At 48.6% G+C, this 57671-nt stretch carries 43 protein-coding genes (1 of these 43 running past the window's edge); 17 read left to right on the forward strand and 26 right to left on the reverse strand.

Annotation, left to right across the window (positions count from 1 at the left end; genetic code table 11):
* Together AC0MA3_RS22120 and AC0MA3_RS22125 are read right to left on the reverse strand one after the other, a co-directional pair.
* Window positions 1–5888 (reverse strand): HYR domain-containing protein (locus AC0MA3_RS22120; protein ID WP_474657810.1); only part of this gene is annotated, 5888 nt, incomplete at its 3' end.
* A gap of 93 nt (window positions 5889–5981) precedes the next feature.
* Window positions 5982–6386: a hypothetical protein gene (locus tag AC0MA3_RS22125; RefSeq protein WP_474657811.1), complete on the reverse strand. Its 405-nt coding sequence runs from the start codon at window positions 6384–6386 to the stop codon at window positions 5982–5984.
* A gap of 617 nt (window positions 6387–7003) precedes the next feature.
* Here AC0MA3_RS22125 and AC0MA3_RS22130 point away from each other — a divergent pair.
* From AC0MA3_RS22130 to AC0MA3_RS22140, 3 genes are all read left to right on the forward strand, one after another.
* Entirely contained in the window at window positions 7004–7222 is a 219-nt protein-coding gene (locus tag AC0MA3_RS22130; protein WP_474657812.1) for a helix-turn-helix domain-containing protein, read from the forward strand.
* A 121-nt stretch (window positions 7223–7343) separates the two neighbouring features.
* Complete coding sequence (locus AC0MA3_RS22135; RefSeq protein WP_474657813.1) at window positions 7344–8300, forward strand: serine hydrolase domain-containing protein; 957 nt, start codon at window positions 7344–7346, stop codon at window positions 8298–8300.
* Between the two features lie 851 nt (window positions 8301–9151).
* The gene (locus tag AC0MA3_RS22140) at window positions 9152–10843 is read left to right on the forward strand and encodes a methyl-accepting chemotaxis protein (RefSeq protein ID WP_474657814.1); all 1692 of its coding nucleotides are present in this window, start codon (window positions 9152–9154) and stop codon (window positions 10841–10843) included.
* A 79-nt stretch (window positions 10844–10922) separates the two neighbouring features.
* Here AC0MA3_RS22140 and AC0MA3_RS22145 read toward each other — a convergent pair whose 3' ends face one another.
* Complete coding sequence (locus tag AC0MA3_RS22145) at window positions 10923–11684, reverse strand: lysostaphin resistance A-like protein (protein WP_474657815.1); 762 nt, start codon at window positions 11682–11684, stop codon at window positions 10923–10925.
* Window positions 11685–11890: 206 nt separating this feature from the next.
* On the opposite strand from AC0MA3_RS22145, the gene AC0MA3_RS22150 reads away from it, so the two are divergent.
* Both AC0MA3_RS22150 and AC0MA3_RS22155 read left to right on the forward strand, forming a co-directional pair.
* The gene (locus AC0MA3_RS22150) at window positions 11891–12868 is read left to right on the forward strand and encodes an SHOCT domain-containing protein (RefSeq protein ID WP_474657816.1); all 978 of its coding nucleotides are present in this window, start codon (window positions 11891–11893) and stop codon (window positions 12866–12868) included.
* Window positions 12869–13035: 167 nt separating this feature from the next.
* On the forward strand, window positions 13036–13389 hold the full coding sequence (locus AC0MA3_RS22155; RefSeq protein ID WP_474657817.1) for a hypothetical protein: 354 nt from the start codon (window positions 13036–13038) through the stop codon (window positions 13387–13389).
* 81 nt (window positions 13390–13470) lie between these two features.
* Here AC0MA3_RS22155 and AC0MA3_RS22160 read toward each other — a convergent pair whose 3' ends face one another.
* A complete protein-coding gene (locus tag AC0MA3_RS22160) occupies window positions 13471–13677 on the reverse strand; it encodes a hypothetical protein (protein ID WP_474657818.1) in 207 nt (68 codons plus the stop codon).
* A 154-nt stretch (window positions 13678–13831) separates the two neighbouring features.
* On the opposite strand from AC0MA3_RS22160, the gene AC0MA3_RS22165 reads away from it, so the two are divergent.
* The 3 genes from AC0MA3_RS22165 (at window position 13832) to AC0MA3_RS22175 (ending at window position 17158) form a co-directional block, all read left to right on the forward strand.
* Window positions 13832–15169 (forward strand): MFS transporter, encoded by a 1338-nt coding sequence (locus tag AC0MA3_RS22165; protein WP_474657819.1) that lies wholly within the window; start codon window positions 13832–13834, stop codon window positions 15167–15169.
* A gap of 56 nt (window positions 15170–15225) precedes the next feature.
* A complete protein-coding gene (locus AC0MA3_RS22170) occupies window positions 15226–15981 on the forward strand; it encodes a PIG-L deacetylase family protein (RefSeq protein ID WP_474657820.1) in 756 nt (251 codons plus the stop codon).
* Window positions 15982–16120: 139 nt separating this feature from the next.
* On the forward strand, window positions 16121–17158 hold the full coding sequence (locus AC0MA3_RS22175; protein WP_379150828.1) for an asparaginase: 1038 nt from the start codon (window positions 16121–16123) through the stop codon (window positions 17156–17158).
* 58 nt (window positions 17159–17216) lie between these two features.
* Here AC0MA3_RS22175 and AC0MA3_RS22180 read toward each other — a convergent pair whose 3' ends face one another.
* The 6 genes from AC0MA3_RS22180 to AC0MA3_RS22205 form a co-directional block, all read right to left on the reverse strand.
* The gene (locus tag AC0MA3_RS22180; protein ID WP_474657821.1) at window positions 17217–18314 is read right to left on the reverse strand and encodes a GerAB/ArcD/ProY family transporter; all 1098 of its coding nucleotides are present in this window, start codon (window positions 18312–18314) and stop codon (window positions 17217–17219) included.
* 27 nt (window positions 18315–18341) lie between these two features.
* Window positions 18342–19520: a Ger(x)C family spore germination protein gene (locus AC0MA3_RS22185; protein ID WP_474657822.1), complete on the reverse strand. Its 1179-nt coding sequence runs from the start codon at window positions 19518–19520 to the stop codon at window positions 18342–18344.
* A 9-nt stretch (window positions 19521–19529) separates the two neighbouring features.
* Window positions 19530–21047, reverse strand: a complete 1518-nt coding sequence (locus tag AC0MA3_RS22190; protein ID WP_474657823.1) for a spore germination protein — start codon at window positions 21045–21047, stop codon at window positions 19530–19532.
* 372 nt (window positions 21048–21419) lie between these two features.
* The gene (locus tag AC0MA3_RS22195) at window positions 21420–23126 is read right to left on the reverse strand and encodes a GMC family oxidoreductase N-terminal domain-containing protein (protein WP_474657868.1); all 1707 of its coding nucleotides are present in this window, start codon (window positions 23124–23126) and stop codon (window positions 21420–21422) included.
* A 10-nt stretch (window positions 23127–23136) separates the two neighbouring features.
* Entirely contained in the window at window positions 23137–23796 is a 660-nt protein-coding gene (locus AC0MA3_RS22200; RefSeq protein WP_474657824.1) for a hypothetical protein, read from the reverse strand.
* 173 nt (window positions 23797–23969) lie between these two features.
* Window positions 23970–25079: an NADH:flavin oxidoreductase gene (locus tag AC0MA3_RS22205; protein ID WP_474657825.1), complete on the reverse strand. Its 1110-nt coding sequence runs from the start codon at window positions 25077–25079 to the stop codon at window positions 23970–23972.
* A gap of 222 nt (window positions 25080–25301) precedes the next feature.
* Between AC0MA3_RS22205 and AC0MA3_RS22210 the strand changes: the two genes are divergently transcribed.
* On the forward strand, window positions 25302–25904 hold the full coding sequence (locus tag AC0MA3_RS22210) for a TetR/AcrR family transcriptional regulator (RefSeq protein WP_474657826.1): 603 nt from the start codon (window positions 25302–25304) through the stop codon (window positions 25902–25904).
* A gap of 172 nt (window positions 25905–26076) precedes the next feature.
* Here AC0MA3_RS22210 and AC0MA3_RS22215 read toward each other — a convergent pair whose 3' ends face one another.
* The 5 genes from AC0MA3_RS22215 to AC0MA3_RS22235 all read right to left on the reverse strand — a co-directional run bounded on the left by AC0MA3_RS22215 (window position 26077) and on the right by AC0MA3_RS22235 (window position 36091).
* Window positions 26077–27507, reverse strand: a complete 1431-nt coding sequence (locus AC0MA3_RS22215) for an amino acid permease (protein ID WP_474657827.1) — start codon at window positions 27505–27507, stop codon at window positions 26077–26079.
* Window positions 27508–27632: 125 nt separating this feature from the next.
* Window positions 27633–33071: a diguanylate cyclase gene (locus AC0MA3_RS22220; protein ID WP_474657828.1), complete on the reverse strand. Its 5439-nt coding sequence runs from the start codon at window positions 33069–33071 to the stop codon at window positions 27633–27635.
* 13 nt (window positions 33072–33084) lie between these two features.
* Window positions 33085–34251 (reverse strand): small-conductance mechanosensitive channel, encoded by a 1167-nt coding sequence (locus tag AC0MA3_RS22225; protein WP_474657829.1) that lies wholly within the window; start codon window positions 34249–34251, stop codon window positions 33085–33087.
* A gap of 200 nt (window positions 34252–34451) precedes the next feature.
* On the reverse strand, window positions 34452–34925 hold the full coding sequence (locus AC0MA3_RS22230) for a heme-degrading domain-containing protein (protein ID WP_474657830.1): 474 nt from the start codon (window positions 34923–34925) through the stop codon (window positions 34452–34454).
* 80 nt (window positions 34926–35005) lie between these two features.
* Window positions 35006–36091, reverse strand: a complete 1086-nt coding sequence (locus tag AC0MA3_RS22235; protein WP_474657831.1) for a winged helix DNA-binding domain-containing protein — start codon at window positions 36089–36091, stop codon at window positions 35006–35008.
* Window positions 36092–36317: 226 nt separating this feature from the next.
* On the opposite strand from AC0MA3_RS22235, the gene AC0MA3_RS22240 reads away from it, so the two are divergent.
* Window positions 36318–36752, forward strand: coding sequence for a VOC family protein (locus AC0MA3_RS22240; protein ID WP_474657832.1), 435 nt, complete (start codon window positions 36318–36320; stop codon window positions 36750–36752).
* A 184-nt stretch (window positions 36753–36936) separates the two neighbouring features.
* Entirely contained in the window at window positions 36937–37341 is a 405-nt protein-coding gene (locus AC0MA3_RS22245) for a CBS domain-containing protein (RefSeq protein ID WP_379150799.1), read from the forward strand.
* 101 nt (window positions 37342–37442) lie between these two features.
* Here AC0MA3_RS22245 and map read toward each other — a convergent pair whose 3' ends face one another.
* The 4 genes from map to lspA form a co-directional block, all read right to left on the reverse strand.
* Window positions 37443–38189, reverse strand: coding sequence for a type I methionyl aminopeptidase (gene map, locus AC0MA3_RS22250; protein WP_379150796.1), 747 nt, complete (start codon window positions 38187–38189; stop codon window positions 37443–37445).
* Between the two features lie 191 nt (window positions 38190–38380).
* Window positions 38381–40105, reverse strand: a complete 1725-nt coding sequence (gene cysI / locus AC0MA3_RS22255; protein WP_474657833.1) for an assimilatory sulfite reductase (NADPH) hemoprotein subunit — start codon at window positions 40103–40105, stop codon at window positions 38381–38383.
* A 41-nt stretch (window positions 40106–40146) separates the two neighbouring features.
* Entirely contained in the window at window positions 40147–42009 is a 1863-nt protein-coding gene (locus AC0MA3_RS22260) for an assimilatory sulfite reductase (NADPH) flavoprotein subunit (RefSeq protein ID WP_474657869.1), read from the reverse strand.
* Window positions 42010–42309: 300 nt separating this feature from the next.
* The gene (gene lspA, locus AC0MA3_RS22265) at window positions 42310–42777 is read right to left on the reverse strand and encodes a signal peptidase II (protein ID WP_474657834.1); all 468 of its coding nucleotides are present in this window, start codon (window positions 42775–42777) and stop codon (window positions 42310–42312) included.
* 206 nt (window positions 42778–42983) lie between these two features.
* Here lspA and AC0MA3_RS22270 point away from each other — a divergent pair, with 206 nt between their 5' ends.
* Window positions 42984–43688: a DUF421 domain-containing protein gene (locus AC0MA3_RS22270; RefSeq protein ID WP_474657835.1), complete on the forward strand. Its 705-nt coding sequence runs from the start codon at window positions 42984–42986 to the stop codon at window positions 43686–43688.
* A gap of 108 nt (window positions 43689–43796) precedes the next feature.
* Here AC0MA3_RS22270 and AC0MA3_RS22275 read toward each other — a convergent pair whose 3' ends face one another.
* The 4 genes from AC0MA3_RS22275 to AC0MA3_RS22290 form a co-directional block, all read right to left on the reverse strand.
* The gene (locus tag AC0MA3_RS22275) at window positions 43797–44771 is read right to left on the reverse strand and encodes an aldo/keto reductase (protein ID WP_474657836.1); all 975 of its coding nucleotides are present in this window, start codon (window positions 44769–44771) and stop codon (window positions 43797–43799) included.
* Window positions 44772–44855: 84 nt separating this feature from the next.
* Entirely contained in the window at window positions 44856–48113 is a 3258-nt protein-coding gene (locus tag AC0MA3_RS22280) for an ATP-binding protein (protein ID WP_474657837.1), read from the reverse strand.
* The gene (locus AC0MA3_RS22285) at window positions 48091–48471 is read right to left on the reverse strand and encodes a response regulator (RefSeq protein ID WP_379150777.1); all 381 of its coding nucleotides are present in this window, start codon (window positions 48469–48471) and stop codon (window positions 48091–48093) included. Before AC0MA3_RS22285 ends, AC0MA3_RS22280 begins: the two co-directional genes overlap by 23 nt.
* 47 nt (window positions 48472–48518) lie before the next feature.
* Window positions 48519–50156, reverse strand: a complete 1638-nt coding sequence (locus AC0MA3_RS22290; RefSeq protein WP_474657838.1) for a GGDEF domain-containing response regulator — start codon at window positions 50154–50156, stop codon at window positions 48519–48521.
* Between the two features lie 235 nt (window positions 50157–50391).
* On the opposite strand from AC0MA3_RS22290, the gene AC0MA3_RS22295 reads away from it, so the two are divergent.
* Both AC0MA3_RS22295 and AC0MA3_RS22300 read left to right on the forward strand, forming a co-directional pair.
* On the forward strand, window positions 50392–50661 hold the full coding sequence (locus tag AC0MA3_RS22295) for an ACT domain-containing protein (protein WP_074087745.1): 270 nt from the start codon (window positions 50392–50394) through the stop codon (window positions 50659–50661).
* A 50-nt stretch (window positions 50662–50711) separates the two neighbouring features.
* Entirely contained in the window at window positions 50712–52067 is a 1356-nt protein-coding gene (locus AC0MA3_RS22300; RefSeq protein WP_440833899.1) for a PFL family protein, read from the forward strand.
* A 49-nt stretch (window positions 52068–52116) separates the two neighbouring features.
* Here AC0MA3_RS22300 and AC0MA3_RS22305 read toward each other — a convergent pair whose 3' ends face one another.
* The 3 genes from AC0MA3_RS22305 to AC0MA3_RS22315 all read right to left on the reverse strand — a co-directional run bounded on the left by AC0MA3_RS22305 (window position 52117) and on the right by AC0MA3_RS22315 (window position 55186).
* Window positions 52117–53055 (reverse strand): sigma-70 family RNA polymerase sigma factor, encoded by a 939-nt coding sequence (locus AC0MA3_RS22305; RefSeq protein ID WP_474657839.1) that lies wholly within the window; start codon window positions 53053–53055, stop codon window positions 52117–52119.
* A 43-nt stretch (window positions 53056–53098) separates the two neighbouring features.
* On the reverse strand, window positions 53099–53545 hold the full coding sequence (locus AC0MA3_RS22310; RefSeq protein WP_474657840.1) for a carboxymuconolactone decarboxylase family protein: 447 nt from the start codon (window positions 53543–53545) through the stop codon (window positions 53099–53101).
* A gap of 177 nt (window positions 53546–53722) precedes the next feature.
* Window positions 53723–55186, reverse strand: a complete 1464-nt coding sequence (locus AC0MA3_RS22315) for an MFS transporter (protein ID WP_474657841.1) — start codon at window positions 55184–55186, stop codon at window positions 53723–53725.
* Window positions 55187–55341: 155 nt separating this feature from the next.
* On the opposite strand from AC0MA3_RS22315, the gene AC0MA3_RS22320 reads away from it, so the two are divergent.
* The 3 genes from AC0MA3_RS22320 to AC0MA3_RS22330 all read left to right on the forward strand — a co-directional run.
* Window positions 55342–55776: a MarR family winged helix-turn-helix transcriptional regulator gene (locus tag AC0MA3_RS22320; RefSeq protein ID WP_474657842.1), complete on the forward strand. Its 435-nt coding sequence runs from the start codon at window positions 55342–55344 to the stop codon at window positions 55774–55776.
* A gap of 130 nt (window positions 55777–55906) precedes the next feature.
* Window positions 55907–56209 carry a YbaK/EbsC family protein gene (locus tag AC0MA3_RS22325; protein WP_474657843.1) on the forward strand — a complete coding sequence of 101 codons (303 nt, stop codon included), beginning with the start codon at window positions 55907–55909 and terminating at the stop codon, window positions 56207–56209.
* Between the two features lie 312 nt (window positions 56210–56521).
* Window positions 56522–57671: the 5' portion of an SIR2 family NAD-dependent protein deacylase gene (locus AC0MA3_RS22330; RefSeq protein ID WP_474657844.1), read on the forward strand. 38 nt of this gene lie beyond the right edge of the window; only the first 1150 of its 1188 coding nucleotides appear in the window; its start codon is at window positions 56522–56524; the stop codon falls past the right edge of the window.

The raw sequence follows: 57671 nt of genomic DNA on the forward strand, positions 1-57671 counted from the left end.
ACTGTAATCTTTTGTACACCAGTCGTTACGTTGCCGTTCTCATCTGTAGCTGTCCATTTCACTTCAGTTACACCCAGCGCATAATCCGTTGGGGCATCCGAACTCACAGTTATTTTGTAAATATCTGTACCTGTTGCTAGTCCGATCTCCACTGGCGTCTTCAGCGCAGTAGCTTCGACCGTCTTATCGGCTGGCAGCTTCAGAGCAGGCTTAGTCGTATCCACCACTGTAATCTTTTGTACACCAGTCGTTACGTTGCCGTTCTCATCTGTAGCGGTCCATTTCACTTCAGTTACACCCAGTACATAATCCGTTGGGGCATCCGAACTCACAGTTACTTTGTAAATATCTGTACCCTTTGCCTGACCAATGTCTACGGGCGTCTTCAGCGCGGTCGCCTCGACTGTCTTGTCGACAGGCAAGATCAGATCCGGTTTGGTTGTATCGACTACCGTAATCTTCTGTATGCCTGTGGTGACATTACCGTTCGCATCTTTTGCGGTCCAGGTGACTTCTGTTGTTCCCAGCGGATAATCCGCCGGAGCGTTACTGGTTACGGTCACATCATAGATATCCGTTGCCGTAGCCTGTCCGATTTCAACCGGAGTCCGAACTGCAGTTGCTTCCAGAGTGATGTCTGCCGGTAGCTTGAGTACGGGTTTGACTGTATCTGTGATCGTCACCGTTACGATTCCAATCATTGCATTACCGTTCGCATCTTTTGCGGTCCATGTTACTTTTGTGGTTCCCAGAGGGAATTTCGCAGTAATGCTCTCCCCTGTAGTGATCGGGTCTTGACTTCCAAATCCTGGAGCATCCGTAGTTAATACGACCGGAAACAGCTCCAGCACCTCAGGCACTTCCAGTTCTACCGGTGTTGCCAGCGCAGTTGCTTCCTTGGTCAGATGCAAAGATCCTTTGAATTTCAGCACAGGTTGCGTGGTATCCACAACAGTTATTTTCTGCACACCTGTGATTTCATTGCCGTTCTTGTCCTTGGCCGTCCATGTGACTGTAGTTGTGCCCAGCGGGTAGTCCGCCGGAGCATCCGATGTCACTGTAACGGGGAAAATATCCTTGGCCGCAGCTTGCCCTATTCCGACGGGGGTACGAATGGCTGTCGCCTCTACCGTCTGATCCTCAGGTACGGTAAGCGACGGCTTAGTCGTATCCACTACGGTAATCTTTTGGACACCAGTGGACACATTACCGTTCTCATCCGTAGCCGTCCATGTGACTTCAGTAGTACCCAGCGAGTAGTCTGCAGGGGCATTACTTACAATCGTATATTTGAAAATATCTGCCGCTGTTGCCTGTCCGGTCTCCACAACTGTCTTCACCGCCGTGGCTTCAACCGTTTGATCCTTAGGTACAGTGAGTACCGGTCTGCTCGTATCCACCACCGTAATCTTCTGCACCTTCGTTGCTACATTGCCGTTCTCATCCGTAGCCGTCCAGGTGACTTCAGTGGTACCCAGCGCATAATCTGCAGGAGCATTGCTCACAATCGTATATTTGAAAATATCTGCTGCCGTTGCCTGTCCGGTCTCCACAACTGTCTTCACCGCCGTGGCTTCAACCGTTTTATTCGCAGGTACGCTGAGTACCGGACTGGTTGTATCTACTACTGTAATCTTCTGCACCTTCGTAGTTACGTTGCCGTTTGCATCTGTTGCGGTCCAAATAACCTCAGTTACGCCTAATGGATAGGTTTCTGGTGCGTTGCTGGTTACCGTAACTTTATAGATGTCCGTCCCTGTCGCCTGTCCAATCTCTACAGGAGTTTTCACTGCGGTGGCTTCCACCGACAAGTCCTCCGGCACACTTAGTACAGGCTTTGTGGTATCTACCACTGTAATCTTCTGCACACCTGTGGACACATTGCCATGCTCATCGGTAGCCGTCCAGGTGACTTCTGTTGCACCAATCGGAAAAGACTCCGGAGCATTACTTGTCACAGTAACGTTGAATACATCTGTAGCTGTTGCCTGCCCGATCCCGACAGGAGTCTGTAATGCCGAAGCTTCTGCCTGAACATCCTTAGGCACACTCAGCACCGGCTTCGTCGTGTCAACTACCGTAACCTTTTGTATGCGGGTGGACAGATTGCCGTTCTTGTCTTTAGCCGTCCACGTCACCTCAGTAATTCCAATAGGAAAAGCAATCGGAGCATCACTGGTAACCGATGCAACTCCAAAAATATCCGTCACTGCCGGCACCGCCAGTTGAACCTGAGTTTCCCTACTGGTTGCTTCCACTGTCAAATCCGGTATAGCGGCAATGGAGGGTTTCGTTGTATCAACGATGGTAATGGTCTGAGTTGCACTGCTGATATTGCCATTCGCGTCTGTCGCTTTCCAGGTCACAATGGTCTTGCCCAGCGGATAGCTTGCCGGAGCATTGCTGACGATCTCAACCGGGAACAAGTCAGTAGCCGTCGCTTGTCCAATGTTGACTGGTGTATTTACCGCTGTAGCTTCTTTGCTAATATCTGCTGGTACTTTCAAAACTGGAAGTGTTGTATCTTCTACAGTTACTTTTTGTTTACCTGTAGTTATTTTTCCGTTGGCATCCTTGGCAGTCCAAGTGACTTCGGTAATACCTACTGGATAATCTGCCGGAGCATTGCTGGTTACCGTAACCGGAAAAATATCGGTCGCTGTAGCAGTACCAATCTGAACTATTGATCTCAATGCAGTGGCTTCAACCCGGACATCCGCAGGGACATGGAGTTCAGGATTGGTATTATCGGTAACGGTTACATTCTGTGTGCCTATGGCCACATTACCGCTCGCATCCGTAGCCATCCAGGTGACCTTGGTGGTGCCAACAGCAAAATCTACTGGCGCATCGTTAATCACAGTAACCTTGAATAAATCTGTGACTGTAGGCTGCCCGAGCGGAACTACAGATCGGATTGCCGTCGCCTCCGTTGTAATATTGGCCGGTACAGTGAGAATTGGTTTGGTCGTATCCACGACCTTGATCTTCTGGGTACCTGTAGTCGCATTTCCGTGCTCATCGGTAACGGTCCAGATCACTTCTGTCGTTCCCAGAGGGAAATCTGCAGGCGCATTATTGGTAACCGTCACCGGGAAGATCTCAGTCACGATCGGCTGGCCGATGTCTACCTTCGTTCTTTCTCCGGTTGCTTCTGCTGTCTTATCTCCTGGGAGTGTGACCAGTGGCTTGGTGGTATCCGTCACAATAACCGTCTGCGTCCCCTTGGTGATGTTGCCATTCTCATCGGTGGCTGTCCAGGTGACCAGAGTTTTACCGACAGTATAGCTATCCGGAGCATTGCTGGTAATGATGACCTTGAAAATATCCGTTGCAGACGCCGCTCCGATGGTTACCGGAGTCTTGATTCCTGTGGCTTCTGCTGAGATATCCTTGGGTACCGTAAGCACTGGAACCGTTGTATCCGTAACCGTAACGTTCTGAACGGCTTTGGTTACATTCCCGTTTTCATCTGTCGCTGTCCAGGTTACCTTGGTGACCCCTACTGTAAAATATTCCGGAGCATCATTAACTAACAGGACATCGAACAAATCGGTGGCCTTCGCTGCTCCAACCTCCAGCTTCATCCGGGTGTCGGTTGCTTCAATACTGACATCCTTCGGAAGCGTCAATACAGGCTTAGTTGTGTCAGTTATCGTAATCAGTTGTTCTGCTGTCGTGACATTTCCATTCTCATCCTCTGCTTTCCAGGTCACCTTGGTGGTGCCTACCGGAAAGTCCACAGGCGCATTATTAGTAATATTCACTTTAAAAATATCTTCTGCTGTTGCCGTGCCTACGGATAGCGGAGTTCTTCTGCCCGTAGCTTCTTTCGTGATGTTTGCAGGGACGGTGAGTACCGGCTTGATCGTGTCAACCACGATAACATTCTGTGTAGCGGTAATCACGTTGCTGTTCGCATCTGTAGCCGTCCATGTGACTTTGGTCGTACCGATTGGAAATTCCTTTGGAGCATCGTTGACCACGATGACCGGGAAAATATCCTTTGCCGACGCGCCGCTGACAATAACCGGTGTCTGCACAGCGGTTGCTTCAACTACGATATCTCCTTGTACAGTGAGTACAGGTTTGGTTGTATCTTTTACCGTTACTTTCTGCACCTGCGAGGAGGTATTCCCTACCGGGTCTACCGCAGTCCATTTCACGGTTGTCGTTCCGATGGGATAATCGGCTGGAGCATCGTTCGTCACAATCACATCCGGGATGGAAATATCCTGCACGGAGGCTTTGCCAATCTCGACAGGAGTACGTACGGCCTTAGCCTCAATACTGATATCTGAAGGTACAGTAATCACCGGAATGGTTTTGTCTATTTTCACTTCAGTCTTCTGAACGGGAGTACTGTTCCCCGCCTGGTCTACAGCCCAGAATGTGAGCGGTGTAATGCCCTCAGTCTGAACAGCAAATGTTGTCGTAGTGCCGGCTACAACCTTCTCTTCGCCTGCTGCACCCAAGACATAATGAATTTCCTTGACACCGGAATTTGCATCGGAGGCGGTAAGAGCGACGGTGACATTAGCACTGTTCCAGCCTTTTGCGTTCGCCTCAGGGCTTACAATGCTTGAGATCACCGGACCGCTTTTGTCGATTTTTACGTTTACGGTTTTGGCCGCCTCGACATTCCCTGTTTTGTCCACAGCCCAATAGGTGACGGTAGTTGTTCCTTCCTCGCTGATCTCCATATCCGCACTTCCACCCACTGTTTTCACAGCATCATTGACACCACTCTTATAGTAGATGGAATCGATACCTGAATATGGATCGGCTGCACTAAAATGAAGTGTAACCTTATCGTGACTCCAGCTGCCTGATTCTGAAGCCGCTGGAGTTACGGTCGTAACCGGAGCAGTTTTATCAATCTTGATTGGACCAAAGGTAACGATGGAATAATGGCTCTGGTCCTCATCACTGGAAGCTGCGCCGTCTACCGCTTTACCGGTAGCCATCTGACCCGCGCCTTCTGCAGTAAAGTTCTGGTCCGGGGTCAGTGATTTGATCGGAGACAGCGTATCATTTGCTGTGTAGTGAACAGTCACTGAATGATTCGTCCATGTTCCGGCAATGTAAGGAGCTCCCGCATCGGTTAATGCGGATGCCGTAATGGTCGGCGGCGTAGTATCGATCAGGTTCGACCCCACTGACCCGACCTCCACACGAAAGGTAACCGGCTGGAGGCCAGGCACCGTGGCTTTAACTTCCACTGTCCGGATGACCCCTGTGCTCTTGGAATAGACCTGGTACCCTTCACCCACATAACTTGTGTAGGTATTGGCAGCAGAAGCATAACCATTCGCATCCGTGACAACAGTGACTCCCGTACTGTTCAGTCCGCGCATAACTGCGGTGATCGTGCTATCCTCAGAAGCAGTGAAGGTAACCGGAACTCCGGCAAGCGGATTGCCGGCCAGATCCTTGACCGCGACTACCTGAGGAAGCATAAATCCGCGTCCGCCGGGAATGACCCCGGAAGCCTGCGACAGCTTCATTTGCTGCAGCAGCGGTGATACTGCGCTCATCGTCCCCTCCACATTGCTTACAGCGAGCAGGCTCATCTGGTAAGCTCCGTGATGCAGGATGACTCCGAGTGATGGGTCCAGCCCATACACTGAATTCGCTACCGATGAGTAGACGGAATCTTTGACTGTCAATCCATCTTCTGTCTGCTCAGCAGGTGGTTCTGCATCATACGTTGACGCATATGCCTTGCCTGCTCCCGTATCCTCCGAATGGCTGGATAACCATTTTTCTGACCCGAATACGGCCCCGGGAGTCAACATCAGGATCAGGAGCGTGAGGCATAACCATTTGGTGATGATGCCTAACTTTCTGTACTGAACATGCTTTACTCTTCTTTTCGATTGTTTCATCATGCATCCCCTAACTTTTTTTGTGATAAATGTACCGGCAATGGCGAAAACCTGTTCCTCCTTTACTTAACAAAGGGAAATCAGGGCTGTTTTTTACAACTGTTTATTGCGGTTCACATAAACTTCTATTTTCGTTTCGATCCAGGCTTCGAGATCACCAACCGCAAGACTCAGCTCCTTTTTGGCAGCCTCCCCCAATAGGACTATGGCTCTCTCTTTAGCCAGCTTGAATGACTTCTCCATCGCCGCTGCGTCAAAAGCACCCTGCTGTTTCAACCCCTCTACAAACGTCTGATTCACCGCAATAACTGCAGATTCAATGGCATCTGAAGCCCGGTCCAGATGCGTGTTCACAGCCTCGACCCCTATCCTTTCTTCCAGATGGGCAATTTCCCGTTTGATATACGCAATCATAGATTTCGCCAATAGACCCAACAGCGGAACAACCATTACGGTAAGAATGGTATTGATGATCTCGGGTGTAAAATAATCCTTCATCGTATCGCCTCCAAAAAGTGTAGTTTCGACATACCAACCCAATTTTTCCTCATAATAGATGGTAAATCAGCAGACATTATTACAACTTCGCTAACAATAATAGTAAACATGTAAATTTATGTTTTTGATAGTTGTGGAATCTATGGAATATTCTACTTGTTATATAAGGAGAATATTCAGCTGATCTATCCTATGCTTAACATATGGAGACACCTGTCGGTTCCAATGGAAGGGGCGATATACGGTGGGATCGGGCCTGGGGGAACAGGCTGCGCTGACTAATTCTTTTCCGCAAAACTAAACCATGGGGGAGTAATCATGATTACCTGTGAAGACGAGTTAGTAGAAACCTGCAGAAAACTGTTAAAACGCTCAGCATGGAGAATCCAGTATAAGACCCGCAATCAACTGATAAGAGAAAGCAAACCTATTTATGACAATCAGCTTTACGACAACAGCTTTGAGAGCCTGGTGATTTCGGATCTGTTTGTTGACGAGCTTCTGGAAACGATTCCTTGGGAAAAATGCAGGTATATCATTAAAAAAACTGTCATTGAGGGCATGCCGGAACATGAGGTTGCAATCGAGTTACATATGACTCAACAGGGGGTAAGCAAATGGAAGCGGAAGGGCCTAGAAATACTGAGGGAATATCTCATCACTTCGTCGATACAGTAAAAAAAGCGCAGAACGGTGATAAAGCGTCCATGGAGGACATTCTTAGTCTCTTCTCGGTAGATATCGAATATTTGTCCAAGTTCATTATGCTGCCCCGGGAAGAAGCTATCCAGACCTTGAAGATCGAACTTATCAATATTGTATATCAGGATTTATAAATATAAAAAGCTGTCTGGAGCTCATCCGGGCAGCTTTTTCGTGTACTGCGGATTTTCCGCAGCCCTATTGGGGTATTATATCAACGGATGATATGATATCCCTTAAGAAAGGGTGAGTGGTATGAATCTGATGACATTAACTACAGCGATTGCCCCTTTACATTTGAGAAGCTGCCTGATCAGCCTCCAGGGCAAACTGAAGTATGAATATTATAGAGATGACCGCATAGCATCTGAGATTGCCAAGATCAATTCCTGCACCAAAAGCGTGCTTTCTTCGCTGATCTGCATTGCAATGGATCAAGGCCTGCTGCAGCCTGCTTCGGTAGCGTCAGAATTCTTCCCACAGCTGGGCCGCGACACGGATGCACGCAAACAGAAGATCACGATTGAACATTTGTTAACCTTGTCTGCCGGTTTTCGCTGGACCGAATTCGGCGGACAGAATTCATTCCCCAAGATGACCCGCTCCCCAAATTGGGTGAAGTATGTATTGGAGCAGCCGCTGGCACATGATCCTGGCACAAGTATGGAATACAATTCCGGGATCTCGCAAATGTTATCAGCCATTCTGGTCCAAGCCTCGGGAAAGTCAACGGCACAGTTTGCCGAGGAATTTCTCTTCGGCCCCCTTGGTATTGTGGACTATCAATGGGAGACGGATCCACAAGGTATTCACACGGGTGGGTTTGGGCTTCAGTTACGGCCGGGCGACTTGCTGAAATTTGGACAGCTTTATTTACAAGGAGGAATGTGGGAGCAGCAGCAGGTGATTTCTCGTGAATGGGTAGCTCGCTCGGTGAAACCGGTCATGGTTGCCGAACCTCCCCGCCACGGCGGGTATGGCTGGCACTGGTGGACTGATTCCTACCCGCTAGCTGCAAAAAGCGGAGGACCTCCCTCTGCCATGGACTATTTTTACGCTCGGGGATACGCAGGACAATTCGTATATGTCCTTCCGGAGATTAAGGCAGTCGTAGTGCTCACCCAAGACAATAAGCGTGGCAAAAACAACCCGCCTCCAGATGTTTTCCGTGAATGTGTAGCCCCCCTGCTTGTCCAAAACACATTCATATAAACGCATAAATCCCCGTTCACCTTATGTACAAGGTAACGGGGATTTATGTTTTAACTACTGTATGCACTTCTATCATTTCCTCCAAGTAACAAGCCATATCCCTGACATGGTGATTGTTCTCATATTCAAATTACCGTATTACCCGTTCTCTCCTGTCCGGAGTGTTATCCATGTCCTGCATATGGGGTGAATTCCCGCGTACACGATTTCACGAAAAACGTTTTCACCGGCGTTTTTCCCGTTGTGAAGATCGTATTAGTACGCTTCGCTAACCTTTTTCAATGGAATCACGCCCTTTCTTCCGCAAGATCACTCCTGCTTGAATGAATAGCCTTTTCCTTTAATAAAGATTTGCTGTGGTTTCCCGCATCCCCACGGTCTGCCGAAAGATGTTGTCACTTCCATCCTTCTACCCGCAGCCGATTCCGGCATGCTTCGCTAACTCAGTACATTGGATTCTCTCCTTTCCTACATTCATTTCTAAATTTAGGAATGAGACAGTCACCCGGGTAACCACTGACCTTTGCTTTTGTGGTTCCTGTGGTGATGCCTCTATTCTAGCGTATTATAGATAAAATTTAAAACTCCATAAGATACTATATTCCAGCCTATTTCCTGATATTCGCTGATCTCTACATCTGGCCTTCAGAAGTCTAAGAAATCCTGCGGATTATGCGGTTTTGGTTGCGTTTTCATTTCCAGAATCAAAGGCTAGTAGCAAATCTTATACTATTTCTTTGGCACTATATGGTATATACTTTTATAGTGATTTGTACCTATGCCCAGACAGGAGGTAGCTATGACAACAAGGGGTGCCTATCAGTAAATACATAAATTTGAGGTGGATTTCTTTGAAAGTTGCTAACAAGATCATCATTATGGCTAGTATTTCCCTCATCGTTGTGTCACTCGTAATTTGTTCCGTATTCTATACGCAGAGCAGAAAAGCCGCCATTCTCTCTGGAGAAGAAAAGGCTATGGTCATTCTCAAAACCTTTGATTCCACTCTATCCGGAAGAGAATCCGCTGCAGAGCTTCAAGCAGCACTTAATACCTTAAAATCGGCTGACCTGGAGATCGTAGACTTTAATATTTACAGCCTAGGCAGCCAGCCCAAAGCGATAGCCTCCTTGGATGCGGCTGAAATTGGCAAAGCTGCCGATAAGGAAGATATTACAGCAGCCAATGAAAACCGCACAGTAACCCTTTTAGATAATAATCTTGTGGATCTGACTGCACCATTACATATCAATGGACAAATTACATATGTAGCCGGTGTTCAATTTGATATTGCTGATGAACTGGAGTCTTCCGTTCAATTGGTATATGACATGATTATCGTATCTTCTATTTTGCTGGTTGTGGTAATGGTGATTATCTGGCTGCTGGTCCGCCGGTTTTTTACCAAACCTCTGAATAGCTTTGTAAAGTTCTCTGAGCAAATAGCTGCCGGCGATCTCCGCGCGGACATTGAAGTGCTTAACAACAGCCGCAAGGATGAGATTGGTATATTGTCCCGTTCCTTTTACCAGATGGTCTCTAACCTGAAGCAGACACTGCAACAAATTTCCCGTTCATCCAGCCAGTTAGCGGATAATGCCAACCAGATTTCACTTATATCCATCATGGCAAGCCGGTCAGAGAAGAGCATCGCCGCTTCCGTTGATGAAATCGCGAAGAACTCCAAGGAACAATCCGCTTCTATTGTGGAGAGCTCCCTGGGAATTGATGAAGTGGCCAAAGGCATCGAACAGATCTCCATGAGCACGGAGGATGTTGCCCATGCGTCTGCTTCCTCACTCACTCAGGCTGAGCAAGGCCGGGTAATCATTCATGAAACGCAGCAGATGATCGAAAATCTTGTTCTGGATTCCAGTGAATCTGTAGCGGTTATTGAACGTCTAGGGGAAAAAACAAAAGAAATTGACGGAATCATTGAGCTTATCTCACAAATATCCTCCCAGACCAATCTGTTAGCCTTAAATGCATCCATAGAAGCCGCCCGCGCAGGCGAACAAGGCAGAGGTTTCGCTGTCGTGGCGAATGAGGTGAAGAAGCTGGCGGAGAGATCCAAAACCGCGTCAGACCAAGTATCTGCAATGATCCGCTCCATTCAGAGTGAAACAGAGGCTGTTGTGCTCCAGATCAACCTTAGCTCTGAGAAAACGGTACAGGGCCTCCAATCGGTCCGGACAGCCGGTGAGGCATTTGAGCATATCACAGAAAAAGTGGATTCGGTGAATAGCCAGATTATTAATGTTTCAGCGATTGTCGAAGAGATCTCCTCCAGTTCGCAAGAGATATCAGCCACAATCCAGCTCATCTCCAATCATGCGGAGCAATCGAGCGGAAAGGCTGCACATGCGGCAGAAGCTACTGTCAGATCCCTGTCAGCCATGCAGGAATTAATGGATTCCACAAGCAGTCTGACCCGATTAGCAGAGGAGCTGGATCATCTGGTCAACCAATTCCAACTGGAGGTTCAGCCGGTAACTGAAACGGAAATAGAGCCTGAATCAAATGAAGAACCGAATGTAGCCTAACCGGATAAGACTCCTACGCTTCTGCACAAACACACCAGCCCGCAATCAGGAATAGCTCCTGCTTGCGGGCTGGTGTGTTTTACATAGATAAGCTATTCGATTTATTTCTCCGAGTCAAGATGACACATAAATAGATTCCGTACAGCAAATACAGAATATTCAGCAGGGAGACTATCATAATTTCCTGATCCAAATTTTCATTACTGACCATGGCAAGAGCATCATAAATAAAATGAAATGCAATCAAGGGAATAATATTATCTGTAGTTTCAATTAAGAGTGCCAGAACACAGCCCAGCAGCAAAGCGTTGATGACCTGAAGAATAATATGTATGAACACGGTTCCGTTTAACGCATTGGCCATATGCATAATGCCAAAAAATACGGAAGAAAACACAATATAAAACACTGGCCCCTTGTGGCGAAGCTTGTCCCTGATGATTCCCCGGAATATCGTTTCCTCTGTAAAACCGACAAATACGGTCAGCAGCAGAATACTCGCGATCTCGATTCCTGTAAGCTTGAGATTGAATCCGCTCATAGCCGGCTGAATCAGTGCGATGATCAGTAGGGGTATGTAATATAACGCCTGCTTATCCTTAGAACCTATGAGTTTTCCGAATCCAAAACTGGCAATTGGCCGTTTACTCCTGCTCATGTACACCGTGATGATCACAGCCATAAGTAAAAAGGCAGAGGCCTGAGCAAACCGGATTCCCGTATCGTCAAGCTCCATGATGCTTGCTGCAGCTGAGGCAACGGACACCAACAGGGTCAGTACAATGCCCAGCATGAGTGAAAATAAAACCGGATGTCCTTTTTTTGCGTTCGGTTCTTTCATAGCTCGTCTCCTTTATTATCATTTATAGTATCTTTGGATCAAGAGTCCAATAATGGGTTAATTGTAATACTTTCCTTGGTAAATATCTATTAAAAAGTAAATAAACCGTTAGTATTTTTTATACGAAAATAGTAGGATTTTGGAAGTGAAAAGCCGAATATGTAGTAGACTGATTTATTAACCTAATTATTTGAAGGAGTTTTGAGATGATAAATGATCAGCAATCCGGACAGGGTACAGTTGAATCCATCCTCACCAATGCGATGAAGATTCCAGGTGTAAATGTGGACCGCCGGGAATTTTTGGCTCAACAATTTGCCAATTATGATACATCCAACAGCATGAATGTTATTTTGGATAAAGGGCCCCTTGAAGCCGGAATCCATATTTCCATTATTGATCGGATGGCGAAGACGCTGATAGAAAAAAGAACTGTCCTAAGCACGGCGGCGTCCACTGTTGCAGGACTTCCTGGCGGACTGGCCATGGCTGCCACCATTCCCGCGGACACTTTGCAGTTTTTTGGGGTAGCCCTGCGGATGTCTCAAGAATTAGCTTATCTATATGGGCGTGGGGATCTATGGCAAGAGGACCCTATGGACCCGGAGCATGTCACCCGTGAGCTTACTCTATATTTGGGTGTAATGTTCGGTGTAGCCGGCACAGCCTCTCTGCTGAAGCTTCTCACCGCGCGAATTTCCCAGCAGTTGTTGAAGAAGCTGCCCCAGAATGTCTTAACCCATACGATCTACTATCCGATTCTCAAAAAAACCTCTACCTATATCGGAATCAAAATTACAAAAAAGACATTCGCTCAAGGTGCCTCCAAATTCGTACCGCTCCTCGGCGGACTCCTGTCTGGCGGGATGACCTATTTCTCTATGAAACCAATGGGTGGCCGTCTGCGAGAAGCTCTTTCCGAAGCAAGCCATAATTACTCAGAGGCACAATTCAATCAGGATTACGAGTGCGTGCAGCGTTCGGCTGCCGATCCGGAGATCAATATTATAGAAGGCGAATTCTTCGATCTCGGTTTTGCTCCAGACAAAGAGAACGTAAGTAAAGGTAACTCCGACAAATTCAGTGTCGCTGACGAGCTGCTTAAATTCAAACAGCTGCTGGACATGGGCGCTATTAGCCAAGAGGAGTTTGACCGGAAAAAGTCAGAACTTTTAAACAGCTAGACCGGGAATTTTATGATACAGGCATTTGCCATCACTTTACTGTAACGCAGTATTGAGAATTGAACGTCCTGCATGATATAATCTCTTAAGTCATTCAGGGAGATTTATCCCTTACAACACATAAGGGTTCGGGGGGTCATATCATCAAGAACAGTCACATTCGTATTGTGAAAGTATCGGCAGAAATAGAGAAAGATGAATACGAGATCAAGGTCAGCCACTGGCGGCTGCTCCTGGAGACGAACCGTTATTATGAGATCAAGCCAGAGAGCGGACCCGTGAAGAGAATCTATAAAGAGAAGATGAACACTGTTGTAGATGAGACCAAATCCTATACGGACGGAATTCTGACGTGTTCGGCATTTTGCATCGAAGATCAGGTAAGTGAAATGCATATCAAGATTCTGCAAAATCTTCAATCCAAGGTCAACTGCTATATGAATGAGCTACAGCTGAACCAAAAGGCGATCGAACAACTTAGTCTAGGCTCCCCCGCACAGGTACATCTGCCGGAGGAGTGAACCTGCAACATCATGTAATCTAACAACAGCCGGAAGGTCACAGTCCAATACTGTGGTCCTTCCGGCTATTTGTTCTGCAGCTTATAGCAGGCCTGCATTCTTGACGGCATGCTCCCAGCTTGGAAAGTAATGCAGCGCACTACGCATCAGTTCCGGATCATGCTGCTTAACTTGTTTTTTGTTCATGGTTCCACCGTTTGAATGCAGCTCTCTTATTCGGCTAATGACCTCGTCTGAACCTAGTGTAATCTCCAACATCCCCACCCCTTTCCGGTAGTTACTTACCATATTTTTCACATTCTGCAGGATTTCTATACCCTTTCCGAAGTGCAGGATTCACAACTAATCATTCACTTGACAATATGTACAAATAAGCTATAAATAAACATAATTATGAAGAAAAGGATTCTCCAAATCTTCCTGCAGAAAAGAGGGTAGCCGATTGAGTACAAAAGTAACTTTAGCTGAAAAGGTTGTGTTTTCCGGCGGATTACTCGGCCAAAATATGCTCTACAGCTTTATGTCGATGTACATTTTATTTTTTTATACTGACTTACTTGGCATTCCAGCAACGACGGCCAGCGTCATCTTGGTCACCGCAAGTATTTTCGATGCTTGCCTGGACCCGGTCATGGGAATGATCACGGATAAAACACGTTCCAGGTGGGGGAAATTCAGGCCTTATTTGCTGTTTGCCCCGTTTCTGATTGCTGCCGCTACCGTGCTGTGCTTCATGAACTTTGGTACCTCTTCCACCATAACCACAGTCATAGCAGCTATTTCTTATTTGCTGTGGGGAATGTTATACACTATCTGCGATACTCCACTCTGGGCATTATCCTCTGTTATTTCCAAAGATCCAGCGGAACGGACACTAGTCGTTACACTAGGCAAAATTGGTGGAACCATCGGGGCTGTGGTCATCACCATAGGCGGTATACAGCTCCTGCTTGCCTTCGGTGGTGAACGAAGCTCCCGTGCATATCTATACTCTGCAATCATCGTATCGGTCATTGCCGCACTGGCCATTTGGCTGACTGGCATCTTGTCCAAAGAAAGAGTGGCCCCATCGGCTGACCGGACTCCCTTCCGCCAAAATCTGCAAACCGTATTCAAGAACAAACCACTCCTCACACTGCTGGCCTCACTGCTAATCATTAATCTCGTGACAGGCATCAGACAGAGCATTCAGCTCTACTATGTGGTCTATGTCTGGGGAGATGCCAGCTATGGCACACAGATCGGAATCAGTCTGGTAGTTGGTATGCTGCTTGGTATGACCGCAACCCCCAAATTGCTGGGTACCTTTTCCAAGAAAAGCGTGTTTATCTCCTCATGCCTCCTGGGCAGCCTCTCTTGCGTGATTCCTTATCTGTCCGGGGATCAGAATGTTCTGTTTACACTCGTGTTCTTAGGAATCAGTTTCTTTTTCTCAGGCATCACCACCATTGTCAGCACATCGATGCTGCTGGATACCATTGACTATTCAGAGTGGAAGCTGGGGTTCCGGGGGGAAGGGATTGTATTCTCAACAAATACCTTTATCTCCAAATTCAGCGGGGCAGTGTCCAGACTGATTATCGGGGCAAGTCTCGGGTTACTGAACTACGTGGAGAATCAGCCGTCTTCTCCGGGACTCCAGCAGGGTCTAAGCTTGGTCATGTTTGTATTGCCCGCCATTTGTTTCCTTGGGGCTATTATTCCGATTCTGTTCTATACGATAAGCGACAAGCAGCGGATACAAACATTGATGGATTTGGAGGACCGCCGGTCGCTGTAACCAAAAAGGCATCATCCTATCACCCATACTTTTAGTACAAGAAGGAGCGATTCAAAATGAGTTCATCCATCCTGAACAGCCTTATGGCACCTCCCGATCTTACGGATTGCCGGAGAATATTGTGTGTTCAACCCCATCCCGATGACAATGAAGTAGGCATGGGCGGAACGATTGCCGCTTTTGCGGAGAAGGGTTGTGAGATTCATTACTTAACGGTGACGAGTGGAGATTTGGGCAGTAGTGACGGCCTGTTGTCCCATGCTGAGATTGCCAGGGTCCGCTCTCAGGAGCTTGAAGCGGCGGGACGCTCGCTTGGAGCCACAGTGTTCCACCAATTGCCGCATGGAGACGGCACACTGGAGCATATTCCGGCGCTGGCAGCGGAGATTGCCGAAATCATCCGTACCGTTCAGCCGGATGCAGTATTCTGCCCTGATCCATGGCTCCCTTATGAAGCCCACTATGATCATATTATTACCGGACGGGCAGCCGCCCAGGCCTTCTTATCCTCGGGGTTGCCGCTGTATCCCCGGGGAACGGATACACAGGCCTGGCAGCCGAGAGCAATTGGCTTTTATTTCACCGCAGAACCCAATACTGTTATGGATATTACTCATTTCTTCGACCGGAAGTTCGCTGCTATGGCCCTTCACAGCAGCCAGTTCAATGAGGACACGCTGGCATTATACAACCTGTATTTCAAGAAGAAAGGGCTAGAACTTGCAGAAGGAAAGGAATTCGAACTCGGCGAAGGATTTAAGGTGCTGTCACCGCTTCATCTGCATTGCTTCGTAGATGCCGGGCGGGTATAAATTGCCTCATGGTCAAGCCCTCCCCATAGATTAACAAAATCTCTCAGTATACTATGTTCTGGTTTGTCCTTATCATATGTTATAATACATTCACCCTAAATATTATGTTTATACGATATGATCTGAAAGGAATCAAGCGATGATTATTCCAGCTCCGGAAGTGAATTTTACGGCTTCACCTTTTTATAATCCCATTCTCAAAAATGTGGTCATTCTCGCCACCGGCGGTACGATTGCAGGCAGTGGCGAAGCGCATAAAACGTTAAATTACGAGCCCGGTGCTCTGCCGATACAAGATTTGCTGGACAGTGTTCCCCATCTGGAACGGGTAGCCAATTGTGCAGGAGTGCAGGTCAGCAATCTGTGCAGTGCCGACATTACAAGCGATCACTGGCTGACCTTGGCAACTCTCATCAATACACTTGCACTTCGCGAAGATGTTCATGGGTTTGTCATTACACATGGTACGGATACTCTGGATGAAACTTCATATTTCCTGAATCTTGTAATCAAAACCGACAAACCGGTTATCATTACCGGCTCCATGCGTCCGGCTACGGCGATCAGTGCGGACGGTCCGCTGAATCTGTATCAGTCAGTAGCCTTGGCGGCCAACCCGGAAGCTGCCGGTCAGGGCGTCATGGTTGTTTTTGCGGAAGGGATATACAGCGGACGGGATGTGCAGAAGGTCAACACCTTTAAGGCGAATGCCTTTGATGAGCGGGATTTCGGATGTCTAGGCTACATGCGGGACAGCCAGGCTTTTTTCTATACCCGGTCGCTCAAAAAGCATACGACCGCTGCCCAGTTTGACGTATCTGCACTGGTTGGGTTGCCGGAGGTGTCCGTGGCTTACTTCCATGTGGATGCTAATCCGGGAATTCTGGATTATCTGGCTACCATCTCCAAAGGTATCGTTATTGCCGGAGCAGGCGGAGGAATCTATAGCAAACCTTGGATTGATAAGGTCGGGGAGCTTAAAAATAACAATATCCCCGTTGTCCGCTGCTCGCGGATTTCCAGCGGTATTACCTTGAAGGATTCCTATATTGACCTCTCAGCCAATTCGATCCCCTGCAACAGTCTGGTGCCGCAGAAGGCCCGGATTCTGCTGTCGCTGGCGCTGACCCAAACGACGGGTTATGAGGAAATCGCAACCATGTTCAACGAATACTAAGCTAACATACAGAGCAATTAGCCCAACAGCCCGTGGATGCTCACGGGCTGTTTTTTTTCTATACCCTTTGTCGTTTTCTTTGTCTCCATTTACCTACGACGAGCAAAAGCAAGGGCAGGCCTAGCATATTCACAGGCATCGCAATAGGCACCCAGTAACGCTGCAAATAATTTGTAGTCGCCTCTGTTACATCTTGGGGAATTAACGCAAATACAAACATAACCGGGGCAATGAACCAAATCAGGTTCCTCCAGTTGCGGACATGCAAAAATTGGGCAGTGCCATAGCTCATCAGGAAGAGCATTACAGCAAATTTGACGAACACGCTGGCGAGCCATATCACGACCGGAATCGCATCGAAATTATCGATAAAACCGAACAGTGATATTTTCTTGGTCATTTCGAAAAAAGGGTACCACATGTTAGAGGAAAGATTGACCCCTAATGTGAGAATCACCATCAGCGTTGTTATCAGTACAAAGAATACCGAGGTCAAGACGGCCCCGAAAGCGTACAACGCCCCCTTACGCGGCTGGATCAAAAATGCGGCAAACATAAGGTATTCAACAGAATGACCGAGGTAAGAGGCTGGTGCCAGCACTCCACCCAGTATTCCCGTCATTCCGCTATCCGCATAGACCGGGAGGATGTTCCTCCAGTGAATATTGCCCACGCTAGCGATCAGGACAAGGATAATCATGAGCAAGATGATCGGCCCCAGAATCTCGCCACAGCGGGCAATACCTTCAATTCCTCCGGCATAGGTCGCATAGACAATCACGAAGATCATCAGGAGCATGACCGCTTCTTTCGGTGTCCCGTGAAGCAGCATGACTTGGACCAAATCGGAGAATTGGCGGAGAATTATAGGGGTGATCGTATACCATTGAACCAAATAAATTACGATTACAGCTTTGCCGATCCATTTCCCAAGAATCAAATGAATGTATTCAAAAAACGTCTGCCCAGGGTATAGCTTCGCGGCTTGCGTCGCGAAGAGTGCGATCAGCGAAGCGATGCCTCCGGCAACAACAACGGAAATCCACGCATCCTGTTTTGCCTGTAGGCTTGGGGTGACCGTCATGACCAATGTCATCCCGAGATCCATGATAAGGATGATCCAGAAAACCTGTATACCTGTCAATCTCATCTTCATCGCAAGAAGCCCTCTTCCGGTTGATAGTCAGTCCGTTTTTTCTTTATGTGCGGGTGAGCGCGTTTTACCTGTCCGTTCGATCTTGATGTGGGCATTGACAGTCACGGGAACCTCAGGGAAAATATCAAGCCATTTATCTTTCATTTTTTTCCAAGCATACGGATGCTTAATATGGATTTCCTCTCCGATGCCAAAGATATCCGACTGGAACTCATTTTGCACATGCGTTAACATGCTCTCAGCCTCACTTTGAATTTGCTTCGACAGCAAAGTTTCGACACGTTTCATTTGATCTATATTGCTTAGATCCAGCTTCGAATCGTTATCGATCGCCCGGACGGAGGCATGTAGCGAGACCCCTACTTCAGGAAGATTATTCTTGATTACCGAGTGCATTTTCATGCCGCTATGCAGCAGTTCGACGCCTACGATCCCTCCGTATTGTTCGTTCTCCTCTTCCACTTGTACTGTAAACCTCAAATGGTTTGTCCCCCCTGTCCACCAGCGCAATATTTTCAATTCATCGGATGACAGGTATCCGGATAATTGATTTCTATGGTAAACTGCTGCCCGGTCGATCGTGAACGATTCCTTATTAGTGCCTTTATGAATGACCCTTATGGCTGCGGTAACCGGTGATCTGTCTTCTGAGGACAGGACATTCAAGAATTCGTCGATTTTGACAGGAAAGCTTAATTTGCTGGATTGAATTTTGTTGATGCCGATACCCGGAATGAGCTCAAGCTGATAAGGGGTGTTCAAAATTTCTTTGGCTGTCCCTCCATAAGTTGTTAGCACATAGCTATTAGCGCGGGTCTCAGGGAGTCTGGTAAATGTATCCACTACCTTATTGATACCATGCCGGGCGAATTGTTCTCCGAAAATGATGACGCTTCTATGCCCGAAATAGATGGCACGGGACAATTGCTGCTGCAGTTTTCCTGTCACTTCCGATGAGTTCTTCCCGATGGCCGAGATGACGATGACTGATTTTTTGGTGCTCCCGCCAGACTTTACGGCACTGGGGATTCCACTAGGAAGGGCAATCTGCAGGGTGATTTCGAGCTGTCCGTCATCTGTAAGATCAATTCCGCTGGCTATGACCAAAGCGAGATCGTCCATTTCATTACGGTCCCAGCAGCCGGTCGTCAATCCGAGAATAACGAAAACAACCAAGACCCTGTATGTTATGAGTGCTCTGGTCATTTGCTCCTTTCACTCCATTCGTCGCTGTTTTTGCTGTTGACGCCTCCGCATAACCCGCCATGGGGCACGGATCAAAGTATCCGTAAGTCCTGGGGAGTTGAACGGGGCAATTGGTGTCATGTAGGGAACACCGAAGGATTTCAGGGTTACCAGATGGATCAAGACGCAAATCAAGCCAATCCCCACGCCATACAGGCCGAAGCTTGCAGCGAGAAGCATAAGCGGAAACCGGATAATACTGATCGCCTGGCTCATGCCCGGGTTCGGAATGAGGAATGAGGCTATACCTGTAATGGACACGATGATGATTTTTGGTGCAGAAATAATACCTGCCTGAACAGCAGCCTGTCCGATAACAAGTGCGCCCACTATGCTGATTGTCTGGCCGACGGGACGGGGAAGGCGGATTCCTGCCTCGCGCAGCGCCTCAAAGGTAATTTCCATGATCAATGCTTCCGCTATTGCCGGAAAGGGTACAACTTCCCGCGCCGCTGCAAGACTGAGTGCCAGGCTGGTAGGGATCATTTCCTGATGAAAGGTCGTTACGGCAATAAATAAGGAAGGGAGCGCCATCGCTAAAAAAGCGAATAAATATCTGAGCCACCGCAGCATCGTAACGTATATGAAATTAGTATAATAGTCCTCGGCTGTCTGAAACCCGAACCAGAATGTGATCGGGAGAACGAGTGCCATCGGCGAGCCGTCAATGAGGACCGCTATTTTACCTTCGACCAGTGAACCTGAAACCAGATCGGGCCGTTGAGTCGCCTGCATCAGGGGAAAGGGTGAATAGGGATGATCGCTAATCAATTCCTCGATATAACCGGATTCCAGCACACTGTCCATATCGATGTTGGAAATCCGTTTTTTCACCTCTTCCACTACGCTTTGTTCTGCTAGATTATCAATATATACAATCATCACATCAGTCTGGGAAAGTCCTCCTACACAGAGCTTCTCCGTCTTTAGCCGGGGTGTCCGGAGCCGATGGCGGATGAGGGCAATGTTGATGTCTAGCTTCTCGATAAAACCGTATCGCGGACCGCGAATGACTGCCTCCGTTGCCGGTTCCTCAAGCTGACGATGCAGCTTGTCGTTGAGCCGAAAGGTGAACGCCTCTGTGGAGGACTCAGCGAATAACACGACTTCTCCCCTAACGATGCTTTGAACGATTTCATTCATGTTCGTGGCGATACGGGGTTGTACAATGGAAGCCAATTTGAAATTCAGTATTTCATAGAGCTGGCGGGGGTTGTCACTCGATACGGTCTCTGGCTGCATTAAAGGCTCCAAAAAACCGGCGTCCCAAAGTTGATCGTCAACTAAGACATTCAAATAAACCACCATACCGGGAATAGAGCCAAACATCTGAAGCCTGCGCACGACCAGATCAGAGCAATTGGCAAACAATTGAGTGATGGCAGACTCATTGTCATCCAGCTTGCCGGAAATCTTCAATTCAATTGTTTTTTCTAATTCTTTCAGCCTGTTTTCGAAAGGACCAGATACTCTATTTTTCGTTTTCATATGCCACCCCTTTCAAAACATAACTTTCCCCAACTATTATTGGATTATTCGGAATGAAATACCATGTGGGAGAGGCAAGTGGAGCTGGTTACGCCGTACTTAATAGGGAACATATGCTTCCGAAGCAGGGATGATTATAGAGTAAAAAAAGGGCTATCCCTTAAGCTTTTTCCAAAGCTTTTTTGAGATACTCCCTTGGTGGGGGTTCCTATGAAGTATATTTTCCCTGCCGCCGTGTATACTTCAAACATAACAAAAGTATGCAAATGGAAGGGGTGCAAGAAAAATGAAAGTGCTCGGAAAAGCAGCCGCCTTTTTGCTTATTATCGCATTATCCGGTGCCGTCCTATATTACGCCACCGCAATGGGTGGTTAGCTGAAATACTTTGTAACAATCTTCTCTGCCGTCCGGGTAGCCAGCGCTTGTGTCGTAAGAGTGGGGTTGGGGCCGCCGATCCCATTGAAATGAACACTGTTGTCGGCGATGAACAGGCGTTTGACTTGAAAAGCTTCGCAGTTCGAATCCGTAACATATCCCATACGCATTGTACTCTCCAGATGGAGCATGAAGCCGAAGGGGGTATCGGATCGGATAACTCTGCTTGCCCCTGCGTGGCGCAACGTCTCCGAAGCATATCTGGCCAGTTGATCGCGTCTCTTAAGCGTCTTAACGCTAGGGGTATAATGAATGACCGGTATGGGACCGTTCTCGTCTTTCAGAAACGGGTCTACCTCCACCCTGTTGCGGTAGAGCGTTTCATCATCGGTCAACAGCAGCATGGTCATGGTCCGGCTATAGTTCATCATCAGCTCTTTCAGCTGAGGACCGACCATCCGGCCGCGCATATCCCATGGTTCTCCCGGCTCCGGCGGGTTCAGGGCATCATATCCGGCTTCACTGAAGCCGTAGGTCAGGAATGACATCAACCCTGGGCTTAAGCAGGATACCTGGAATATCCCTGTCCCCGGAATATCGACCCTCGCTCCCGAAGTATGGCCGATGTACGGGTAGACCGCCGGTTGACCCATAATGCGCATAAGGTCCTTTTCCTCAAAGACACCGCCAACCCAGTCAAAGCAGTGATTGGTTAACCCTCTCCCCACCCATTCGTTATGAGGCAGTCCTGAGTTCAGCCACAGGCGAGGCGATTCAATACAACCCGCTGCCATGATTACCGTCCGGGCCGTCAGTTCTCCGGTCTCTCCTGTCCACGTATCCCGAAACTGTACACCAGTCGCACGAATTCCTTCCTTGGCATCATGAGAAGTCAGAATTCGGACTACAAAGGAATTTGGACGGACTGCAACATTTCCCGTCTTGAGCGCGAGTGGAATGTAGCTGACTAAGGTGCTTCGTTTGGCGATTTTATCCACGGTGGGTCCAGCTGAGCAGCCATTGACACAATTTCCCTTCAAGGTACATCCTTCCATGTTGGACAATTGCTCAAGGGAGTACGCGGGGTCCATCAAATGCTCATTCGTGGGTAGAATGGCATTCGGATTGGGACGGTAGCCCGGAGTGGTTACATTAAGCGTTGGATTCAGCTGCCAGCCTGCCTTTTTGGCTCCATAGTAGAACAGCTCCTCCTTGGGCGTGGTAGGCGCGAACTGAACAGGCAATGTGGCCTCGGCTTTCTCGTAATAAGGCATCAGCTCCCGGTAACTGATCGGCCAGATGTCATCGACTGCTGCAGGAAAAGCGCGCGGTGACTGGCCCCAGTAATGTTGAGTCGTTCCACCTACACCTGCTAATTGCCAGATATCCCCCTTCTGGCGCATAATCCTGTGCCACGGCGTTCGGCGCCGGTCGGCTGGCCCAAAACGGAACGTACCTGACACCACATCATTCATATTGTTCTCATATGCATTGAAGATTCTTTTATAGATCCCTATATCCAGATCCTTATACTCCGAACTCCATTCACCGCCATGTTCCCTGTTCGGATTCTCCCAACGCTTGTTTCCGTACCACGGCCCCGCTTCCAGCACCAGTACCTTGAGACCCGCTTCTCCAAGTTCCTTGGCCGCAACGGCACCTCCACCGCCTGACCCGATCACAATAACGTCCGCATCGAACATAGTATCTGCACTATTCAATGGTGGATTCCCCCCCTTGGCGCTCAATGGTCAACATGTAGCCAAGAAGCGCCCGGTAGCCTGGAACCACTCCCGGATACTCCACCTGCTTCCAGGATTCAGGGAAAAATTCCAGTCTTCGTTCAGTTGGCGTCCTGAGCCGGGTCGTCCCGTATGCTGACCACTCAGAATAGTTGCCAAACATGGTTTGGCGGTTAAGAAAGTCAATCATATAACGGGTAAACCCCAGGTCGTTCCGGTAAGGAGGTGGCAGAACGCCGGGATCGATATTTCCTTGCTCCAGCATGGCGAGAACCCGAATCCGGTCAGCCTGGGATAAGGCACTGAATGGCCCGCTCTCCCAGAGCAGGTGATTCGGAGCATACTGCAGCTGTCCCGAGGCGGCGAGATAGGCAGCCCCGGCATTAAGCAAGCCTGAGGTGGAACAGGACAATGGAATGTCCGTCAATCCAAATCCCAAAACAAGGGAAAGGCTGTGATCCAGCTCCCAGATCATATACTCGTGGATACATAAATCGGCAGCCCCTGCCGACAGCTCTGCTCCATTGCCGACAGACAGCCATGTACCGGGAATGATTGCTTCAACCAGAGCTTTAAATGCAGCATAACGATAGGAATCAACCGCTGAAGCATAGGATGTGAGAGGATGCATAATAATTCCCCCTTTAATGACAGGTATGGATGAGTAACAGATACCCGTATCACTTATGACTATTCGTCAGGGGGGTCTTTCAGACGCGCTTAACACAGCAGCAAAAATAAAAGGAGACCCTTTAAAGCTGAATACCAGCTTCGAGGAGTCTCCACCATTTCCAGCAGACTACTTTAGTACAGCTCAGCCAATCTTTCTGGTGTGAACGTTTGAATTTCTTCCATCCGGCCTTCTCTGATTTTTCGTGCCCAGGCAGGATCACCTAGAAGAGCGCGTCCAACGGCCACCAGGTCAAATTCATGGTTGTCCAGCCGCTTCAGCAAATCTTCCATTCCCGGGTGGCTGATCCCCCCGTCATCTGCAGGATCATTGTCCATTCCTACGGAGCCTACGATGATCGTTGTTTTGCCGCTTAATTTCTTCACCCAGCCGGCGAAGCTGAGCGCGGAGCCTTCAAATTCTGGTTCCCAGAAACGGCGTGTAGAGATATGAAAGATGTCTACGCCTGCAGCCACCAGCACACTCAGGAACTGCTCCAGCTGTTCCGGAGATTCTATCAGCTTCGCCGAGTAATCCCCCATTTTCCACTGGGACAGCCGCATGGAGATCGGATAATCCGGTCCCACTGCATCCCGGACAGCCTGAACAACTTCCACAGCAAATTGGGTACGCTTCAGGAAATCGCCGCCATAACGGTCCGTCCGCTGATTGGTATTTTCCCAGAAGAATTGATCGATCAATAAGCCGTGTCCGCCGGATAGCTCAATCCCGTCAAAGCCAACCCGCTGTGCATTCACTGCCGCATCTGCATAATTCTGAATGACCTTGGCAATTTCCTCCTCCGTCATCGGCTCACTTACCTTGTTCCCCTGCAAGTCAAGTCCGGACGGTCCTATGGACGAAGCCTCCGGGTAAGGCGGAGAACCCATGGGACGAATCATACCCATATGGGCCAACTGAGGAAAAATAACCCCGCCAGCCTCATGAACCTGCCGGACCACTTCACTCCAGCCGTTCAGAGCGGCTTCACCAAAGAGATTAGGGAGCCGCGGCTCACTAGTTGAAGCCGGATGTTCAATCATGCCTACGGAGATGACAAGCCCCACTCCATTCTCTGCACGACGACGGAAATATGCGGCGTTATCCTCACCCGGGATACCCTCCGGCGCAAAAGCACGAGCCATTGGAGACATTACGATCCGGCTGGGTATAGTTAATTGATGAATGGTATAGGGCTCAAACAGTGCTTCCAAAGAATGAATGTGCTGATGTTGTTTACTCAAGAATAACGCCTCCTATTATTTCAATCCTTATTTTCCCGCGGGGTATGAATGAAATAGTAACAAGCTATTGTCCACCCTTCAACCAACAATCCGTCCGCTTTGTTGCTTAAGCAAAAAGCGAAATAAATTGTTGTCTTGAAAGTTAATATTTGTTGTATAAGCAACAGATGATTATACTAATAAGAAACAAACATTACCTTCCCGGACAGGAGTGTTCAGAGAATGGCTAATATACAGCCTCCCAATCCTAATGACCCACGCGTCATCCGGACACGTCAATTAATTCTGGACGCCTTTGTCCAGCAATTAAATATCATGGATTTCAACAAAATAACCGTCGGTGACATTACCAAGGCAGCCACGATTAACCGGGCAACCTTCTATGCCCATTTTACGGATAAATATGCGCTGTTCGAAGCCTTTCTGTATGACGCATTTACGAAGATGGTACTCTATAAAGTGAACATAGAATCACCTCTGACGCAGGAGACACTTCAGGAGCTTATTGTTGCATTATGTAATTATCAAGAGAGAAGCCAGTACTGTTTCAAAAGATATGATTCTGTGGCCCTCTTGCTTGAAGAGAATATCAAGCTGCATCTCGAGGAACTCATTCTTCAACTGATCTCCAGATCAGCCGGTGCTGAGGATTCGAAGACGCTGGCAACCACAGCAACCCTTTTAAGCTGGTCCCTTTATGGAGTAACCTACCGCTGGAATCTTGAAGGAAGAACTGAGGCTCCCTCCGAGTTGGCTGTGCGGATTATGCCGCTGATTCTTAGCGGGTTCCACATGTTCAATCCACAGATCTCCTACTCCCAATAATAATAAACGGGTATCCACCGGAGAGATTCTCCTGTTATAGAACGTGAACTTGAGAATGTTAGGCTCATCATTGCGGAAAGTCTTGTTATTCATGGTGTTCCGCAATGATCGTTATCCATTCTCAAGTTCATCTTATATAGATACCCGTTTACTCTGGAGAGACTGTTATAGCTTATTCCCACTCCTTTTGTCCTTCCAGCTCTTCTGCCGCCTCCATCTGTGCCCTTACCCCAGGCATCTGTAATGGCTGTCTTCGAAATCCTCCGGATTCCCTGGCCTTCCGCTTAACTCCCAGCACATACACCCCGGAAAATAACACAACGAACATTACTCCCGCCGCGAGTCCCCCGCCCTGTCCGGGAACTAGCGGCATGCTTGCGAGAATCGCAACCAGGCTTAAGATTGCAATCCATGAAGTGTAGGGATATCCGCGCAACCCATGTTGCCCCGTTAGCGGGCTGCCATGACGTTTGCGCAACCGATAATGACTGGCCATAATAATTACGTAGGAGAACAGCAGCGAGAAGCCCCCGGAGCTGACCAAAAAAAGATAGACCCCTTGCGGCAGCAGCATTCCCATCCAGAGACCTGCCAGCATCGCAGCCCCGGAGATAAGGATGCCCCGGTAGGGGATATCCGTGTGGTCCCGCATCCATATTGGGGTATGCCCCTCCTCAGCCAATGAACGGAGCATCCGGCCCAGACCAAATACCGAAGCCAGCATTGTGGACAAAATTGCGGATACCAGCACAACATTCATCACAGTTCCGGTCCATCCCAATCCATACAGGCTTAGGGCAGATACAAAGGGACTATTCTGTTCAGACACGTCTGCTGTGGGCAAGAGCAGAAATAATGCAATCATTGCTGCCAGATATAATCCGACCAGGAGCATGATGGTATACCGGATCGCCCGCGGAATAGTTACTTCCGGATCTCCCGTCTCTGATGCCGCCAGTCCGAGCACCTCAAAACCGGCATAGGTGAACATAACCATAAGCATGCTTCCCGCGATTCCGGCAATCCCGCCGGGCATGAAGCTCTGTCCGCGCACAACACCAAGACCTGCCCCATCAGCACCTCTTGTACCGATTCCCGCTACCAGAGCCACGGCAATCAGTATAAAAGCGGCAATCGCTAGCAGCTTAAATGCGGCGAGTCCGCTCTCCAGCTTGCTCAGCCGTTCTGCACCCAATAGGTTAAGCAGTGTTACCCCCACGATAATCCCCGATCCAAGGAAGGCAATCGGCAGTGCGGGAAACCAGCCCCGCAGCAGGATGGACACCGCTGTGGCTTCACTGGACATCGCAAGCACAAGGCCTGTCCAATAGACCCAGCCTACCGTGAAGCCTGCACCGCGGCCAAATGCCTGCTCTGTATAGGTTCGGAAGGAACCCGTTGCCGGATAGGCTACTGTCATCTCCGACAATGCGGACAAAATGAAATAGACGAGAATCCCACCGATCACATAAGACAACAGTACAGACGGTCCTGCCGCACGGATGGCCACTGATGATCCCAGAAAAAAAGAGCCGCCAACCACCGTTCCCAGTGCAAGCATTGTCAGTCCCCACACCGTTAATCCTTTTTTATCCTGCCCCATACTGCAGCCTCCCCGGTTTTTTAAGAGAAGTATCTGCAACATGCTGGAGATTTACCCATGGAAAATAAAAAGGGCCGTGCCGGTTACGGTTACCCTGTTTCCGGTACGGCTATAGCTGATGCAACTTATGCGGCTCCCTCTGGTTCTTCAAACAGAGTTACGCAGTTTCTGCCATTGGCTTTGGACTGATACAGCGCATCATCACTAAGCTTGTAGAGATCCCCTTCGCGAACTTGGTCCACATGGATCGTGGCCACTCCAATGGAGACGGTTATGATTCCATATTCTGCACTCAGCGCATGCTCGATGCCCAGATCAGCTATGCTTCTTCTGATATTCTCCGCATAATCCTGTGATTGCCGCGGAGTGTAGCCGCTGACAAGGATACCGAACTCTTCTCCGCCCAGACGAAACGCGAATCCATTCGAACGTACCGACAGCTCTTGCAGCAAGCTTCCTACTCTACGCAATACTTTATCACCTTCATAATGCCCATAGGTGTCATTATATTTCTTGAAATAATCAATATCGAGCATCATGTAAGTCAGATATTGCTGCTTCGCTGCAGCTTCTTCCACTTCAACTACCAGCAGCTTGTTGAAATATCTGCGGTTATACAAGCCTGTCAGCTCATCAGTGATAGATATCTTTTCAATCAGCTGAATGTACTTATTCAACTCTTCATTATTCAGCTCCAGCTCCTTGGTGCGCTCAGCTACCAGATCCTCCAGGTGCTCTTTATGCTTCAGGAGCTCTTGCTCTGCCTTTTTCCGTTCGGTGATATCCTTGACGGTCCCCTGAATAGCGGGCCTGTTCTTATAGTTGATCCGTGTGACCTTGTGGATCACAATCACCTCACGGATCTGATCTTTGTGGATTAATTTGGTTTCATATTCAAAAGGGGCCTGCTTCCCCTCCACCCTTCTTGCATAATAATGCATCACCTTCTCCCGTTCTGGAAGACTTACAAATTTCACAAAAGGCTGGCCCACCATTTCTTCCGCCACATAACCAAGCATTTGCGCCAAAGCCTCATTGACGTATTTGCATATTTCGTCTTGGGTAATAAAGACTCCGTCCTGCAAATTGTTAACCAGTTCCCGATACTTTTCCTCTGAGCGCTCAAGCTCGGAATACAGAGTGGCATTTTCCAGCGAAAACACCATTTCCCGTGACAGCAAATTAATAATCTTCATTCGTTGCTCGGTGAATACACCCGTCATCAGGCTGTTTTCCAGATAAATCACTGCTATGGTCTTGTTCTGATTGATCAGCGGCATGCAGACCATCGATTTAGGCCTACATTTGACAATATAAGGATCATTTACAAATGGTGTTTCGGAGAATGCATCATTATAGATTACACTCTCGCGGCTCTCGACCACCTGATTCAGGATAGTGTACGGCAGTTCATTATATTTGGTCCGATCATGTACAGCAACAGTAATCCTGTCTTCAGCCGGCCGGTACTCCCCTTCGACGAGCAGGTTCGTTGCGGAGGACATCACAATGCAGCCTCTTTGCGCGCCGGCATTCTTAATGACGATTTGCATCAGGGCTTCCAGCAGATTGTTCAGCTCAATTTCCTTGGAGATCGCCTGTGAAGCCAGAATCATCGAGTTCAGATCCAGGCTTTCCGTGTAATCCGATACCATGTGGTTATACATGAGTTCTTTGGTATGAATTCGTGTAATCATCTCAGGGTACCGTTCGCCCAGAAAAGCGATTTTCCCTTTCGCACCCCAGACCGAATAATAATACTCTGCCTGCCTCAGCAGGTAACCCGCGAATTCTTTGAAATCCTTGCGGTTATAAAAACGGGCAGCCAGCTCATTGCATAGCGCCTTGTAACGTACAAATCCCCCCCGCTCGCTGGCCTCGATGGCCTGATCATAATACTGACCCGCTTCATCGTCACGTCCAGCAATTCTGGCCCATTCGGCCTTCATCAGCAGCTCATGCTGACGGAAGGTATCTGGCGCATGTTTGGCCCACTTGAGTACCCGGCGATACTCCTTGCGCATTCTCGCTTTGGCATGCCTCTTCCGGTTTGCCCCCAGATCTTGATAGGCATAGGCCAAATTCAAGAAGGTGTAGAGTGCGAACTCTTCCATAAAAGCTGAACCGGCAAGCGTACCGATGATCGGGTAAGCTTTGTCGATATAGGCCAGAGATTCGCTATAATTCTCATAGGTGAACAGCAGTTTTATTTTATAAATATAGTAGATTGCGATTCCGGAATAATATTTGGCGGCCTCCAGCTCCTCCAGATAGGCTGCTTCACTAAAGTCAGAGCTGTCCAAAGATAACCGGTCCTTCAGCTCCCCCGACAGATTCAGCAGATATTGCCGGGACAGTTGTGCGGTGGCTAAGGCTTCTTTGTATTTCGTGTTCTCAATCATCGCAATCATTCTGCTGCTCTCCTGCAGATTCGCGGAAATATCCATTCCCGGATTCCAGAGATTCACGTAGAAGCAGGAATGGGCCAGATAGAGTAAATCTCCTGTCCGGAGACTCGCCTCAATAGAGGTTGTGTACCACTCATGCAGTGTATCCCAAGGTTCGGTCCAGGTATGACAGAACAGCGTATATAGAACAAGCGCCGCTCCTTTCCACTGCAGATCGCCAAACTTATCATTGATTCGGATGCCCAGACGACCATAGTCAAAAGCTCCCTTAGAATCTCCGAACCCGGACAGCAGCATGGCATAGCCGATGAACGCGAGCGCGGACTCTGGGGCATTTCCATGCTTCAGGGTAAGACCCACCTTTTTCAGAACAACCAGTCCGAATAGTGAGGTCTCACCGGAAATAAAAGCGGGAGGAATAAAGTTGATCAATAGCCGCATTACCAGCTTCATTTCCGGATCTTTCATCTCTGCGGCTTCAAAAATATGATCGGCCGTTTTTCCCCGCAGCGCAGCTTTGATCTTCACAAGTTCAATAAGAACCGATGCCATGCCTACCCGGGCAGGGATATGAATACCAAGCGCAGATAAACCTAACCTCCCTGAGGCGATAGACTCTTTCATCATTCCCAGATACATGTAATGGTTGGCCTGCATTTCATAGATATGGGCGAGAGCCATTTTGTCTCCGGTATGATTGATCAGAACGGCACCTGCTGAATCGGCGGCTTCTACCTGATGAGTAAGATATCCACATTCCGTATATAGCCGGTAAATCTCTGAAGTCTGTGTCTCATCCTCTTCCCAAGATGTATCTCCCAGCAGCCGGATATTGGCTTCCAGCAACCGGAACGCCGAGTCATAGCCGAAGGCTGCCTTGGCCTTGCGCGCAGCTCTTAGATTAATCCTGATCACTTCATCGATTTCCGCCTTACCGGACAATCTGTCCAGTCCTTTGTTCAGATGTGCGGCAATATCTACGATAATCGCCTCAATCTCCTCAGAACCCAGGCGCTTAAGCAGCAAGCGGCCAATGGCCAGATGCAGTGCAGCGCTTTCCCCCCCGTCAAGCATCTGGTAGAACGCCTGCTGAATCCGGTCATGTGCAAATTTGAACCGAATATCCAGACACTGCAACACCTCTTCCTCCGGTGCTGAGAGAAAGCTGGTCATCCGGGCATACCGGTAGTCGTCGGGTAAGATGTACTCCTTCTCCACTGCTGTAGCTATGGCATGAGCAATAACCTCAAGCGGTTCATCCGCAATCAGAGCCAATATTCCAAAGTCGAATACATTCCCCACCACGGCGCTAAGCATCAGAATTCTCCGCACCTTCTCCGGTAGCTCCTGCTGCTTCAGCATCAGAAAATCGACAACATTTTCGTTGACCGGCAAGCTCATAATCCGTTGAAGCTGCCAGGTCCATAATCCTTCCGACTCGTCAAAATACAAATACCCGTTCCTGTACAGATCTTTCAAAATCTCATAGACAAAAAAGACATTTCCTTTGGTCCGCTTATATATCACTTCCGTAAGTTCCGCCGCCCGGGTCACTGTAGTGAATAGAGTATCAGCAATCAGACTGCCTACCTGTGATGCTGATAGGGAGTTAAGAATAATTGTCCCAACCTCATGGGTATTCGCTAGATTGGATATCATACCAAACAAAGGATGTCCCTCATGTATTTCATTCTGCCGGTAAGAGCAGACAATGAGGAGCTTCTGCAACTGATGACCCATCAGCTTCTCAACAAGCTGCAGACTGGAATAATCCGCCCATTGCACATCATCCAGAAACAGCACTAACGGTTTCTCGTTATGGGTAATTCCTTCGATGAACCTGGCAAAGGTAAGGTAGAAGCGGTTGGTTTCTTCTGCCGGATTCAACGTCTCCATCTCCTGCTGGATACCAATCCAGGCATCGAGCTCAGGGAGCAGACCGGCAATCTGATGGCCATTTCCGTCCAGAGCTTCGGTTAAGGTCCGCTTGATATCAGCCTTATAATCCTCATCGTGACTATCCATCAATTGGCTGAGCAATCGCCGAAAGGCCTGAGTAATGGCGCTATAAGGGATGTTCTGGTTATACTGGTCGAACTTCCCTTCAGCAAAAAGCCCCTTCTCTTCGCTTATGTATTTGTGCAGTTCATGCACCAGCGCTGTCTTGCCCACCCCGGCTTCACCAGTAATCAGCATCAGCTGTGTACTGCCACTGACACTTCTGCGGAACGACTTCACCAGGGATTCTAGCTCTTGCTCGCGTCCATATAACTTTTGAGGAATCCGAAAGATATTCAGCCGGTCTTCTGCACCGACAACAAAGTTATCCTGCCCGGCCAAACATTTATTCAAGTCTGCTTTTATCCCATATGCGCTGCGGTACCGGTCCTCTGATGACTTCTCCATTAACTTCATAATCACTGCTGACAGACTGCTTGAGACCTTTCCCCCGGTTGCTTTGTAAGGAGAAACGGCTTCCTTCGCAATAATCGAATAGATTTGCTCCAGCATTTCCCCGGCATCATAAGGCTTTTTCCCGGTCATCATCTCGTACAGGACTACGCCCAGGGAATAATAATCGCTGCGATAATCAATATTGCGGTTCATTCTGCCCGTCTGCTCCGGTGATATATACAGCAGGCTGCCTTCCAGTACACCATTGTTCTGAAAATCCCGCTGCTCCCTCGACAGCTTCACCGCAAGATCGAAATCTATGATTTGTACAAGATTCTGATCCCTGTTCCAAATGATATTGGAAGGCTTGATATCCTTATGAATAACATTCTGTTCATGAATGCTCCCCAGAATATCCACGATACGGACCGCCAGCTGTAAAAGTGACTCGGGCTCCGGATGATCCTCCGCCATAATCCGCTTGAGCGAACGCCCGTGAATATCCTCCAGCACCATAATGTAAGAATTATTCTGCTCCTCCAGCCTGTAAGGCTTGATGACACCTGTTGTGTGATCACTCAGCTCCTTCAGCAACTTGTACTCCTGCTTGAACCTCATCACCGCTTCCGTACCGGCATATTCCGGCTTTAGCACCTTCAGGATTACCGGTTCACCGGTTACGGAGTCGATGGCCCGGTATACGGATTTTATATATTGATCGGAGATCGTATCCAGTATCTTATATTGGTCAAACACAACCATGCCCACTCCACCTTTAGCTCTGTTCTCCCGTCACTTCAATATCCGCATCAAATTTAAAAATATAGGCAGCAATCAGCCAGATAATCCAGCAGTTCAGCCCAAAAAACAGATAACCGAAATACCCCAGGACAGGCATCTCGGAGAAAATATGAAATTTGTCCAAGTAAGGTACAGAGTACTTCCAGTAGTTAGGATTGGTTGGCAGAGAATCATGGAACCACTCACTGCCGAAATTCCAGAATTCCCAAAAGAATCCGTTAAACAGCGTGGCAAGCCCGATCAGAATGACACTGGACCAGTCCCCGTTCTTGGCCGGAGTAAATGGCGTCCAGAATCCTACAAGCGCCATAGCCGCGGAGAGCATCGGTACAAGTGCCACCCACAGCACCCAAAACAGCAAATACGGATAATACCCCATTCCAAAAGCGAGGATCAGCCCGAGTCCATAGTAGAGGATCAGAAAAGTCGGGGAGACCTTGAATTTCGGACCATGACTATAGCGGTTCCTGAACGCGCTGAAAGTCTTAAGCAGCAGATACCATTCAAAAATTGCCGGAAGCACAGTTGTATACGACAGCGAGAACCAAAACACATTGCCAAAGTTCGAGAACACCTTATCGTTCGGATAATACCAGTTCTCAAGCACAAAAAAATTAAGATATTCAAAAGCAAACCAGCTAAAGCAGGACACTACAGCCAGAAGCTGCATCACATGGGGCTTCCGCGAAATGATGGATGCGCCTTTATTTCTTTTATACACCAATCCGTCCAGAATTAATATGAACGACCACCATAAGGGTACAAAAGTATAGGATTCGAGTGAAACAAACAGTTTGACCCGGGCCCACATCAGGAACCAGCTGACAGCAAGCACAGGCAGACTCCACCAGAACCAGACAGGAAAAGGAGTGAACCCATTCTTCGGTACAGGTCTATCCTGGACCTTTTTGAAGCCACACCAATAGGGGAAAACCAGAACCAGTGTGATCATCAGGGCAACAATGCAAGCCAGTGAAAAGTACAGCAGGCTGAAGCCAGGGTCCGCCTCTACCTTTTGAGCAGGAAAATCGCCATATCCCGGCGGCATTCCCTTCCACTTGGCTATACTCCCCAGCAATGGAAGCAGGAAGATCAGAGCAAACGTCAGGATCAGGAAGACAGTCTTATTTTTTTTAATCATGGCGGAATCCCCTCTTATAAATAAAAAGTCGAATTTTGTTGACAAACAAAACTATTCGATATTCACCCAGATTATTCCTGCCTGGTTTATTGCCATTCCCGCCATTTTCATACGAACTTGGAAAACAGATGTAAAAGGCGTTCACGCGGCCAAGGATTATGGCTGTGAACGCCCATTTGATATACATATACTGTAGTTTCTTACTCCGCCTTGAGGAAGTGCTCAAGCACGCTAACAATCATCTCATGGTCTTCCTCCCCCGATAATCCAGAGACCGAAATGCTACCTACCGGGCCTGCATTCCTGATAAAGATAGGGAAACACCCGCCCTCGGCAGCATACTCCATCGGATCTACAAAGGCATTGTCCTGAATCGTTGTGTTCCATGATTTATACAGTACATGCATATAGTAAGAACAATGGCCGAAATGGTTGACTGTATTTATCTTGCGGGCAATCCAGCGGTCGTTGTTCGGGCCGGTATCATCCATTTTGGCGTGGAACAGGACTATGCCATTCTTGCGGATATCCACCACGATCTGCTTATTCAACTCCACAGCTCTCTCTACAATGGCGGTGCCCAGCCGGATGGCTGTCTGATTCGAAAATGTACTGAACTGCAAATCCTGTTCCTGCTGCAAAAGCTTATCCAATAATAAGGTATAATCCTCCAATGTTGACACTTCCTCTTCGTAGAGTTTCCTATTTCAATTCCGATTCACCCAACAGGCTCATCCGCATCCATCTGTACATGCTAATCTTCAAATGCAGTCTTTAACACAGGGAGTCCTAAAAAGCCTGCATACCGCTCAGCGGCCTGCATAATTTTCGCTTCCCATTTCTTCTCCAGAGTCTTGAAGGTTCTGAACCTCAGATCAACGCCTTTAGTCTTGACGGTTCGTTTCCAGGTGCCGATAATCTGCCCGCCTGCGGCAATCGTTGGCAGAAACACACCATTATTACCCGGCACGATGAGCGGGGCTGTCTCTGGTTCAAGTACAGCGCTACGGTCACTATACCCGAGAACATATTCATCGAAACCGGGAAGCAAATGAACCTCAGAGAGGGTTGGTGTCTGTCCTGCAGTTGAAGACGGACTCCAATACTCAGTACCTGTGAAGACAGCGGTCTCAAGTTTTCCCTTGACCGTATCCAGCCCTGCTCTGGCCTCCTTTAGCGACAACCCTGCCCACCATGCAAAATCTTGTACGGTAGCCGGTCCGTGGGCTGTAAAATAGCGCAAGGCCAGCTCGGAGAGGGATTCCTCGTAAGACAGCTCCCGGGAATGCTTCACCCACCGGTCGAGCAGTACAAAGGTTTGCTGTTTCCCGCTGCGCGGCCCAAAGCAGATTAGTCCAGTGTACGCGCTGTGCCACAAGATATGATAACCGCGCTGTCCTCCAGTGTGGATGCCCCCGGCCTCAAGCAGCGCAAGCAGGTCAGGCCGCCGTACACTCTCGCCGTTCTTGAGTGCGTTATAGATGATCTTCCTGGCGCGTTCGAGGGACTTCTCATCCAGCTCCAGCTGCTCCATTCTTCGAACAGCCTGTCTTAGCAGACGCGGAGCGCATAGCTGCAGCATCCATTTCACATCCTCTGGCGGTACGAAATGAATCGTTCCCCGCAGCGTCCAGGTTAGCGCAATCTTCCGCTCCGCTACTGCCTGTTCTACCTGGGCCAGCGTGGCTGAAGGCGTTCGCAGGCCGATCGCCCACACGGCCTGCAGATAATCCTGGGCCTGTAAAGCCCCTAATCTTCGGACAACCTCCTCCGGCTCCATTGAGGCAGAGCTGTGAATGAACTGATTAGCCAGTCTTCGGACTGCGATGTCTGTATTCACGATATCCAGCCTCCTTATGCCTCAGGTCACAATGATACGGGTGAATCTAGAACGTTCTATCCAAACCTCCAGCACATAAGTCCCAATACTTTCCTTAAGTATATTGAAACTGCCTGCAGATTGTCTATCTATAATCAATCGTATATTTCTACAATGGACAAGCACATGATATAGTATGGAAATAAAGCGTTTGCCTTTACATTAACCTTTATGAGGAGTGAAGCCTGTGGCGATTAATGTGTATTTCAATTTTAACGGAAATGCCCGTGAAGCTGTAGAGTTCTATGCCGAAGTATTTGGAACGGAGCCACCGCAGATAATGACATTTGGAGAGTCGCCTCCCGACCCAGCCCACCCTCTTCCCGAGGAAGCCAACCCTCTCGTGATGCACGCCATGTTGTTCATTGACGGAAGTCCAGTGATGTTCTCGGATGTTTTCCCCGGTATGCCTTATACTGAAGGGAATAACATAAACCTTACTCTAATGAATGCCGATACCGGTAAAATCAAAGCGTGGTTCGATAAGCTCAAAGAAGGCGGTACTGTAATCATGGACCTGCAAGAAACCTTCTGGAGCAAATGCTATGGCAGCCTGAAAGACAAATTCGGGATCATCTGGCAGCTAAGCCACGAAGGCGGACAGAGCGGCGACAACGCTTAACCTGTCTTCCCGATCCTCCGGGTACTATAAGGATATAGGTCTCAGAACGATTCATGAGATGCTGTATCCTTTTTTCATGCAAAAAAACATCGCAAAACCTATTTTTTTATGCGCTTACATGAGAATCTGTGTTTTAATAAGAATACCGTTATCGGCAAATCCCGCTGTAAAGGAGCCTACACGAATGGAAATTTCCGCCTTTTTACTGCCCAAGGACCAGGTATCATTCATTACCTCCTCCATCACCATGCTGGAAGCCTTGGAACAATTGGAGAATCATTATTATTCTGCCATCCCCATCATTGATGAAGAAGGTAAATATGTGGGAACCTTATCTGAAGGAGATCTGCTGTGGAAGCTGAAGGATACGGCAGGATTAAGCTTTGAGAACATGCGGGAAGTGACCGTAAGCGATATTCAGCGTCATGTTCATAACGAAAGTGTCGAGATTCATGCACAGATGGAGGATATGCTTACACTGGCTGCGGATCAGAATTTCGTCCCGGTTGTTGATGATCAGGGCATCTTCCTGGGTATTATCCGCCGGAAAGACATTATCGAATATTACACCCGCAATATTACTGATTAGCTGACATTCATGTTCAATCTTATACACAAGCAGCGGCTGTGCAGTCCCGGGTGGGACGGCACAGCCGCTGCTTGTGTGGGCAGATCTTACTAGACACCGATTTACAGTTCAGTCAGGATAATGGTGCCCTGCGGAGTGATGGCCAGGGTATGCTCATACTGGGCAGACAGGCCGCCATCGATCGTGCGGGCAGTCCACCCGTCTGCATCAATCTTAGTGCGGTAACTTCCGGTATTCAGCATCGGTTCGATGGTAAATACCATACCTTCTTTGAGTCTTGGTCCCTTCCCTGCGGGTCCATAATGTGGTACCTCAGGCCCCTCATGCATTTCGGATCCGATGCCGTGACCAATGAAGTCACGTACGACGGAGAAGCCGTTCGATTCGGCATATACCTGTATCGCATGGGCAACATCCCCGATCCGGTTGCCGGCGACAGCTTGCTCAATCCCTTTAAATAATGACTCTTTAGTCGTATTCAGCAGTTTCTCCGCCTGTTCGCTGATATTGCCGATAGCGTAGGACCAGGCTGAATCCGCAAGCCAGCCATTCAGATTCACAACCATATCAATGGTTACGATATCCCCGTCTTTCAGCTCCTCATGCTTCGGAAATCCATGGCAGATCACATCGTTTACAGATGCGCAGGTCGCATAAGGATAGCCGTGATAACCCTTTTGCTCGGGAGTAGCTCCTTGGGAGAGAATAAACTTTTCGGCAAACTGGTCGATTTCCCAAGTTGTGATTCCCGGCTTAATGATTTGAGCGATTTGCCGGTGGCATTCCGCAAGGATTTTGCCGGCTGCCCGCATTTTTTCGATCTCTTCCATCGTTTTCATGATGATCATTCATTTCGCCTCTTCTGTACAGAACACATTACTTACAATAATGGCTCTTAGTTATGGTTTGGTCGTTCATCTCTATATTATGAAATATATTCGCCAAAAATCCAAATTTAATCTGAATCCTTTCAAAAAAAGAAACGAACCCTCTCTCCCTATAGAGAGATACGGGTCCGTTTCCTATTCTCGTTAAAGAATCAGTCGTGGAAATTAAGTCCAGACGTAACCGCCTTTACGTATCCGCTGCGGATCACAAAGTCCCCGAAATGCTCACCGGTTAAGCGCTCTTTGGCATAGTGGCGGATGATCGGCGCAAGCGTCGCCAGAATTTCCTGTTCATCAATATTTTCCTTATACAGCTTATTCAGACGGTCGCCGGTAAAACTTGCCCCCAGATACATGTTATATCTGCCCGGAGCCTTCCCGATGAACGAGATTTCCCCTAGTGCCGGTCTGGCACAGCCATTCGGGCAACCCGTCATGCGGATCACAATTTCTTCATCCCGAAGCCCTGCTTCGTCGATGATCAGCTCCAGCTTATCCAGCAGCAGCGGAAGATAACGTTCTGCCTCAGCCATAGCCAATCCGCAGGTCGGAAGCGCCACACAGGACATTGAGCTGCGCCGCAGAGCCGTAAGATGTGCACCATCTGTCAATCCATACTGCTTGGCGAGTTCCGTGACCTTGCGTTTCTTCAGGCTGCTGACATTGCCGATAATCAGATTCTGATTAGGGGTCAGACGGAAGTCTCCATCATGGATTTTGGCAATTTCCCGCAGGCCGGTCATGAGCTTGACGCTCTCCGTGTCATGAATCCGTCCGCTCTGGATATAGAGCGTCAGATTCCATCTGCCGTTCACACCCTTCACCCAGCCGTAACGGTCTCCGTTATGGTCGAAGTGAAAGCCTCTTGCCGGTTCCAATTCCCAGCCTAAGCGATACTGCAATTCACCGATAAACCACTCCAGACCATGGCGGTCGATAGTGTATTTGAAACGGGCATTTTTGCGGACCGACCGGTTGCCGAAGTCGCGCTGGATCGTAACGGTTTTCTCCGCCAGATCAATCATTTGCTCCGGCCGGCAGAAGCCGATGACCCGTCCAAGCTGCGGATACGTGCTGGTGTCGCCATGGGTCATCCCCATACCGCCGCCAACCGTAACATCGAAGCCGGCCAGCTTGCCGTCTTCCAGGACAGCGATAAAGCCCAAGTCCTGGGAGAATACATCCACATCATTGGATGGCGGGACCGCGAGGCCGATTTTGAACTTCCGCGGCAGATAGACCGGACCATAGATCGGTTCCACGATAGCTCCGTCTTTGCTGTCCACTACCTTTTCACCGTCCAGCCAGATTTCATGATAGGCAGGTGTACGCGGTGCCAGATGATCGCTGATCTTGCGAGCCCACTCGTAGACCTCGCCGTGAACCTCGGACTGATACGGATTGGGACCGCTCATGACATTACGATTGACGTCACCGCAAGCGGCAAGGGTAGTCATCAGCGTATCGTTAATGGTCTTGATCGTCTTTTTCAAATTCCATTTGAGCACTCCATGCATCTGAAACGCCTGTCTGGTAGTCAGCCGCAAAGTACCGTTGCCGTATTTGTGGGCCAGCTCATCCATGACCAGCCATTGTGCCGGGGTAGCCACACCACCCGGTGCGACAACACGCAGCATGAATTGATAGGCCGGTTCCAGCTTCGAACGCTCCCGTTCACTGCGCAAATCCCGGTCATCCTGCATGTAGCTGCCGTGGAACTTAAGCAACCGGTTGTCATCCTCAGGCAGCCCCCCGGTGATCGGGTTCTTCAGCGTATCCACCAGAGCTCCCCGCAGGTAATTGCTCTCAAGCTTAATATGTTCAACATCACTAGGCGGGCCGCCGATGGGCTTCACCACAGATTCATTATTCGCCATTGCTGCAAGTCTCCTCTCCCGCATTCCCTGTTTGTTAAGCTTTAATATACATCGCGCTGGTAACGCTGCTCCTGCTGCAGAGTGTCCAGATAAGCCGCTGCTGCTTCAGGGCTCAATCCGCCTTCCTCCTGAATCACGGTAATCAGTGCTGCGTGGACGTCGTGGGCCATATGCTTTTCGTCTCCACAGACATATACATGGGCGCCTTCCTGCAGCCAGGAATAGAGTTCCTTGCTCTGCTCCAGAATACGGTGCTGCACATAGACTTTCTCCTCCGTATCCCGGGAGAAGGCCACGTCCAGCTTATTCAGCACACCGTCCTTCAGCATCCTCTGCCAGTCAGTCTGATAGAGGAAGTCCGTCACAAAATGACGGTCTCCGTAGAACAGCCAAGTCTTGCCTTCTGCACCTTGCTCCTCGCGTTCCTCCAGGAACGAGCGGAACGGTGCGACTCCCGTACCGGGTCCGATCATGATCACTGGCACATCGGGACTAACCGGCAGCTTGAAATTCGGATTGTTCTGGATATATATAGGCAAAGTGTCTCCTGGGTGCACACGCTCCGCGCAGTGAACCGAGCATACACCATAGCGTTCTCGTCCATGGGATTCATAGCGTACCGCCCGTACTGTGAAATGAACCTCTTCAGGATTGGCGTTATAACTGCTGGCAATGGAGTATAGTCTTGCCGGCAGCTTGCGCAGAATGGTTACGAAGCTGCGGGCCGGGACATCCCATGGCGCAAAATCCTGAATCAGATCGAGCAGATCGCGTCCCTGGATATATTCTTTCAACTGGTTCGATCGGTCCGGCTGCAGCAGCTCATGAAGCGCGGGAGCTGCTGACAGCTTCGCTGCCTGTTCCAGCAGCGGCTTGGTCAGGACGGTTATTTCATAGTGGCGGAGAAGGGCCTCCTGCAGGGTGCCCTCTTCCCCTTTTTTGTTCAGGGGAACGGCTTCTCCGGAATTCCAGCCCATGGCAGCAATGATCTCCTCAACCAGGCGGGGGTGATTCTCTGGATAGACTCCAAGCGAGTCCCCAGGTTCGAAGGTCATGTTAGAACCTGCGAGCGACAGCTCCAAATGGCGGGTTTCCCGGTCCGAGCCGCGTCCGTTCAGATTCACATTCTCCAGTACCTCAGCCTGAAAAGGATGATTGCGGGAATACGCAGATTGCAGCGATTCCGCATGTTCAGCCGCGAGTACGGCCTCTTCAGCAATTACCGGGGCACCCTGGGCACCGTTAAGGGCGGTAATCACTTGTTCTATCCAATCAGCGACCGGTTCGTCATAGTCCAGATCGCAGTCCACACGCGGGCTCAGGCGCTGTCCGCCAAGCTCTTCCAGCTTCTTGTCGAAATCCTTGCCAGTCTGGCAGAAGAATTCATAAGAGGTATCCCCAAGAGCCAGCACCGAATATCTCAGATGATTCAGTTGAGGCGCTCTTTTGCTATACAGAAATTCGTGAAACGACCGGGCATTATCCGGCGGTTCGCCTTCTCCATGAGTGCTGACCAGAATTAGAAGATTCTCCACCTTCTTCAGCCCATTCGGCTTAAAGCTATTCATGGCAGATACGGTAACCTCGAAACCCTGCTCCTTCAGCTTGCCTGACAGGCTGGAGGCGAGACGCTGGCAGTTACCAGTCTGCGATCCGAAGAGCACTGTGATCTCACGGGAAACAGGCGGCTGGGCAATCGCAGTTGAAGCAGCAGCAACACCTGTACCGGATGCCGCAAGCACAGCCGGCACTGCAGTTGTTACAGTTGATGCGCCCTGCAGTGTCAGTGCAGATATATATCCGCCAAGCCAAATCTGCTGTGTCTGCGTCAATGACGGCAGAAGGCGGTTTAGAAGCTCCACTTGTTCCTCATTAAAAGGACTGTTCGTAACATGTAATTGCAACACTATCGACCTCTCCTCGCATGAAATCTGCTTCCCTCTTAACATCATGAATTCAGGCTATCACAATTATATGAAACGATCAACGAGGCATAATGCTGCTAAATTCATACTATATAACCAATAATTTCAATAAAACGCACAAAAGCCGGTTAAATCATAGTAAAAAGCTTTGATTTAACCAGCTTCATCATATTTAGTGATAACTTCTATTAGATAAAATGATATTAATTATACGATAAATTTGTAAGAATTCAGCCATTCACATTCAAACCAGGGAGATTCCAGCCTGAAGGAATTATATTATCTTTTAAAAGATAAACGTGTCAGCGGTCCCTTCAGCAGATGAACCACCACGAGCAGTCCTCCGGCATTGATCGCCAAGTCTGCAAGGTTCAGAATGCCGCCCCTGCTGCCGAAGACCAGAAAATCAGTCACCTGATGATAAATCACACGATCAAGGGCGTTCCCGATGGCTCCTCCTACCAGAAATCCGCTCGCTGCTTCCAGCAAAGGTCCGCGCAGCTCCCCCTTGTGTCTGTAATATAAGATCGCAGCAACGAAGACTATTGCAACTATAGCGAAATACTGGCCAAATCCCTGAAAAGAGCTGAACGCTGCGCCACTGTTCTCGTAATACGTAAACTGCAGATGTCCGCTCCACACAGGAATGCTCTCACCCAGCTGCATATGAGAGCGCACCGCCCACTTGGCTCCCTGGTCCGCAATAACGATCAATAGGGATATCAAATAAAAAAGCGTAATAGCCACCTCCTCTGCATTCTTTATAAATAAGCGTACAATTCATTCTCCATGCTCAGCTTATCACAGGAAGATCCAAGATTCATCCCCGTCACTCTTCTAAGGAACCACCCGGCTGGAGCGGCATATGTTTCATGTTACAACGGAAGGTGTATGGGTTATACATTCTTAGATCTGCGATCTGCAATCCAAATCGCATCAGGGAGGTAAAAACTATGGATTACCTATCCGTATTAGTGAAACTTACAGCGGGATTCACCGGCTTATGGGCCATGACAAGATTGCTTGGCAAAAAGGAAATCTCCGCTTTAACGCCTTTCGACTTTATCTCTGCTGTAATTCTTGGCGATTTGGTAGGAAACACCATTTATGAGCCGGATAAGTCGGTACTGCTGCTGCTATTTGCTCTGGCAGTATGGACCTTGCTCTCCATTCTCTTTGAAAAGATCACACAGCGAGTCCGCAAGCTGCGCAAACCGCTGGAGGGTGAGCCGGAAATTCTCATCCGTGACGGTAAGCTTGATCTCTCTAGACTCCGCAAAAACAATCTGGACTTCGAGCAGCTGAGAATGATGCTGCGAGCGAAGGATACCTTCTCCGTAAATGAGGTGGCCTATGCCATTTATGAAACCAACGGATCGCTCAGTATCCTTAAGAAACCTGAATATGAGCCGGCTCCCCGCAAAGATCTGAACCTCGCGCCACAGAGCGTACAGCTCCCCCGCAGTCTGGTGGAAGCCGGTGTGGTACAGCGGGACACGCTGGCCAGTCTCGGCCATGATGAAACCTGGCTGCGCCGGAAGCTTCAGGAGCTTGGCCATCCGGATCTGGATTTAGTGGCATATGCGGAAATTAACGAGGAAGGGGACCTTGTCATCATTCGTTCCACCTCTCAGGATTCAAATCCCGGTGAATATTAATCATAGAATAAAAAAACACGGGGCATCCCAAAGGATACTCCCGTGCTGGCCGGCTGCTGCAGAAAATATGCAGCAGCCGGATTCCTATATTGATTTCTTTCGCAACATTTACCAGGCGTAGGCTTCCGGTGCCGGACGGCCCGGTCCCGGGAAGATCTCATCCAGCTTCTTCAGCGTATCTGCTTCGAGCACGATCTCGGTGACTCTGAGCGAATCTTCGAACTGTTCAATCGTCCGCGGCCCAATGATCGGTGCAGTCACAGCCGGATTAGCAAGTACCCAGGCCAATGCCACTTGATCCTCATGCTCTCCAAGCTCCTTGCAGAGCGCGGAGAATTGCTCCAGCTGGCCCCGGTGCTGCTCCAGTTTGGCCGAACGGGCGCTGCGTACGCCCGATTTGGACAGCGCATTGCGTCCCAGCAAGCCGCCGGCCAGCGGACTCCATGGAATCACTCCCAGGCCAAGCTCCTGCGAAGCCGGAAGAACCTCCAGTTCCGGTGTCCGCTCCAGCAGGTTATACAGATGCTGCTCGGAGACGAGCCCCAGGAAGTGGCGTTCCTTGGCTTTTGCCTGGGCAGTGGCAATATGCCAGCCCGCAAAGTTGCTGGACCCGATGTAATCGGCTTTGCCTTGGGAGACCAGAATTTCAAAAGCCCCCCACAGCTCGTCCCAGGAAACATTACGGTCGATATGATGCATTTGATACAGCTCAATATGATCCGTCTGCAGACGTTTCAGTGAGCCTTCGAAATGCCGTCTGATCTTGTACGCAGACAAACCGGCACCTGAATTGGGACCGTCCTGCTCGTCGAACATGTCATTATACACCTTGGTAGCCAGGACGACCTTCTCACGGCGGCCGCCTCCCTGCTGAAACCATCGGCCGATAATCTCTTCGGTCCAGCCGCGCCGGTCATTACCGCCATATACATTGGCTGTATCAAAAAAGTTAATGCCTGCGTCCAAGGCTGCGTCCATAATTCTGAAGGCTTCCTTCTCCTCGGTTTCCGGACCAAAATTCATGGTACCCAGACAGAGCTGGCTGACTTTTAATCCGGATTTACCTAAATAACTGTATTTCACTCGCATTTCCTCCCTTACAATCCTGATTGGTTGTCTGTTTCAACCTCACTATATACCTTAGAGTCTACTGTAAGGCAAGAGCTATTACAGGGTATTGTCCGGGAAAAGGACTTCACCCGACTTCAGCCGGATATCCACAATTGCCTGCAGTGTACTAGACAGCTCACCCGGCGGATAAGGCTTGGTCAGATAGGTCTTCACGTTCTCAAGCATGCTTTTATCTGTTTTGTCTAATGCCGAGGAGATCACAATAGGAACCTGTTCGGTCCGGGGATCATTTTTGAGCATACGGATCAGATCCCATCCGTCCAGCTCCACACCCAGCATCAGATCCACGACGATAGCCACAAAAGAGGAATTTATAGCCTGGTCGAATGCTTTTTGCGGATGATAGTGATGGGTGACCTGGAAGCCTTTGCCCTTCAGCTCCTCCGAGAGCAGCAGCGACAGACTGTAATCATCTTCTACAATCATCACATTCGGCTTCTCTTCCTTGTCCATTCCCCACTTGGCGGATTCTTCCACAGGTCTGCTGTCCTCTGCAATCTCTACAGGCAAGCTGAACCAAACGGTCGTACCTTCACCCTCCACCGACTCGATGCCGATAGCCCCTTGATGCTTTTCAATAATTTCCTTGCATATCGCAAGCCCCAGTCCAGTGCCACCGATCCGTTTGGATGCACTGTTGTCCACTCTTCTGAATTTCTGGAACAGCTGGCCAATCTGATTCTTGGGAATACCCAGCCCGTAATCCTGAATCCGCACGATAATCTGATTCGGCTCATTGCGGAGCAGCACCTTGACTTCATGGCTTTCCGGCGAGAATTTGATGGCATTGCTCAGCAGGTTGGTGAGCACCTGAATAATTTTGTCCCTGTCAACAGCCACCTCATCGTGTAGAGCTCCGTCTTCCAGAAGGATATGATGAGTGCTGCTAAGTTTATATTGATCAATAACCCCAAGCACAATTTCACTAAGATGGGCTGTTTCGACGTGATACTGCTGTGTGCCTGACTCCATACGCTGCAAATCCAGAAAATCATTGATCAGCTCCGTCAGGCGTTTCGCTTCCTTGTGAATCGTCTCCAGATATTTCAGTTGCTTCTCCGGCTTCATGGTTTTGGACAGCAGCAGCTCTGTGAAGCCAAGGACACTGGACAGCGGAGTCCGCAGTTCATGGCTGACCGTGCTGACTAGCTCGGATTTCATCAGATCAAGCTCATACTCCCGGGTAATATCACGGTGTACGAACAGCGTCCCTATCCGTTCTTTACGGCGAAGAACCGGAATCGCATAGACATCCACATGCTTAATCTCTTCACTGCCCAGCGAATATTTCATTGTGCTGGAATCTACGGCCGCTTCGGACATCGCATGCTCATAGAACTGCCGGAGCTCTGCTGATTCGTTAGATTTACCGGTGAACGCATCCAGCCAATCCTCTGCAGAAACCAGTGAATCTCCAGTCCTGTCACTATAGCGGAACAACTGATTAAGCGCCTTGTTGATATGCTGAATTACGCCTGCGGTATTGACGAACTGAATACCTTCATTGACATTGTTGAGAATATCGCGGTTCAGCTTACGCCCGTGTTCGATTTCTTCATACATCATAAGCCGTTCGATCGCCAGTGCCACCCGGCTCATGAGCCCCTGAATCTCGCTCAGCTCTTCTTCCGTGAAGGTACGGCCAATCCGGCTGCCGCAGAAGACTGCCAGAATCTCGTTACTGCTGCCTACTACGGAAGTGTAGTAATCGTAGCAGTAGACTTCTTCCGGAGATATGCCCTGTTCCCGAGGCGAGCCGGTTCTTTTGACAATATAGGATTTCTCCTCACCCAGCCGGTGCAGAATATCGGAATGATTATGATCGAGGTAGCGCTCCACATTCGCTTTCGGTACACCTTTAACAACCGCAATCTTATCCTTGACCAGAAGGAACAGACTGGAATCAAAACCATAGATCCGGTTCATGAACCCGCTGAATTTCTCGGCAAATTCCTGTTTGTCCAATGTGTAGGTGAGATCATGATTCAACTGGTTATAACGCTCCAGCATGAAGGTAGTCTGTTCCGTATTCTGGAGGGTAACCGCCAGCTGCTGCTGCACATTTTTCAGGGAGGTGATATTGTTCGCGATCAGGATATACTGGTAGACTTTACCCTCATCGTTCAAATACGGCATGACCATCATATGAAGCCATACGGAACCCTGATCTTCCTTCGCCAGAACTTCTGTTTCCCCGCTCCAGTCTCCGCCAGTCGATAATTTACTGATGATCTGTTCCACCTGAGCGGCGTCAATATTCAGAAGCTTGAATAACCGGAAAGGATGGCCGATAATTTCAGAATTTCTGTAGCCTGTATAGCTGCTAAGGTTATCATTTGCATAAGTGAACAGCCCTTTTGCCGACAGAATGCCGACAGCCGAGGTCTGATCGAGTGCTTTCATCATGCTATTAATTTCGCTTAAAGAACGCTCCAGCTTGAACTGCTGGTCCTGAAGCTCATCCTGCTGGGCGTACAGCTCTTCGTTCTGCATCGTCAGCTCTTCTTCCTTGTCCTGGATGCTGCGTGCCATGTTCAGGAAGGCCTCATACAAACGGCCCATCTCATCCCGCTTGTTCAGACTGCCCAGCAGAACCGCCTCACCTGCAGCAAGCGAATGAGCAGCCTCCTCCAGCCGGACAATCGGATCAATCAGAACCTTCAGCATCCGCCAGATCATTAAGGTAAAGACCAGCAGCAGGAAGGCACTGATACCAAAAGACGCAACGGTATAGCTGTCAGCCTTCCGAATGGAACGGTCTGCCAATTCGCTCAGCTTCTCATCTGATCTGGTCTTGAAGGTCTTGGTATAGGCAAGAAAATCATTCAAGGCCTGCGTACTACCGCTCTGCGAAAGGTTGCGGATGCCCTCATAGTCATCTTTTTCAATCATACGGATTACTTTTGGCAGTGTTTGATTCTTGTAGTTCGTATAATAAGCGGATAGAGCATCCCGGTACTCCGCCTCTTCGGGTGACAAATCCAGCCCGGAATATTGCTCCAGAAGTTCATCCAGATTCTCAAGTGCCGTATTTAACATTCCCAGCTCACTTGTGCTCTTCAAGGCAACATACCCGCGGGCCCGGAAAAATACTTCATTCAGCATCCCGGCCAACTGGTCTATGGTATGCGCTTTGTTCTGCAGGAGCTCACGTTCCGACTTCAGCCTGCTTTGCTGGGAATTGATATAGAAGAACAGGACACTGATTGACAGAACCAGAAACGTGAATAACAGAGTAATAATCCGAAAATATTTAGTTTTCATGCTGGCATTAGAGGGATGCGTTGTTCTCACTGAGAATACCCTCCACAATCTGCAGGAGTTCCATCGGGCTGAATGGCTTAGGCATAAAATATTGCGCTCCGGCCTCACGGGCTTTACTGCGGTCATTCTCCTGGGCCTTTGCGGTCAGCATCAGGATAGGCAGGGTGTGAATCTGCTCGTTTCCAATCGCCTCCAGAACTTCAATTCCTGTCATCTCCGGCATCATATAATCCAAAATGACCAGGTCATACTGATCCTCTGAAAGCTTGATCAGCGCTTCGGCGCCATTCTCAGCGGTATGGATCACCACATTGTCCAAATCCTCTAGTGTATCTTCAATCAGCATACGCAGAACTTCTTCGTCATCAACTACAAGTACTTTTTGCATTCAATCCTCACCCTTCTGTTCCTCATGATGTTGTGCACTTTTCTGTTTTAGAACAGAAATCTGTGAGCCAACCGCTCGATTCGGGTCAGCAGCTCCGGCAGATGAAACGGCTTCACTACATAATCATCGGCCCCCATCTGCAATGCATGAATAATATCGCGCTGGTTATTCCTTCCGGTGAGCATGATTACCAGAATATTCACTTCCGGGTAGTTGCTGCGGATCCGTTCCAGAACCTCCAGTCCATCCAGCTCCGGCATGATTCCATCCAGCAAAATAATATATTTACCGCCTTGCGTATACCAGTCCGATTCCAGGAATAGCAGACCGTTGGCAAAACTGCTGACCTTGACAAGATCAATACCTACCGGATCCCAGGAGGCAAAATGATGGGTTACAATCCGCCGGATCAGCGCATCGTCATCCACGACAATTACATTCAGCTGTGAGTCGGTTTTGTCGGTGCCCAGCTTGTCCGTATACAGGGTATTCCGGTTCCTTCCCCTGTGCTTGCTTGCATACAGCGCCTGGTCTGCTTCCCCGATCAGCCTGTCAGGTTCATTCAGCTCCTCACGGATCTCTGTAATGCCTCCGGAGAAGGTCACTTGAAATTCCTCTTTTTTGGCGGTAAAACATCTTGATGCAAGCTGCTGCTGAATCCGCTCCACGACCAGCAAAGCGGAAGCAGCGTCCGTATTAGGCATGAACAAGGCGAACTCTTCCCCTCCGAAGCGGCAAAAGGTATCTTCCACACGAATCGAATGGCGCACTACGTCCGTAAAGGTCTGCAGCACTTGATCCCCCATCTGGTGGCCGTAGGTGTCATTCACCAGCTTGAAATAATCAAGGTCCATAAGTGCCAGGGAAAAAATCCGTCCGGTCCGCCGGAAATCAGATACCAGCTGCTTCATGGTCTGGTTAAAATATCTGCGGTTGAACGCCCCGGTCAGCTCATCCACGATAATTGATTCCTGCCATTCCCGCTTCAGATCAAAACGGTTTTTGATCAGTACCAGGAACAAATCGATATCCAGGGGCTTCGGCATGTAATCCATCACACCCAATGAATAGGCGTACATTTGAATATCCTTGGAATGCTCTCCGCTGACGATAATTATAGGAATCCGTTCTTTCTTCGCCTTGCCGATAATTTGCCTCAGCACATCAATCCCGCTCTGGTCCGGGAGCAGAATATCGAGCAGAATCAAGTCCGGTTTGCTCTCATAAAATATTTTCAATCCGCGTTCGGCGGATAAGGCAATACTCACATAATAGGACTGCTTCTCCAGGGCTTCACGCATAAAAGCCACCAGTTCCACATCGTCATCAATGATCAGAATTTCTTGCTGGATCGGCATGTCGTGAAGATGCCCTGTTTGAAGCGAATGCGGGCCTGGCGGCTCTAGCCCTGCATCTGTTTCATCATCAAAAAGCTCCAGCAGCGGGTATAAATAATCTCCCCACTCCTTTTCCGGCCAGCTGCGGTGGATATCCTCCGTGAAGTAGAGCAACGTGCTGTCTGCCAGCTTCTCGATCTTGAATAATCCTACGGTTCCAGCGGTACCCTTCAAATTATGAAGGAAACGGTAAATGTCCTTTTCACTTACGACATCCTGTGTTGACCAGGCTTGAAGTGTTTGTCTGGTACGCTGCTCGACCAGCTCTTTGTATTTTCTAGTTGTCATGATAACTCCTTCGAGCTGCTAGTATATGCGAGGCTGTAAACATAGCTTTATTAATCTGTCAACTGTATTCTATTTAAAATGGGGCTTAAGCGCAAATCAGTGAGCAGACGGACAAAAAAACTTCGGTTGTCGATTGTCCAATCCTTTGCCATAATAATTGAAACGGTTCATTCCGTTAAAGCGGCGGATGGGCAAAGCATTAGATAAACATTAATTATAATAGGAGGCTTTTTCATTGAAGGGGATTATAACAGTACTGGGAAAAGACAAAGTAGGTATTATCGCAAAGGTATGCACCTATCTCGCAGGTCACAATTTGAACATTCTGGACATTTCACAGACGATTGTACAGGATTATTTCAACATGATGATGATAGTGGATATATCCGCACCAAGTAAATCTTTTGAAGAGATTGTAGAAGATCTGCAGCATGTCGGCGAAGAGATCGGCGTTGAGATCAAGCTCCAGCATGAAGATATCTTTAATATTATGCATCGGATTTAAACGGCTAAAGATGAATATATATGAATAAAATTTAAGGAGTTAAACCTATGATTTCAATTGGCGAAGTACAGGAAACGAATAAAATGATCCGGGAAATGAATCTGGATGTCCGTACAATTACAATGGGAATCAGCCTCATGGACTGTGCCCACACGGATATGCGGGTGTTCAATCAGAATGTATATGACAAAATTACCCGCTCTGCTGAGAAGCTGGTAAAAACCGGTGAGGATCTGGAACGCCAATTCGGGGTACCGATTGTCAACAAGCGGATTTCGGTGACTCCGATCTCCATTGCTGCCGGTGCAATCCATACGGACACCTATGTGCCGGTAGCCGAAATTCTGGACAAGGCGGCAAAAGAGGTAGGTGTAAACTTCATCGGTGGATTTTCTGCCCTGGTCCAGAAGGGCTGTACCAAAGGCGACCGGATTCTGATCGACAGTATCCCTGAAGCGCTGGCAGTTACTGAAAGAGTCTGCTCCTCCGTCAACGTAGGCTCCTCGCGCAGCGGGATTAATATGGATGCTGTGAAGCTGATGGGTGATATTATTCTTCAGACCGCTGAACGCACCAAGGACCGCGATTCCATCGGATGTGCCAAGCTGGTCGTTTTCTGCAATGCAGTCGAGGACAACCCGTTCATGGCCGGTGCTTTTCACGGTGTTGGTGAGCGTGAATGTGTAATCAACGTTGGCGTCAGCGGTCCGGGAGTAATCAAGCGTGCACTGGAGGAAGTGAAGGGCCACGACTTCGAGACCCTTTGCGAGACGATCAAGCGTACCGCCTTCAAGGTTACCCGCGTGGGACAACTGGTAGCCCAGGAAGCCTCCAAACGGCTGAATGTGCCTTTTGGCATTATCGATCTGTCTCTGGCACCTACTCCGCTGATCGGTGATTCCATCGCCGAGATCTTCCAGGTGATGGGGCTCGAGGAGGCTGGAGCACCCGGCACAACTGCCGCGCTTGCCATCCTTAATGACAATGTAAAAAAAGGCGGCGTTATGGCTTCATCCTATGTAGGGGGACTAAGCGGCGCCTTTATCCCGGTCAGTGAAGACCATGGCATGATCCAGGCGGTACAGCGCGGCGCGCTGACCCTGGAGAAGCTGGAAGCGATGACCTGTGTCTGCTCCGTCGGGCTCGACATGATTGCAATACCAGGAAGCACCAGCAAAGAAACCATTGCAGGCATCATTGCCGACGAAGCTGCTATCGGCATGGTCAACAACAAGACTACTGCAGTCCGCGTGATTCCGGTCATCGGCAAAGAAGTAGGCGAAATGGTTGAATTCGGAGGTCTGCTCGGCTATGCGCCAGTTATGGCCGTGAACAAGTTCGACTGTTCCGGGTTCGTGAACCGGGGTGGGCGTATTCCTGCTCCGATACACAGCTTCAAGAACTAGATCCACGAAGAAGCGCTGCCTTCCTATGATACGGGAAGCAGCGCTTATTTTAGTTCACATGACCTAGCTTGCTGGCAGCCATCATCAGATACAAGTCCTGAATGTGCTCTCCACTCTTATCCAATACCAGACAGAGCACTGCTCTAACCTCACCCTGCCGCTTGAACACTAGATTCTGCTCGCCGTTAATCCTGTTCGTTGAGATTTCCCACTCATGCATCTGTTTCAGCACCCGCCGTGAGGTCAGCAGTGCCAGCACACCTTTACGGCCTTTCATTGGTCTAAGAATCGTATGCACTTCCTTCGCCCCTCCATCGCAGACAAGGACAGGATGCTCACCCAGCAGCGCAAGCATTCCTTCAATATCATAAGCGGTAAACGCAGCTGTGAACCGGTGCAGCAGTTGTTCTCTTGAAGCACTACCGCCGGGTGCCGGATGCAGTTCAGAAGTTGGTCTGGCTTGAAGTGTACGTTTCGCCCGGCTAAAGATCTGCCGGCAATTGCTCTCTGACTTGCCGACCATTTCTGCAATGGCATCATATCCGTATTGAAAAGCCTCTCTCAGCACAAACACTGCCCGTTCTGTTGGAGACAGCAGTTCCAGCAGCACCAGAAAAGCATAGGAGAGCGTATCTTTCCGTTCCACTGAAGCTTCGGGCTCATCATAAGCGTCACTTACCGGCTCAGGGAGCCACTGCCCTATATATGTCTCCCTGCGGATTCTCGCCGATCCAAGCATATTCAGACAACGGTTGGTGATTCCCTTAGCCACATATGCCTTCATATTGTGAATATTGCTTAAGCCAAGGCACTGCATCTCCGCAAAGCAATCCTGTACTGCATCCTCTGCATCGCCTACTGATCCAAGCATCCTGTATGCAATGGAAAAGCCGTAACGATAGTAGCTGCGGAAGAGTTCCTCCAGGCTGCTACCCTGCACTGGCTCTGGACTTGTTCCCGTACCTGGCTTACTTGCCCAGTCTTTCACTGCTGTCCCTCCTGTACCTTATACCTGCCTTTTCTCTAATCAGTTAGTCAAAACAACCCGGATACATTCCGGTAGAAATCGCCATCCGGTTCCAATTGTTGATCGTATTCATCGCCAGAATCCAGTCTACATACTCCTCTTGGCTGAAATGCTCCATAACCTTGTCATACAGAGGCGTGGGAACTCCTTGTTGGCTGATAAGGGTTACAGCTTCTGCAAGCTCAAGCAGCACCTTTTCCTTGGCTGTAAACAGCGGAACCTCATGCCACACACTAAGCAACAGAATATGGTCAGCATAGTCGCCAAGCTTCAACAATTCCTTGGCGTGCATATCCAGACAGAAGGCGCAGCCATTGATCTGGGAGACACGTATTTTTACTAATTCATAGGATACCTTATCTTTTATCCGCTCGCCCGCCTGTTGCTCCAGTGCCCTCATTGCCTTAAAAACCGGAGCGTTCACCACTCTGTGATTAAATCTTAAACTCATTCTCATCGCCTCCATAAATGTGTGTACATATTGAAGACAATGCAGAGTGTGTATTTGTGACAAAAGCCTTTAAAGCACAATAAATCATTCTGCCACTGCATCCCTGTCGGAGTCGGCTCTATCTTTCAGTATAAGCTTCCTTACAAGACGCTGTGCTGGAATAAGTCTCCCGGCATGTCAGGCTGTAGCTTTCTTTGCCTTCTTAGCCTTTTTAATGCTGATCATCCGCCAGCCGGTCAGCAGCGCAGATACCAGGCAGATGGCTGATGAGGTCATGAACACGACATGCATGCCGGATAGGAAAATATCCGGGCGGCCCGGGATCAGGCCGGTAACCCGGTAGCCAGCCCTGCTGCTCATCACATTAAAGAGTATAGATGTGGCAATCGTAATCCCGACAACCATCCCTACATTGCGGACCAGCGAGTTGACACTGCCTGCCGAACCCAGTTGGGTCCGCGGCACTTTGGACATGATCAGCGAGTTGTTGGGTGATTGGAACAGACCGCTGCCGATGCCAAGCATGGCGATCCACACACCTACCAGCGTTACGGCACTACCTTCATGCAGGTGGGCCAGGCCGAATTGAGCGATGACCATCACGATCAGTCCGGCGAAGGTCAGGAGTTCGGAGCCGATTTTATCAGACCATGCACCGCTTAGCGGAGCCACAATCACCATGGAAATCGGGAACAGCATGAGCAGAAACCCGGCATAGAATGGCGAGAGGTTCAGCATGTTCTGCGCATAGAACGGGGCAATAATGTTGAAGCAGAAGTTCGCCACGAATACCAGGAACGCGCATAAGATGCTGAGTGAAAATAAAGGATTCTTGAATAGTGACAGCTGCAGGAGCGGCTGAGTCCGGCGCAGCTCCACCATAATAAAAGCAATAAAGGCTGCAGTTGCGGCGATCAATGCAGAGAGAATCCGGCTGTCCCCGTACCCAAGCTGTTGTCCGAGCAGCAGACCGGCGAACAAGGTCACTATGAATATGGCGAACAGCAGGCTTCCGGGGAGATCGATTCTGGATTTTACCCGGATCAGATCTTTCGGAAGCACCTTCCACCCAAGTACAATAGCGATGATGCCAATCGGCACATTCACCCAGAATATATATTCCCAACCTAATGCGGAGACGATAATCCCGCCCAGGCTGGGGCCTGCTATACTGCCGAGCGATACGAAGGTCCCGATCAGCCCGAGCGCTTTGCCGCGTTCTGTAGCCGGGAAAATGTCTGTAACAATCCCCTGGCTGTTAGCCATGGTCATCGAAGCACCAATCGCCTGAATGACCCGGGAAGCGATCAGAAACGGCAGGCTTGCACTCAGACCGCAGAGCAGTGAGCCGATGATAAAGATCACCGTTCCGATTTTGAAAATCCGGATCTTGCCGGCGATATCTCCCAGCTTTCCGAAGAACAAAATGGCCATGCAAATCGCCATCAAATAACCAGTAGTAACCCACTCGACCTGTGCTATCGGCAGCTGCAGCTTCTTCACCAGCACTGGCAAGGCAATATTCACAATGCTTCCGTCAAGCGTGGACATAAAGGTGAACAAATTCAGAACGATTAGAATCATCCAGCGTTTCTTCTGAACCGCCGCATCCTCCTGATAGGTTGCACTAAGTGTACTCATATTTAGCACCCTCTTTAAACAGTTTTCGCATATAGTTGCGTCCGCAACGAGTTGATCTTCACCAGTGTACTCCAATTTAGTTGCGCGCGCAACTATTATCATGTAAAATTTGATGAGAGCCTGCTGACTGCAGGATTTTAACTAAAGAGGTGTGCATGTTGAATACAAAAAGAGAATCTATCGGCAAGCTGATCTCCCAGCTTCACCGCCAGAACCAGAAATGGCTGGTCAAGGAACTGATGCCTTACGGCATCGGAAGTGGCGGGCAGCACAGCTTTTTGAAGCTGATTCTGAGCCATCCCGGCATCACGCAGGATCAAATGACCAATGAAATGAAATTCGATAAAGCCACTACCGCCCGCTCAGTGAAGCAGCTTGAAGTATCCGGATATATTGAGCGTAGCACCGATCCCAAGGACCGGCGTTCCTCCCTGCTCTATCCGACAACCAAGGCACTGGAGTTCGCTCCGGTTCTCCAATCGATCCTGACCGAGCTGAACCGTAAGCTTACCCTCGACTTTACTGAAGAAGAGGCAGATCAGCTGATTATTTTGCTGCAAAAGGTCAATAAAAATTCAGGGAATCTATGACCTTATCATAAAAAAGGAATGGAGTCTGAAACATGACGATTGCAAATGTAAAAGAACATTTTTGGCACGTTGGCCGGGAGGATGTACAGGAATTTGCCACCTCCAGCGCCACTTTAGAATGACTGCCACTATGATCGGTATGCTACCCGCCCGGATTTCCAAAATCCTATCTATTGTGGATCAAAAGAACATGCCATTCTCATCGTTACTGCCGGAGATGACCAAAGTGGATAACAAGAAATTCAGGGAAGCCTTCGGTTTCAAGCCAAGAATGCTCTGTTCGGATGAGGTTCTGGAACGGACCGGCCACGAAATCGGAGGTTTCTGTCCGTTTGGACTCACCCATGATCTGGAAGTCTATCTGGACATTTCTATGAAGAGATTTGAAAGATTGTTTACAGCATGCGGCAGCACCAATTCCATATTCGACTGAACTGTGATGAATTGACCATCTATTCCGAAGCCAAGGATTCGTTGATGTCTGCAAGGGTTGGAATGAGCCGCTGGAACCATGGGAAGGAGAAAACGGTTGAATACTAATATGGACAAAAGCCAAACACAACCGCTGCCGCAGAAAGGGCGTATCCGGCTATCATTCTTAAGTTCAGCTAATATAGTAATCTTTTTACCTATATCATTATTGGAATATCTTGGGTGACGATGTATAATCGAAGGGAACTCTCTCGAAAAATGTCTGAATATAGAATGTAATCCCGCATATCCTAAGCCAATAAGGAGTAAATATATGAGCCAAATAAATGTAGTTCAAGAGATGGATGAATTCAAAAAGGTATTGTCCTATTCAAAAAATATAGGTTTCTTTTTTGGAGCAGGAAGTTCTTGTGCATTTGGGCTACCCAATATTTACAAATTAACAGATGATGTTGAAGGCAAACTTGATGATAGCCTCAAACCCCACTTTACAAGTCTTAAATATAGCTTAGCTGGCTTGCATGACGGGAGAAATATTAGTGTAGAAGATATATTAAACTATGTTCGACAAATAAGAGAAATAACCGGAGAAAAAGAAGAAAGAGAATATGATGGTTTAAATGGAAGAGTTGCTCAAATACTAGATGAACAAATATGCAAAAAAATATTTGATATCATTCAATCTAAAGAGCAAGATGCAGATATTACAGAGTTAAGGAAATTTTTCGCATGGCTTGACATTGCGAATAGAAATAGCATTAAGGAGATTTTCACCACAAACTATGACTTGTTATTAGAAAAAGCTATGGAAGACAACCGCATTCCATATTTCGACGGGTTTGTAGGTTCATACGAGCCATTCTTTTGGCCAGAAAGTATTGAGAAAACTGTAGGTAACAATGATTTAACTTTTAACTGGATAAGATTGTGGAAAATCCATGGTTCATTAAACTGGGAGTTTAGAAAAGACAGTTTATCTGACAACTTTAAAATTGTTAGAAATGGAAAAGTTGATGTACCCGAAAATGAACTTGTTGTTTATCCTTCAAAGGAAAAATACAATTTATCGCGCAAACAACCTTTTATTGCATATTTTGATAGATTAAAGAATTATTTATACCAGGGAGAACGTCTCTTTATATTTTCTGGATATTCATTTTCAGATCAGCACATCAATGAAATTATTTTCAATGGTTTAAGACAGAATCCTCGACTATATGCAGTATGTATGTGCTTTTCTGATGAACAGGTTGATTTTATGGAGTCAATTGCTATAACACATTTAAACCTCTGTGTAATGGGTCCAAAAAAAATGATTACTAACGGCAGGCTTTATCAATGGAAATATGATGATAGCATAGGAAATACCAACGAAAGCGATTTATATTGGGACAAAGAAGAAGATAAATTCATACTTGGCGATTTTAAAAAATTATCATCATTTCTAATCGCTAATTCAGGAA

The sequence above is a fragment of the Paenibacillus sp. LS-5 genome, from assembly GCF_056121505.1.

Bases quoted from the DNA above. Each gene is read 5' to 3' on its own strand.
- AC0MA3_RS22160 (WP_474657818.1), bottom strand. From the start codon at position 13,677: ATGGTAAGTAACTACCGGAAAGGGGTGGGGATGTTGGAGATTACACTA.
- AC0MA3_RS22290 (WP_474657838.1), bottom strand. From the start codon at position 50,156: ATGACAACTAGAAAATACAAAGAGCTGGTCGAGCAGCGTACCAGACAA.
- AC0MA3_RS22270 (WP_474657835.1), top strand. From the start codon at position 42,984: ATGGATTACCTATCCGTATTAGTGAAACTTACAGCGGGATTCACCGGC.
- AC0MA3_RS22125 (WP_474657811.1), bottom strand. From the start codon at position 6,386: ATGAAGGATTATTTTACACCCGAGATCATCAATACCATTCTTACCGTA.
- AC0MA3_RS22195 (WP_474657868.1), bottom strand. From the start codon at position 23,126: ATGTTCGATGCGGACGTTATTGTGATCGGGTCAGGCGGTGGAGGTGCC.
- AC0MA3_RS22310 (WP_474657840.1), bottom strand. From the start codon at position 53,545: ATGAGTTTAAGATTTAATCACAGAGTGGTGAACGCTCCGGTTTTTAAG.
- map (WP_379150796.1), bottom strand. From the start codon at position 38,189: ATGATCATCATGAAAACGATGGAAGAGATCGAAAAAATGCGGGCAGCC.
- AC0MA3_RS22180 (WP_474657821.1), bottom strand. From the start codon at position 18,314: ATGAAGATGAGATTGACAGGTATACAGGTTTTCTGGATCATCCTTATC.
- AC0MA3_RS22320 (WP_474657842.1), top strand. From the start codon at position 55,342: ATGTTGAATACAAAAAGAGAATCTATCGGCAAGCTGATCTCCCAGCTT.
- AC0MA3_RS22185 (WP_474657822.1), bottom strand. From the start codon at position 19,520: ATGACCAGAGCACTCATAACATACAGGGTCTTGGTTGTTTTCGTTATT.
- AC0MA3_RS22130 (WP_474657812.1), top strand. From the start codon at position 7,004: ATGGAAGCGGAAGGGCCTAGAAATACTGAGGGAATATCTCATCACTTC.
- AC0MA3_RS22225 (WP_474657829.1), bottom strand. From the start codon at position 34,251: ATGATTAAAAAAAATAAGACTGTCTTCCTGATCCTGACGTTTGCTCTG.
- AC0MA3_RS22285 (WP_379150777.1), bottom strand. From the start codon at position 48,471: ATGCAAAAAGTACTTGTAGTTGATGACGAAGAAGTTCTGCGTATGCTG.
- AC0MA3_RS22245 (WP_379150799.1), top strand. From the start codon at position 36,937: ATGGAAATTTCCGCCTTTTTACTGCCCAAGGACCAGGTATCATTCATT.
- AC0MA3_RS22315 (WP_474657841.1), bottom strand. From the start codon at position 55,186: ATGAGTACACTTAGTGCAACCTATCAGGAGGATGCGGCGGTTCAGAAG.
- AC0MA3_RS22170 (WP_474657820.1), top strand. From the start codon at position 15,226: ATGAGTTCATCCATCCTGAACAGCCTTATGGCACCTCCCGATCTTACG.
- AC0MA3_RS22145 (WP_474657815.1), bottom strand. From the start codon at position 11,684: ATGAAAGAACCGAACGCAAAAAAAGGACATCCGGTTTTATTTTCACTC.
- AC0MA3_RS22210 (WP_474657826.1), top strand. From the start codon at position 25,302: ATGGCTAATATACAGCCTCCCAATCCTAATGACCCACGCGTCATCCGG.
- AC0MA3_RS22200 (WP_474657824.1), bottom strand. From the start codon at position 23,796: ATGCATCCTCTCACATCCTATGCTTCAGCGGTTGATTCCTATCGTTAT.
- AC0MA3_RS22190 (WP_474657823.1), bottom strand. From the start codon at position 21,047: ATGAAAACGAAAAATAGAGTATCTGGTCCTTTCGAAAACAGGCTGAAA.
- cysI (WP_474657833.1), bottom strand. From the start codon at position 40,105: ATGGCGAATAATGAATCTGTGGTGAAGCCCATCGGCGGCCCGCCTAGT.
- AC0MA3_RS22150 (WP_474657816.1), top strand. From the start codon at position 11,891: ATGATAAATGATCAGCAATCCGGACAGGGTACAGTTGAATCCATCCTC.
- AC0MA3_RS22215 (WP_474657827.1), bottom strand. From the start codon at position 27,507: ATGGGGCAGGATAAAAAAGGATTAACGGTGTGGGGACTGACAATGCTT.
- AC0MA3_RS22325 (WP_474657843.1), top strand. From the start codon at position 55,907: ATGATCGGTATGCTACCCGCCCGGATTTCCAAAATCCTATCTATTGTG.
- AC0MA3_RS22175 (WP_379150828.1), top strand. From the start codon at position 16,121: ATGATTATTCCAGCTCCGGAAGTGAATTTTACGGCTTCACCTTTTTAT.
- AC0MA3_RS22135 (WP_474657813.1), top strand. From the start codon at position 7,344: ATGAATCTGATGACATTAACTACAGCGATTGCCCCTTTACATTTGAGA.
- AC0MA3_RS22220 (WP_474657828.1), bottom strand. From the start codon at position 33,071: ATGGTTGTGTTTGACCAATATAAGATACTGGATACGATCTCCGATCAA.